Source organism: Streptomyces sp. NPDC051555, assembly GCF_044454405.1.
GTDB lineage: Bacteria > Actinomycetota > Actinomycetes > Streptomycetales > Streptomycetaceae > Streptomyces.
In genome coordinates, this window is the sequence record NZ_JBITDP010000040.1 from 629 (window position 1) to 44,370 (window position 43,742).

Below are 43,742 nucleotides of genomic sequence, written 5' to 3' on the forward strand. Positions count from 1 at the left end.
CCCTTAATTGAAAGGGCACAGTTGGGGGCGTTTGGTTTCCCGCGCCGGCATTCTATAGGGGTGGTTTTTGTGGGGGTGGGGGGGGCGGGGCCGCCCCCCCCCCCCGGGCCCGATCTTGCTGCGTTGGCTATAGGAGGAGGTCTCGTGGTGCTTTTGCGGCTTGACCTGCTCTCCAAGTCACAACCTGTGCCCTTGGGGCAAGGGTTCTAGGCGCTGGGTGCTGAACCTCGGCTTCAAGGTTGATGGCCCTGTGCTTCGGCCGAGTTGAGGGAGGGAGCTCGGTTCTTGGATCGGTCGGAAGGACCGTGGTGTCTGGGGGTTCCGGTTGGCGAGCTGTTGATGCTTGGTGGCCCTGGTCCAGGAGGTCCGTCGGGACCTAGATGGCAGGGGTGTCTTGAGGGGCGAAGATGATGTTCTGCCAGGTCAGAGGGGCAAAAGAGGTTCTGGATTGAACTGTCGTTCTGCTTCGTGCTCGGTTCCGACAGGGGTGGGATGACCAACTGAAAGTTGGTTGATCGGACGTGCTCAGAAATGGAGGGGAGGGCCTATGACCCTTTGGTGCAGGGGAGTTAACGGCGTTAACTCTCGACGGACAGCTCTGATTCAAAAGAGGTTGTGGATAGAAATGGGAATCAGTCAGATTCAGGGCTGTTCTGGACAGGGTGTCCGGGAGGTGCCGAAGATCCACAACTTCTGACGTCCGTCAGGAAGAACCGGGGAGAAGTGCTTTGTGGACGACGTTGAGTGCGCGCAGCGAGCCGACCACCGGCCTATAGAGGGTACGGAGATGCGTAGCCGCAGGTCAGGCGGGGTACGGGGGAAAAGATATGTCCCCTCAGGAGGGACATATCTAGTGCGTTGTGTCGCTGCTGGGGGGACAGAGCGGCTACAAAACGTCAGTGCGGCTGACGCTTTTTGGCCCAAAACGTCGGGGGGGCTGACATAATGCGGGAGATACGTCGGACGGACGTCGGGGGGAGGGGTGAGAATGCTCCGAGAGGCCCGGAGGGGGCTTCGGGCGGGGCGTGGCCGAGATGTGTCCCCCCTGGGGGGACGTAAGACACGCCGAACGTCAACGAGCGTGACACTAGTGTCACCCTTGTTGACATACTGCTTTCCGCAGATCAACGAAGTGGAGAGCATCCTCGTGTCATCAGAGCCACAGCGCCGTCGGCAGAGTCCGTCGCGCGCGCCGCGTCCTGATCTGCCCGTTGATGACGCGATCTCGGCGTGGAGTCAGCCGCTGGCGCCCGTCAAGGATCTGGACAGCTTGGCCAAGCGGTACCCGAGTCGGAAGCTGACTCTGGACGGCGAGCGCAAGCCGCTGGAGTTCTACGGGACCCAGAGCCAGCCAAACGCGTTCTCGATGGACAGCCTTGAGTTCTTCCTGGTGATCGCCCAGTACTTCCGGGAAGCACTGCCGTTGCGCGTGATCCTGCTGCTCATCGCGTGTCAGAGAGCGGGGGGGCGGATTCCGCTGACTCAGGAGGAGATGGCTACGATCCTTGATGTCAGTCGGACAAAGACGTCCGAGGCGCTCCACACGGTCATGTCTCATGGGATCGTCTTCAAGGTGAGGCGGGGTGTGTATCAGTTCAACCCGCCCTACAGTTACCGAGTAGCCGAGTTCATCCCGGGTACTGAGACGACGGGTGAGTTTGTGAAGGTGGAGCAGTCCAGCACCATCTCGCAGATTCGCGGTGACACGAGCTTGCCGGATCTGGTGCGGTTCCCGTCGCTGGACCACATGCGGCAGGCGATCGAGGAACTGCGGGCCGAACGGGCCAAAGAGCGCGCTGCGCGCCGGCTTAGCCGACGACAGCGCAAGGAAGAAGGGACAGCTCAGTGAGCACCTTGCGATTCGCTGCGGTCAACGCAGACGGGCTTCTCTCTGACCTGGACCTTCCGCCCGCGGCCTACCGGGTGCTGCTGAAGCTGCGTTCGTTGAGCGAGCCCGGCGGACGGATCCTCATCGACCAGGCCTCGATCGCCGGCATGCTGGATCTGAGCCGGCCGAGCGTGAACGCGGCGCTGCGGAGCCTGGAGTTGGCGCGGCTGGTGCGGAAGGTTCGCAACGGCATCTACCAGATCAACCCGATGCTGGCCGGATACAACTCGTTCGAGGACGCGGTCGCGGCCGTGAACGAGATGCCGATGGACGAGCGGCTGGACGCGCGGGGGTACGTCGACAGCTACCACCGCGCGGTGGCGGAGTATCAGGACCAGCTCGCTGAGCAGCGGAAGAAGCGGGCCGCGCAGAACGCTGCGAAGAAGGCCGTCGAGGCGAAGCGGAGGCGGACCCTGCACGCCGTGGGCTAGGGCTCGTTGGGGATTGTCCGTTGATGGGGCGCCGTGGAGTGGCTGAAGCCGCTCGGTGGCGCCCCTCGGCATTTTGGGGTGCTGGTGGGTACCGAATGGTCAGGTCGGGGGGATAGGGGCTCAGGGGGGCACTGAGGGGCCTTGACGGGCCATCTGGCGGGGTTGGACCGGGGCGGGTTGTGGGGCCGCGGTGCGGAAGAGGGCCAGGGGGCGCGGGAGGCGGGGCTGTACCTCGTGGCAGCTGGAGCGGAACGGCGGTTCGGGCAGTGCCGGTTCGGGGGCATCGTCGTACGTCCGGATGCTGCACCGGGCCGTCGCCCCTCGTGATCGGGAGGGGCGACGACCCGTACGACTTCGGTCAGAACTGCTGCGGCAAAGTGGTCGATCGGTGGTCTTGTTTGGTCAGTTCGTGATCGCCTTTGGCGTGGGCAGCTCGTCCACGTACCGCTTCGCGAGGACGAGCGGCACGTAGGTGTGGCTCTGCCGCACGGCCTTGATCGCGGCGACGTCCCCGTGGTCGCTGCGGACCTGCTGGATCTTCGTCTCGTCGACCTGGGCCCGGAATCCCTCGAAGGATCCGAAGCGCTCCCAGAAGGCCTTCTTGCGCTTCTTCGCGGAGCGGTCGAAGGCGACTCCCAGTGCCCCTGTGATGGCGAGGGCGACTATGGCGGCTACGTCGTTGTTCATGGTGTTCCTTCGGGGCGTGGTCAGAAGTTGAAGTCGATGTAGTCGATGTCGGTGAAGTCGACGAGGAGGCCGGGAGCGCGGGAGCCCTGGTCGCGGAAGTAGACGTCCTGGAGGCCCTGGGCGGTGATGTGTCGGAGCTCGGCTTCGGTGGCGCCGGCTTCCTGTGCCGCGAAGAGGCGGGAGGCGTACTCCGGGGGCAGGTGTTGGGTGATGCGGCGCATGCGGCCGTCGTCGGTGGTCCCCGGGGCGGCGGTGAAGCCGAAGCGGGCGCGGGTTTCGACGACGAGGCCGGTGGACTTCGCCGCCTTGGCGCGGGCGCGCTTGCGGACGAGGGGCTGCCAGCTCTTGCGGACTTCGGTTTCGAGGCGGCGCGCGAGCTCGGGGCGGGGGGTCTTGATCTGGCCCTTGAGATAGCGCTCGACGGTGCGCGGGGAGATGCCGAGGCGCTGTGCGACCGCCTTGACCGAGTTCTTCTCGGTTTTGAGGAGGAACTTCACCCGGGCCTGGGCGGACTTCGGGATGGGACGGGTGAAGTTGTGCTCGTCTGCCTGGGCCAGGCCGTCTTCGATGTTGCCGGACATGCTCGTCTACTCTCCGTCGGCCGCTGCGTCGTGGCCCTTGATGTGGCGGGCGGGGTTGTGGCCTTCGTCGAGGAGGCCGACGGCCCAGAGGAGGGGCTGGGTGCCCTCGTGCTTGACCATGCCGGGGCTGACGCCGAGGCGGAAGCCGCCGGGCAGGGGCTTGCCGTCCGGGGTGCGGGGGAGGAAGTCCAGGGGGCTCGGGCCGTCGGACAGGTACACGGCGCAGTCGGAGAGGACCGCGATGGGGTACAGGTCGGCGGTGGCGAGCTTGCGCATCTTGCGGTGCATGTTCACCCGGGCCGTGGAGATCACGGCCGCGCGGATGTCGGGGCGCCAGGTGGGGCGTTCGAGGGCGGGCCAGGCTTCGCCCGGACGGTAGCCGGCGCCCTGGGGGCGTTCGCGGAGCTTGCCGATGCCGCCCTTGACCGTGGCCTTGATGGCGGAGAGGACGGAGGCCAGGGCCGGGTCGTGCTGCTTGTGGACCGCCATGGCTCGGAGGAACGCCTCGTCGGTGAGGTCCGCGGTGACGCCCAGGTCGGCCATCGTGGCCATGTAGGCGTCGCGCAGGCGGGTGTACCAGGCGTCGAGGTACGAGCCGCTGTCCGGCCGGAGCCAGGCCTCGGTGGGTGCGACGGCGTGGCCGAGCTCCTGTGCGTAGGCCAGGGTCGGGGTCGCGTACCAGGCGGGGCCGGTGGGGGGCTTGCCGTGGGGGGTGAAGGGGTTCGGCAGGCGGGGGTCGAGGGGGACGGACGAGAGGTCGGCGAGCCAGCAGCCGGGGACCTTCGGGTCGAAGCGGGGGGCCGGGCTGTGGACCGCCGGGCCGAGGCCGACGGTGAGGCGGTTCGCGGCCGCGGCGAAAGCCATGTTGACGTCGATGCCGACCGCGTGGGTGCGGGCGCACTCGGCGTCGGTGAGGAGTTCGGGGTCGCGGATCCAGTCGTACGCCTCTTCGTCGAGGACCTGGTCCGGGGTTCGCTGGTGGGCCCGGGGGTAGAGGGCGGCGACGACCGGATGCTCGTCGGGGGCCTCCGGGGGAGCCGGGTCGACGGGTCGGGTGAGGGAGCCGGGGACGGGGGCCGATTCCCAGACGTTGGTCTCGGGGTTGCGGGCGGCGCGGGTGGGCGGGCGCAGGGCCGTCATCAGTTCGAGGCCGGTGACGGCGGTGGAGCCGCGGGGCGTGAGGACGCGAGTGGCGTAGGTGGTGAGGAGCAGGGCGATCTCGGGCGCGGGGAGGTCGGCGGTCTCCTCGCCCCAGGCGCGCGGGTCGAGGGCTCCCCAGGGGAGGACGGCCAGCTGGACGCACTGGCGGCCGGTGGTGGGGGAGGCCGGGCGGTAGACGCGGGCCCAGGGGCCGAAGCCGCGGCGGGTCAGCTGCCACTTGGCCTTGGCGAGCCGGCGGACGACGGGGTGGTCGTCGGGGAGCCGGAGGCCGCGGCGGTCCGCGAGGGTGAGGGGGAGGCCGAGGGCCTCGGTCGCCTCGGCGGTGAGGACGAGGAGGGGGTCGCCGTCCTTGCCGTTGCGGTGGAGGCGGGGGGAGCGGAGGTCGGCGTCCTCGCTGAGGGCCCAGGAGATGAGGGTGGGGAGGTCGGTGGCGGCCTTGGGGGGGAGGGGGAGGACCAGGCCGTTGGTGGCGTGGGCTTGGGCGTTGCCGTCCAGGACGGCCAGGGGGGTGTGGGGAGGAGGGGTGGGGGAGGCGGGGCGCGGGCTTGGGCGGGACGGGGGCTGGGTGCGGGGGGTGGGGGGACCAGGGGGAGTGGCTTGGGGGACTTGGGGGTGCGGCTGGGCGGCGTTAACGGCGTTAACGGCGTTAACGGTGGGGGGTGCCGGTGGTGGGGGCTGCGTCGGAGGGGTGGCTGCGGTGGGGGTGGCTGCGGCGGTGTCGGGGGTGGGGGGCGTGGGGGTGTTAACGGCGTTAATGGGGTGGAGGGTGGCCAGGCCGTCCAGGAGGCGGGTGTAGGCGGCGCGCTTGGGGGGCCGGGGTTCGGTGCGGCCCGTTTCCCATGAGGTCACCGTTTCGCGGCGTACGGACAGGGCCTTGGCGATCTGATCCTGGCTGAGGCCGGCGGCTTCGCGCAGGCGCTTGCGTTCGTCCGGGTGCGGGAGCGCGTCCTGGGCGGCGGCTTCTTCCAACAGGGCGTCGACCGCTGCGAAGAGGCTCTCTTGTTCGTCGGGCATGTACCTACCTCCGGGGGCAGCCTAGTCGAGTCGCACGTTTGAACGCACACGAAACGCACGTGGGGGCGTTAACGGCGTTAATGCCGTCAGCGCCCCCACCGTGGGTGCGGCCTGCGTCAGATGCGTGTCATGAGGAGTTCCGTGACGGCCTTGAGATCGTCAGGGGTCAGATGGGCGGTGAGGGCGTCCGCGATCGTCTCCGGGGATTCCGTGGTGATCGTGATGCGGGGGGTGAGAGCGGGGGAGGGGGTGTTGGTGGGCGCCGCGGGAGGGGACGTGGTGTTAACGGCGTTAACGCCGTTAACGGGTGCCGGGGTCGGTCGGGTGCGCTGGCGCGGGGGGTTAACGGCGTTAATGCTTTCCTCCGCTGCCGCGGCCTGGGACTCCTGCGGGAGGCGGCCGATCCTGCGGGCCGGCTCGACCTTCAGCTCGCCCGTGTCGACCTTGTCCTGGAGGGTCGGAGTGAGGTTCAGGAGGGTGAGGCGCTGGGAGACCCAAGCGGGCGTCTTGCCGAGGCGCTTGGCGACCTGGGCCTGCGAGCCGTGTACGTTCACCAGCTCCTGGAGGGCGCGGGCCTGGTCCATCGGGGCCACGTCGACGCGATGGACGTTGGCGATCAGGGCCGATTCGAGGATGTCCGCGGCGGAGGTCGACAGGGAGTCGTTGACGTGGATGTGCATCGTCTTGAGGCCCGCGAGCTGTGCTGCGGCAAGACGCCGGTTGCCGTCGATGACGACGTACGGGGCCCGCCCCAGGCCGTCGGTCTGACCCGGGTGGGCCTCCATGAAGGCCATGCGGGTGGCGACGGCGAGCGGCTGGAGCTGGCCCCGGGAGATGAGGGACTGGGCCAGCTCGTCGATCTCCGTGAGGTCCTCGCGGAGGTTGAACGGGTTGTGGGCGAGCGCCTCGATCGGTACCTCGGAGGGCGGGACCATACCCGAGGTGGGTGCTCCGGTGGCTTCGGCGATGGCCGCGCGGCGGGAGCTGACGCCGACCGGCTGGGCGCGGGCGAAGGAGGCCGAGACCCCGAGTTTGTCGGCCTTGCTCATGAGATCTCCCTGGCGAGTGCGCGGAAGGCGACCGCCTGGTCGCCCTTGGGCGCGTAGACGAACAGCGGCTGCTTCACGCGGACGGCCTCACGCTGTTCCTTGAGGTCCGGGACGATGGCGACGACACGCGGATCCTTTATGTCCATCCAGGCTTGGAGGGAGGAAGTCGCGATGTAGCCGCGGCGGCCGTCGTAGAGGTTGACGACGAGCCCGAGGTAGTCGATGTCGAGGCTGAGGTCGTCGCGGAGGTCGTTGATCTGGGAGGTGAGCAGATCGTAGGCGTCCGCGGAGGAGTCCTCGGCCTGTACGACGATCAGCGCACCGGAGGCGCCGGGCTGTTCGGCGTCGCGGCGGCGGCCGTAGTAGATGGCCGCGTCCATGCTGAGGCCGAGGCTCGGGGGGCAGTCGACGAGGATCACGTCGTAATCGGCCTCGACCGGGGCGAGGGCGCGTTCGAGAGCGGCCTCGCGGGCGCGGACGGTGGAGAGGCGGACGTCCAGCAGGAAGGCGTCCGTGCAGGCGGGGAGGACGTGCAACCGGTCGCCGAAGCGGTCGTCCGCGATGGGAACGATGAGGTCCGAGAGCGGGCCCTTGGCTTCGCTCGCCATGTGGCAGGTGAGGCTGTCGCCGCCGATGGGGAGCGGCTGCTGGCCGAGCTGCTTGGTGAGGTGGCCCTGCGGGTCGAAGTCGACGATCAGGACGCGCATGCCGAGGCCCGGGAGGTCTTCCAGGTCGAACGGGGTCGCGTGGGCCTCGGTCGGGTGTCCCTCGGCGGGGTGCCCTTCGGCGGGGTGGGTCTCTTCGTCTGCCGCGAGGCGGGCCAGTTGGCGGGCGATGCGGACCGGGTGGAGGCTGTCCGGGTCCTCGGCGAGGGCTTCGGCGGTACCCGCGGTGATCGCGGTCTTGCCGACCCCACCCTTCTGGTTGCACACGATGATGCGGCGGACCACGGAGGGGCGCTTGACCGTGGGGGCCGGGTTCATCTCCAGCCAGAGCTGGACGGATTGGGCGAGCCCCTGGATGAGGGAGACGCCGCGGTCCTTGGAAGAGGAGCGGAACGACTCCCACTGCCCAGCGGGCAGCCAGGTGGAGAACGATTCGGCGCCGGAGGTGTCGACGGGGGAGGGGGCGGAAGCGAGGGCGCTCCAGTGGGAGATGCCTTGGTGTACGGCGTCCTGGATGTCCACCCGCAGCTGTGCGGTGCGGATCTTCAACTCCTGGCGCAGCCACGGGGGCAGTTTGGAGACGACCTTCTCTCGGTCGTTCTGAGACGAGGGTGAAGTCATGAGAGGGACTTTACTAACGTTCAGAGGGTGATGTGGGCGCCACGCTTGAGTTTTGCTAACGGAGTGGATGCGGAGCCCGGTGAGGGCATGGCTGTGCCCCGGAAGGGCAGCGGCGGATCGCCGGTTGACCTGGGACGACCGGGGACGCCGGCCCGGGGCGCATGGGGGGTCGGTCAGGGAAGTGGACGCGACAAGGCGGTCTCGTACACGCCGTGGCGAGCACCCCCGTGGTTCACCACGGCGTGTACGAGACCGCCTTGGACGCCTTGTCAGCCGACCGGGACCGAGGGGGAGTCCGGGGCCGGGAGACCGAGGGCGGCCCGGCACTCGGGCGAACCCGCCGGGTCGAAGAGGGGGATGCGGGGGCCGGGCGTGATGCCCGGGAGGAGGAAATTCCAGAGGTCGGTGACCCGGGTGTGCAGGTCCTCGCGCGTGGTGCGGACGTGGGAGGTGACCTGTACGCCGGTGAACGAGGCGATGAGATAGGTCGCGAGGTCCCGGGCGTCGAGGTGCGGGAGGACGTCGCCGCGGTCCTGGGCGGGCTTCAGGCAGCTGAAGGAGGTCTCGATCCAGGCGTTGTACGGGGTCGGGTCCGGGTCGGTGAACGAGCCGAACTCGACGACCAGGCGGATGGCGGCGCGGATCCGGACGTTGGTGCGCAGCCCGTGGGCCATCTGGTGGGACAGGTCGATGGCGGTCTGGAGGCCGGGGTCGACGATGGCGGGGACGCCCTCGGCGACCTGGAACTGCTCCTCCATCAGGGTGCGGGCCAGGGCTTCCTTGGACGGGAAGTGGAAGTACAGGGCGCCCTTGGTGACCCCCGCGTGCTTGACCACGTCGCTGAGGCTGGTCGAGCCGAAACCGGAACGGTCGAAGGCGATGGCCGCGCCGTCCAGGATCGCCTGGCGAGTGATCTCAGCCCGTTCCTGCCTGGCCCTCGCCACGTGCGGTCTCCTCGATGTGTGTCTCTGTGGTTTGTGGTCTGTGGTGTCTGCGGTGTCCTTGATGCCTGGTCAATCTAGTGGGGGAGGGGTTAAAAAAACCAGTCGACAAGTACTTTTTAGTGCGTGGAGGGTGGTGGTGTTAACGCCGTTAAGTGGAGTGTTGGGGTCCGGTTGTTAACGCCGTTAACGCCGGCGCCGTTTAGAGGGGAGGCGTGGGTGGTGGTGCTGTGGCGTTAACGGCGTTAACGCCGTTAACGGTCGAGCTGTCCTGCCTCGGTGCCGTGCCAGGCCGGAGGTCGCTTCTCGGTGAACGCGTGGGCGCCTTCGGTGGCGTTGGTGGTCATGAAGACAGGGGTGCTGAGGGGGTCCTGGACGGTGTAGGCGGCGTGGTCGTCGAGGCCGCGGGTGTTCTGGACGATCTGCTTCGTGACGTGGACGGCTTCGCGGGAGTGGGCTTGGACGCGGTGGGCCAGGGCGAGGGCTGCGTCGAGGGCTTGGCCTTCGGGGGCGAGCTGGTTGACGAGTCCGTACCGGGCCGCGTCCGGCGCGGGCAGTGGGGTTGCGGTCAGGAGCATCTCCATGGCCACGTGGTAGGGGATGCGGCGGGGCAGGCGGATGGCTCCGCCCTCGGCGGCGATCAGTCCGCGGGCGACTTTGGGCAGGGCGAAGAACGCGGTGTCGGCGGCGGTGATCAGGTCGCAGGCCAGGGCCAGCTCGAAGTCGCCCGCCACCGCCGCTCCCTCGACGGCGGCGATGAGCGGCTTGCGGCGCCGGGCGCGGGTCAGGCCGGCCAGCCCGCGGTCGGCGACGACCGGTACGCCTTCGGTGGGGAAGGCCCTGAGGTCCATTCCGGAGCAGAAGTGTCCGCCCGCACCGGTGAGGATGCCGACATTCAGGCGGGGGTCGGCGTCCAGCCTGTTGAGTGCGCCGTCCACGGCGTGGGCCAGGGCCCGGTCGATGGCGTTGCGGACGTGGGGCCTGTTGAGCGTGATGAGCAGGACGCCGGGGTGGGGTTCGGCAACCTGGACGGGGTCTTGGCTGTCCATCGGGGTGCTCCTGGTCGGGGGGACGGATCCTGTGTGCGGGCGGGGTGCTCAGGTCCGCAGGACGGGCAGAGCGGCCAGTCCGCGCATCACCCGGGTCGGACGCCAGGTGAGTTCGTCGGCCGGCTTGGCCAAGGTGATGGGGCCCAGACGCCTGAGCAGCAGGGGGAGGGCGAGGATGCCTTCGAGGCGGGCCAGGGCGGCGCCGATGCAGAAGTGGGGTCCGTAACCGAAGGCGAGGTGATCATTGGGTGTCCGGGTCAGATCGAGCCGGTCCGCGTCGGGGAAGACGTCCTCGTCGCGGTTGGCAGAGCCGATCAGGAGGCTGACGATGTCGCCTGCGGCTACCCGCTGCCCGTGCAAGGTGATCGTTTCCGCGGCGCAGCGGAAGGTGGCGTCGCGCACCGGTGAGTCGTAGCGCAGGAGTTCCTCGACGGCGGTGGTGACCAGGTGCGGGTCGGGGTCCGGTGCGCTGAGCAGGGCGGCTTGGCCGGGGTGTTGGAGCAGGGCGAGGGTGCCGTTTCCGATGAGGTTCATGGTGGTGTCGTGCCCCACCAGCAGGAGGAGGTAGGCGGTGGAGCGCAGTTCCTCTTCGCTCATCGCTCCGCACTCGTCGCTCGCCCGCACGAGGGCGCCCAGCAGGTCACTGCCGCCCAGGGCGGAGCCGGTGCGCTTGGCGCCGATCAGGGTGTCCAGCAGGGTGTGCAGGGCTTCGTCCACCCGGAGCGGGTCGTGGTCGGGAGAGGGGGCGATCGTCGCCATCAAGGTGTCCCGGGTGCCGGCGTCGTCCAGTGCCGGGGGGACGCCGAGGATCGCGCAGATCATGCGGAAGGTCAGCGGCGCCGCGAAGTCCGAGATCACGTCCACATCGGAGCGAAGCTCCAGACCGTCCAGCAACCGGCCGGCGGTGGTGGTGATGAACGGTTCCAGCTGGGCGATGCGCCGGGGGATGAACGCGGTGTTCACCAGGGTCCGAAGGCGGGTGTGGTCAGGCGGGTCGGCGTGGACCAGGTGCCGGTTCAACCCGGTGGGCCCCGCGACGTAGCCGGGTACTACCGGGAGACCTGCCAGACGGTGGGCCGTCCGGGCCTGCGGTCCGGGTGCACGGGCGCATGCCGGCGGAGCCACGCGAAGTACGGATAGGGGTCCTGTACCCGTGCCGCCAGCAGTGCCACCGGTGCAGATGGTGCGGACAGTGGGGACAGTGGGGCGGGGGGTGGCACCGTGGCTCCCTGCTCGCAAGCCAACACGGACACCACAGCAACGAGCAACGACGAACGAGGATGCGGAATCCGAGTGCCTCCCGCCCGCTCCCGCGGGCGGGGCGCGGCTTCAGCGGGTGGTCCAGCCGCCGTCGACCGAGAGGGTGGCGCCCACGACGAAGGAGGAGCGGTCGCTGCAGAGCCAGGCCGCGGACTCGGCGATCTCCTGCGGGGCGGCGATGCGGGGGAGGGGGGCCGATCGTAGGAGGATCTCCTCCATGGCCGGGTTCTGCTTCAGCCAGGCATCGATCATCTCGCTGCGGGTGGAGCCCGGGGCGATCGCGTTGACGCGGATGCCCTGGGCGGCGTACTCGGCGGCGGCGGCCTTGGTCAGGCCCAGGACCGCGTGCTTCGAAGCGATGTAGGCGGCCGTCACGGGGGTGGCGACGAGGCCGGCGGTGCTGCTGTTGTTCACGATGGTGCCGCCCGTGCCGGCGGCGAGCATGGCGCGTATCTCCTGGCGCATGCAGTTCCAGACACCCCGGACGTTGGTGTCCATGACGCTGTCGTAGACGTCCTCGTCGAGGAGGTGCAGGGGCTTGGGCTCGGCGCCGACTCCCGCGTTGTTGAACGCCGCGTCCAGGGAGCCATGGGCGGACAGCGCGGCCGACACCGCGCGGGCCACGTCCTCGACGCGGGTCACGTCACCGACGACGTATTGGGCCCGGTGACCGCTGCCGCGGAGTTCCTCGGTGAGTGCGGCGAGCTCGGGCTCCCGGCGTGCGATCAGGGTGACTGCCGCGCCCTCCCGGCAGAACACCCGGGCAGCGGCCGCGCCTATGCCTGCGCTGGCGCCGGTGATCAGCGCCGATTTCCCCGCCAGCAATAAGCTGTTACCCACTGTCACGGGCGAGACGGTAACACGATGTGAAGGTGTCCGTAAGGGTTTTGAGGAGAGGTGGACCGTGGGGGGAAACGGTGTTCTCGTCACCGGTGGGGCGGGGTTCGTCGGACGCCACGTCGTGGAGCGCCTGGCGCGCGGAGCCGGCTGCGGGGAGCGGGCCGGAGCCGGCGTCGACGTGCGGGTGCTGGTGCACCGGACGGCTGTGGAGGTGCCCGGCGTCGAGGTGGTCCGGGGGGATCTCGCCGGAGGCGGGCTGCGGGGATCGTGCGACGGCATCGGGACCGTACTGCACCTCGCCTCGCGGATCGGGGGTGACGCGGAGGAGTGTCGAGCGGTCAACGCCGAGGGGACGCGCGCGCTGCTGGCGGAGGCCGAGCGGGCCGGGGTGCGGCGGATCGTCCAGTTGGGGACGGCCGCGGTGTACCGGGACGGGGCGCATCGGGGCGAGCCGGAGGGGGTGTTGCCGGAGGGTCCCCGGTCGGTGACGAGCGTGACCCGGCTGGCGGGCGAGCGGATGGTCCTGGCCGCGGGCGGGACGGTGCTGCGTCCGCACCTCGTCTTCGGGCGGGGGGACCGGTGGATGGTGCCCGCGCTGGTGGGCCTCATGGCGCGGCTGCCGCACTGGGTGGACGGCGGGCGGGCCCGGATCTCGATGATCGCCGTGGACGTACTGGCCGACGTGCTGGCCGAGTTCGCTCTGCGGGAGGACCTGGGGGAGGAGCTGGGGGGAGCGGGGCGGGTGCTGCACGCGGCTCATCCCGTGCCGGTGACGGCCCGCGAGCTGGTGGGCACGGTGGCACGGGAGCTGGGGCTTCCGCTGCCCCGGGGAGAGGTCGATCTCGACGGGGCGGTGTGCCTGCTGGGGGCGGCGGACGATCCGGTGGCGCGCAGGCACGTGTCGTTGCTGGCGGTGGACCACTGGTACGACACCCGGCGGCTCTGGGGGCAGGTGTCGGTGGCGTCCGGACCGCGTTTCGAGGAGGCGTTCGGGGCTTACGGGGACTGGTACCGGGGCGAGGTCAGAGGGCGGAACCGGTGACGAGGGAACCGGCGAGGTGCTGGCTGCGGGCGCCGGTGCCGGTGCCGGTGCCGGTGCCGGTGCCGGTGACCGTGGAGCGGAAGATCGTCCGGCCCTCCTGGTGGCCCGTGACGTCGATGGTGGAAGGGGTCCGGGACGTGGCCTCGATCCAGCACGGGGCGTCCAGTTCGGCGTAGTGCTCGAACTCGGTGGACACCCCGGAGGGGACGAACTCGTCCTGGGGGCGCAGCCCGCAGGCCGCCTGGCGGGCGGCTTCGACGAGGACCATGCCCGGGTGGTGGTCGTTGGAGTGCTCGAAGAGGATCGGGTGGTCGAGGTCGGGGCTCAGCAGCCAGCGGCCCTCCTCCTCGGTGGGCGAGAGCACCACGTCGAAGGGGAGCAGTCGTCCGGCGGCCGCGGCGGGTATCGGGGTGCGCCGCTCCAGCGGTCGGGCCAGGCCGGCGCGGGCGCGGTCGCCGCGCAGGCGGCGGTAGGTCGCGGGGGCGACGCAGGTGAAGCGGGCGGTGCCGGTGGCGGCGAGACGGCCCGAGCGGTGGATGTCGACCTGGAGGAAGCCGCTGAAACGGCTGCCCTGCCAGCCGAAGTCCGTGCATGTGGCGACCATGACGAGGTCGCTGGGGCCGCGGCCGATGCGCAGCCGGTCGGGATCGGAGGCGAAGTCCAGGCTCCACAGCAGCACGTTGTGGCCGAGGGGGACTCCGTACACGGCGTGGCAGAGGTAGAGGCCGACCTGGCGGATCGTCTCACCGGCCTGGACGGGGTCGTGGCTGGTGCCGTCGGGGCTGGTGAAGAAGGTGTGGGCGCGGGGCCACTGGCCGGTCAGCGAGAAGGTGTCCGCGCCGATCAGGTCGCAGCCGGTGAGGAACACCTCGGCCAGCGAGGAGCGGTGGACGTACTCCCGGGGGACGGTGGTCGTCAGCCGGGGGGCGGGGGCCTCGTTGCAGCGGGTCCACGGTGCCCCCGTCGGCTCCAGTGGGTGGATCGGAGGGTGGATCGGAGGGTTCTTCCGGATCGTCAGCATCGTCATGGACCTCTCCACAGAGCCGTGTCGACGGATGGGATGGGCAACGCACGCGAGACGCAAGATACGTACTCTCCGGTTTTGTTTGCAAGGTGCTAAAGGTGTCCGCATGTCGCACGTGTACCAATGTCAACATCGCGGACGAGGGGTTTGGGGCACTGTCGGGCGGGTCTCACCAGCGAAGTTCCGGTCGGACGGTGTTGGCGGAGACCGCGAGGTTCCGCGCCAAGTGAGAGCTGGTCTTCCGGTCATATGCCCCGGTCCGACGGGGTGTTGGCACGTAGATGTCCGTGCGGGGAATTCAAGCCATCGTCGAGTGTAGGTCGAGTCGCTCGGCTCTGCTGGCGCACGAGTGGGGCCGGTGCCAAACTTGAGCCCGCCGCTGGTGAGTTAGAAACCGGTTGAGCGGTTTGGAATACAGGGTGTGGAGCTGCCTGCGCACCCCGTCGCCAATGTGTCGTCAGCTCCTTGCCGATCCATCGCCGATCCATCGCCGACCACCTGGAGATCACCGAATGAACCGTCAGTGCCCCTACGCGCTCGACCCGTCCGGATCCGATATCCACGGCGAGGCGGCCCTTCTGCATCAGCAGGGGACGGCCACTCCGGTGGTCCTGCCGGGTGGGGTGACCGGGTGGGTGGTCAGCGGGAGCGAGACCATACGTCGGCTGCTGGTCGACCCCCGGGTCTCCAAGGACGCCTACCGGCACTGGCCCGCCTGGGCCAACGGGGAGGTCGGGGAGGAATGGCCGCTGGCCATCTGGGTGTCCGTACAGAACATGATCACCGCCTACGGGTCGGAGCACACCCGGCTGCGCAAGCCCGTGGTGGCCACCTTCACCGCGCGCCGGGTCGCCCGGATGCTGCCGAGGATCGCGGAGGTCGCGGACGAGCTCCTCGACCGGATGGCCGCACTGCCGCAGGGCGAGGCGGTGGACCTGCGCACCGTCTTCGCGCACGACCTGCCGACCCGGATCGTCTTCGAGCTGTTCGGGATCCCGCAGCAGTCGTGGGACCCCCTGCACAGGATCATCAAGGGCTTCTTCGACACGACGATCACCGCGGAGGACGCCCAGGCCAACGGAGAGCTGCTCTACGTCACGATGACGGAGCTGCTCGCCCACAGGCGGGAGCACCCCGGCGACGACATGACCACGGCCCTGATCAACACCCGTGACGAGGGCGACGGCTCCCGGCTGAGCGAGAAGGAGCTGATCGACAACCTGATCCTGCTGTTCACGGCCGGATACGAGACGTCGGTGAACCTGATCTGCTCCGCGGTCTACGAACTGCTGCGCAATCCGGACCAGTTGGAGCTGCTGCGCAGCGGCAAGGCCGCCTGGGAGGACGCGGTCGAGGAGGCGCTGCGGCTGGAGCCGCCCGCGACCTACGCCCTGATGCGCTTCGCGGTCGAGGACATCGAGATGGAGGACGGGGTGGTGATCCCCCAGGGCGCCCCCATCGTCGTCTCCTTCGCCTCGGCCGGACGGGATCCCGAGGTGCACGGCCCGGACGCGGATCGCTTCGACCTCACCCGGACCACCCGCGGGGAGCACCTCTCCTTCGGCTTCGGCACGCACTACTGCCTGGGGGCCTCGCTGGCCCGGCTGGAGTGCGGAGTGGGATTGCAGAGGCTCTTCGAGCGCTTTCCGGACCTCTCGCTGGCCGTCCGGCCGGAGGAGCTGCGCAAGGTCGAGTCGTTCATCTCCAACGGGCTCAAGGAGCTTCCGGTGCTCCTCGGCGCGGCTCGCTAGTAGGGGGCAGGGGGCAGGGGGCTGGCGGTAGGCGGTAGGCGGTAGGCGGTGACGCCCGATGGCGGCCGGCCGTCGGTCCCAAAGGGTGCTGTGCGCGCCGACTTGACATAGATGCGTCGGGCTCCTCCGTCGTTCGGACGGAGGCGCCCGAAGGGGTGCCGAGGGGGCGCCGGGCGGTTCGACCCGTTGGGGTGCAGGGGGGAGGCGGGGCGGGCGGGGGCGGGCGGGGCACGAGCAGGGTCGGGCGGGGGCGGGCGGCGAAGCGACGCCCGGAGGGGATCAAGGGGTGGCTATAGTCTGCTTGATAAAATACGGACCTTCTGGTTGGTTTTATCAGGGGTGGTGGATCCTGTTCGCAGGACCCAGCCTGAACCGACCCTGGACAACGGAGGCACCGTGGCACGACAGGAACGTGCGGTCCGTACGCGTCGCGCGATCTTGGAGGCGGCCGCTTCGGTCTTCGACGAGCGCGGTTACGACGCAGCCACCATCGCGGACATCCTCGCGCGCGCGGGCGTCACCAAGGGTGCCCTGTACTTCCACTTCGCCTCGAAGCAGGAGCTGGCGCAGGGCGTGCTCGACGAGCAGTTCGGCGAGGCCGGGGTGCCCTCCAGGGAGAGCAAGCTCCAGGAGCTCGTCGACGTGGCGATGCTGCTGGCCCACCGGATGAAGTTCGAACCGATGCTCAGCGCGGGGGCGCGGCTCTCGCTCGGCCCCGGGATGCGCGAGATCTTCGGGGGCGGATCGGTGCCGGGCTGGATCGAATTCACCCGTGAACTGCTGGTCCAGGCGAAGCAGCAGGGCGAACTGCTGCCGCACGTGGACCCCGCCGAGACGGCCTGGATCCTCTCGGCGTGCTGGACGGGTGCGCAGATCTATTCGCAGACCCTCAACGACCGTGAGGACATCGAGGGCCGGGTGGCCTCCGTCTACCAGCACATCTATCCGAGCATCTCGACGCCCGCGATGCTCGGCCGGCTGGACATGGCGCCGGACCGCGGGCACCGGGTGGCCCTGGAGTTGGCGTCCCTGGCGGAGGGGGGCGCTGGGGCTGGTGCGGCTGCTGGGGCGGGTGCCGGGGCTGGTGCGCGTGCGGGTGCGGGTGTCGGGTTCGCGGGGCGGCGGTAGGTCGGGGAGTCCCGGCGGCGGGTCCACGGGGCGGTGACCGGCGGCCCGTTGGGGCCGGCGGTCGAGCGCCGTTCACCTGCCGGCTCCGGCGCGGCGCGAGCGCCGCTCCAGCGGGGGCGCCGACTGTGTCGGCTGAAGATCTTTTACTCCCTGGGCAAACCGCGAGGGCGGTTTGTGGAGACTCCATGGTCAAGCAGGAACGTGCCGCCCGCACGCGTGAAACCCTGGTGCGCTGCGCCGCCGAGGTGTTCGCCGAGGAGGGGTTCGGCACCGCGTCGATCGCGATGATCAGCAAGCGGGCCGGAGTGAGCGCCGGAGGTCTGCACTTCCACTTCGAGAGCAAGACGGCGCTGGCCCAAGCCGTGGAGGACCGTGCGGTGGAGGCGCTGCGGCGGATCACCTCGGGGCGGCCCGGCCGGGCGGCCGAACTGGCCGCGAACGCGTTGCAGGTGCTGGTGGATTCCACGCACGAGTTGATGGCCCTGCTCGCGGAGGACGTCGTGGTGCGGGCCGGATTCGGACTGTGCGCGGACGTCTCGCGGGGCAGCGGAGTGGACCTGCGGCGCCAGTGGCAGGTGTGGGTGGACGAAGTGGTGCGGTCCGCGGCTCGCGGGGGTGCCTTGGCCGACGGGGTGTTGCCGCAGGACGCCGCGAACGCGGTGGTGGCCTCGATGGTGGGGCTGGAGGTGCTGGGCGCCGATGAGCGGGACTGGGTCTCGCGGGAGACCCTGACCCGGTTCTGGATCCTGATGCTGCCGCGGCTCGCCGCGCAGGGGGTGCTGGGGGGGCTGGTGGCCGAGGGGACCGGGCGGTGGGTGGGGCGGGGTGCGGGGGCCTCCGGGGGTGGGGGCGGGGGTGCTGATGGTGACTCGGGTGCGGGCGGGGAGCCGGGTGGTGGCTCGGGTGCGGGGTCGGGTGCCGGTTCGAGGGCTGGATACTGAACGAGACCGTGTGGTCTGGTTTTTGACCTCCGGGGGCTGATCTGTAGGCCCCGTTGAGGGGTGGCCTAGGGCTGCCGAGTGCGCTCCGACGTGTTGATCGACGTACAACTCCCCTGTTCAGAGTGGGTTCTTGAGTGCGGCTAGGGCGCGACTGGGCTGCAAAACAGCGCAACCGGTTTGATATTGACAAACCGTCGGTCCTGTTTTCTACTGAGATTGCGACTCATCCAAGGACAGGGGAGTACGGCGTGGACATCGATGTACTGGGCGCACTGGCCGTGCGGGAGAACGGAATCTCCATCACGCCGACCGCCCCCAAGCCCCGGCAGGTCCTGGCGCTCCTCGCGCTCCATGCCGACCAGGTCGTGCCGGTGTCGGCACTGATCGAGGAGCTGTGGGCGGGCGAACCGCCGCGCAGCGCACGGACCACCCTGCAGACGTACGTCCTGCAGTTACGCGCACTGATCGCGACGGCGCTGGAGCAGGAACGGGACCCGGACGCGGACTCCGAGGGGGGTGCACCCGCGGGCGCCGCTGGAGGGCGGACCGCGAAGGACGTCCTCGTCACACTGCCCGGCGGCTACCTGCTCAACAGCAACGGCGGCACGAGCGACGTGCGGGAGTTCGACCGGCTGGCCGGGACCGGCTACCGCGCGATGGACGCCGGGGACTTCCCCGGCGCGGCGCGGCTGCTGCGCGAAGCCCTCGCCCTGTGGTCGGGCCCCGCCTTCGCCGACGTACAGGGCGGTGTGCAGCTCGACATGGAGACCCGGCGGCTGGAGGAGACCCGGCTGTGCGCGCTCGACCAGCGCATCGAGGCGGACCTGCGACTGGGACGGCACCGTGAACTGCTGGCCGAGCTGACGGTGCTGGCGAGCCGCTACCGCACGCACGAGAACCTGCACGGGCAGTTCATGCTCGCCCTGCACCGCTCCGGACGGCGCGGTGAGGCCCTGGACGTCTACCAGCGGCTGCGCGGCATGCTCGTGCGCGAGCTCGGGCTGGAACCGTCCGCCGCGCTGCGCCGGTTGCAGCGCTCGATCCTGATGGCCGGCCCCGAGAGCCTGGCGGAGGCGACGGACGCGGGCGGCGAGCGACTCGTCCGCGTCTGATGCCGGGTGCGGGTGCGGGTGCGGGTGCGGGTGCGGCCCTGGCCGCGGACCGGCGTAGCGGTGGGCACGAGGGTGTGAAGGCGAGTGCCGCGGCTCGGCTGCGCGGGACGAGAGGGGACGGTGCGGTGCAGGAGAGGTCGGAGCGGACCCGCAGGCGGCTCGTCGGCGCCGGGGCCGAGTTGTTCCACCGCAATGGATACGCGAACGCGACCCTGGGCGACATCGCGGGCGCCGCCGGAGTGACCAAGGGGGCGTTGTACTTCCACTTCGCCTCCAAGGACGAGCTTGCGGAGGCGGTGCAGCAGCGCGGCTGCGCACTGCTGCACGCGTCGGTACGGTCGCTGCGCGAGGGCGGGGCCTCCCCGTTGCAGGCGCTGATCGACACCACGCACTGGATGGCGCGGATGCTGCACGAGGACCCGGCGATCCCGGCGAGTTTCCGGATCACCAAGGAGTGCGCGGGTCACCAGCCGCCGGTGATCGACTTCCAGCGGACGTGGCTCACCGTGGTGTGCACGCTGCTGCGGCAGGCCCGGGACACGGGTGAGCTGTGTGCGGAACGGCGCTGGGAGAACGCGGAGTCGCTGGTCGCGGCCGCCGCGTGCGGTATCGAGGGCATGTCCGGGACCGGCATGCCGTACGGGGAGTTACAGCGCAAGGTGGCGGATCTGTGGGCGCTGCTCCTGCCCAGCGTGGTGGCTGCCGGGCGTGAAGGGGAGTACCGGACGCGGGCGGCGGCGCCGCTGTGGGCGGCGGCCGGGGTGGATCCCGAGCCCGAGTCGGAGTCCGGATCCGAGCTGGAGTCCGAGTCCGAGCTGGAGTCCGCGCTGGGGTCCGGGCCCGAGGACGGGTTCGAGGACGGGTTCGACGATGTCGGGGCCGTTGGGGCTGGGGCTGGGGCTGGTTCCGGGTTCAATTCTTGACGTTTTTTGATTCTGGATTCCGTCCCCGTTCTTTCTTTCCGCTGCTTTGCGTCAGCCGGTGAGTGCTCCAGCGGAATTCAGGCGGCGCGTGAGTTCGTCCACGCGGGCGCTCAGGCGGGATATTTCGCTGCCGAGGTCGAGGAGTGCCGCGGCTGTTCCCGAGGCGGGGCTCTCCGCGGGGTCCTCCAGGATTTCCGCGGCCCGGGCGCGCAGAGCGGGGCCCGGTTCCACACCGAGTTCGGTGCGCAGCCGTCGGCGCGCCCGTTCGTAGACGCCCAGCGCCTCCGAGCGGCGGCCGCCGCGGCACAGCGCCACCATCAGGAGGTCGTACAGGCGCTCCTGGGTCGGGTGGTCGGCGGTGAGGCGCTCCAGTTCCCGGGCCAGGATCCGGGGGTCGGCGTGCGGCTCCGCCAGGCAGGCCTCGTACAGGGCTTCCTGGGTGGTCAGCCGTAGTTCCCCGAGGCGGTCCGCCTCCGCCGCGCAGAGCCGGCCGCCCGACGCACCCTCCAGGGGCGCGCCGCGCCACCGGGCGAGCGAGCGACGGAGCAGGTCGGCGGCGCGTACCGGATCGGTGGGGAGGGCGGCGCGGCCTTCGGACGACAGTCGTTCGAAGGCGCCCGCGTCCGTTCCGCACGCGGTGCCGCGCAGTCGGTAGCCCGCTGGTCCGGTGGCGATGTGGTCGCGGCCGTCGACCGCGTGCAGGGAGCGGCGCAGCCGGCCGATGTGGGCCTGGAGCGCGCCGGCCGCGGCGGCGGGCGGCGCGTCGCCCCAGAGCTCGTCGATCAGTCGGTCCGCGGAGAGGACCCGGCCGCGGTGCACGGCGAGCGCGCCGAGCAGGGCGCGCTGTTTGGCTCCCGAGGGGGCGCTACGGGCGCCCGTACGCGGATCGAGTGCCTCGACCGGACCGAGGAGAAGGAATTCCATGACGGTGGCGATCCCCCTTCGTACGTCATTTCGTACGCCTTCGAGCGGAATCTAGCAGCTGTCGGAAGGGCGCCGGTCAAGCCCCATGGAGGTGGCCTCGAAAGGGACTTGAGAATGCGGTGACATCGCGTGGGGCCCGGCTATCTTTCGTGAGTCGAAGGCCGGGGACGGCCGAAAAGCGAGGTAGCTCGACGACGTGCGGAGGAGACCGTGAAGTTTCGGGTTCTGGGTCCGTTGAGTGCCGAGGTCAACGGGGGATCGATCGTTCCGACAGCGCGCAAGCCGCGGCAGATCCTGACCCTCCTCGCGCTGTATCCGGGCAGGGTGATGCCGGTGCCCACCCTCATGGAGGAGATCTGGGGCACGGACCTGCCGCAGAGTGCGCTGACCACGCTGCAGACCTACATACTCCAGCTGCGCCGAAGACTCGGCACCGCGATGGGCCCGGGCGGGCCGGGTGCGGAGCCGGGCGGACTGGACGGCGCGGGCGGCGGTGCCAAGGACATTCTGGCCACGCGGCACGGGGGGTACCTGCTCCAGATACCGCCGGAGTGCTTGGACGTCTTCGAGTACGAGACCCTGGTCGCCGGAGGCCACGCGTCCTTCGAGGCCGGGGACGACGAGGGCGCGGCGACGCAGCTGCGCAAGGCATTGGCGCTGTGGCAGGGGCCGGCCCTGGTCGACGTACGGGTGGGACCGATCCTGGAGATCGAGGTGATGCGGCTGGAGGAGTCCCGGCTGGTCACGATGGAGCGGCGGATCGACGTCGACCTGCGGCTCGGGCGGCACGGGGAACTGCTCGCGGAGCTGGCGGAGATGATCGCCCGGCACCCGCAGCACGAGGGGTTGCACTCGCAGGCGATGGTGGCGCTGTACCGGTCGGGGCGGCAGGCGCGCGCGCTGGACGTCTACCGGCGGCTGCGGACCCGGCTGATCGAGGACCTGGGTGTGGAGCCCTCGCCGCAGTTGCAGCGGCTGCACCAGGCGATGCTGACGGTGGATCCGGCGCTGGATGTGGCGGCGGGGCCGAAGCGGGGGTCGACCTTCGATCTGTACGCCGCTTGATGCTGTTTGAAGCCGTTTGGCGCCATTTGATGCTGTTTGGCGTTGCTTGATGCCGCCGGGGCGCCGGCACGCCGGCGCACTAGCATCCGGTCCATGGACGATGATCTTGTGGCCCCCTTCCGGCTCGACGTGCCGCAGCGGGAGCTGGACGACCTGGCGGAGCGGTTGGACCGGACCCGGTGGCCCTCCGAACTGTCCGGAGTGGGCTGGGACTACGGCGTTCCCGGTGACCACCTGCGGGAGCTGGCCGGGCACTGGCGCCACGGTTACGACTGGCGGGCGGCCGAGGCACGGCTGAACGAGTGGCCGCAATTCACCACGGTCATCGACGGGGCGCAGGTGCACTTCGCCCATGTGCGCTCGCCCGAGCCGGACGCGACCCCGCTGCTGATGACCCACGGCTGGCCGGGATCGATCGTCGAGTTCGAGCGGGTCGTAGGGCCGCTCACCGATCCGCGGGCGCACGGCGGGGATCCGCGCGACGCCTTCCACCTGGTGCTTCCGAGCATCCCAGGCTTCGGCCTCTCCGGGCCCACCACCGATACCGGGTGGGAGTTCAAGCGGGTCGCGCGGGCCTTCGCCGAACTGATGGAGCGGCTGGAGTATCCGGCGTACGGGGTGCAGGGCGGCGACTGGGGGGCCGCGATCTCCCGGGAGCTGGGCCGGATCCGGCCGGAGCGGGTCATCGGGGTCCACCTGAACCTGCTGCCCGGGGCGGGCGCCGTCGCCGCGCCGGGCGAGGCGGAACTCGCGGAGCTGAGCCCGGCCGAGCGGGAGCGGACGGTGGCCTCCTGGGAGCGCTACCGGGTGTGGGCGCGGGAGCGGCAGGGGTACGCGGACATCCAGGCGACCCGGCCGCAGACCCTGGCGTACGGGCTGAACGATTCGCCGGTGGGTCTCCTGGCCTGGATCGGCGAGAAGTTCGTGGAGTGGACCGATCCGCGGTGCCCGGTGGACCGGGACCAGGTGCTGACGAACGTGATGCTGTACTGGCTGACCGGCACGGCCGGGTCGGCGGCGCGCATCTACTACGAGCGGGCGCACGCGGCGTACTACGGCGGGCCCCCGGAGCCGTCGGCCACGCCGACGGCCCTCGCCGACTTCCCGCAGGACAACTTCATCCCGCTGCGGCACGTCGCGGCACGGACCGACAACGTCGTGCGGTGGACCTCGTACGACCGGGGCGGGCACTTCGCCGCGATGGAGGTGCCGGAGTTGTTGGTGGGGGACGTGCGTGCGTTCTTCCGGGAGAGGGAGCGGGAGCGGGCGGGGGAGCGCGAGAGGGAGCTGGGGCGGGAGTGTCTGGGGGAGTGACGGACGGGTGACGGTCGTCGGGTGATGGCCGCGCCGTCCGGGTAGGGATGTGCGGGAAACCGTGCCGAACGCCTGCGCGAAGAGAGAACGCCCTCATAACATAAAGGGCGTTCTCTTTTTTTCTGTGGGGCAGTCGGCCGGGGGTGGCGTGATGATCGTGATCAGCGGGGGAACCGGGTTCGTGGGCTCGGCGGTGGTGCGCAGACTGCTCGGCGAGGGGGTGCCGGTGCGCGTCCTCTCGCGGGAGCGACGGGTGTCGGGCGGGCGGGCGGGCGCCGGTGCCGGCGGGGTGTGCGGGGACCTGGGTGATCCCGGTTCCTTGCGTGGGCTGTGCGACGGGGCCTCGGTCCTGCTCTCGCTCGCCTCGTACGTCGGCGGGGACGAACGGCGCTGCGACGACGTCAACGTCCGCGGTACGTCGGCCCTGATGGCGGAGGCGCGCCGGGCCGGAGTGCCGCGGATCGTGCATCTCTCGACCTGCGCGGTGTACGGGACCGGGCCGCACCGCGGCGCGGGGGAGGGGGAGTTGGACCCCGCGCCGGTATCGGCCGCCAGTCGCAGCAGGCTCGCGGGGGAGGCGCCGGTGCTCGCCGCGGGCGGCACGGTGCTGCGGGCTCCGCTGGTGACCGGGTACGGGGACCGGTGGGCCGTGCCGGCGCTGGTGGACGCCTTCCGGCGGGTGCCGGCCGGCTGGGCCGGGGGGAACGGGCTCGCCTCCTTTGTGGATGTCATGGACCTGGCACGTCTGGTTGCCGCCCTCGCCGTGACCCCGCGGGCACTGCCGGGCGGGGTGCTGCACGCGGGGCACCCGGAGCCGGTGCGCAACGGGGCGCTGATGGGGGCCCTGGCGGAGTACGGGGTGCTGGCGCACGCGCCGGGAGCGGGCGGCTCGCTGGGGTGGGACGCCTGCCTGGCGGGGCTGCGGGCGCGGCCCGGGTGGGTGAGCGAGCGCCAGTTCTCGCTGCTGGCCGGGGACATGTGGTACCGCAGCGACATGGCCTGGGAACTGGGCGGGGTCGACCCGGGGCCCGGGCCGCTGCGGAGGCTGGGGGTGGCGGCCGCGTGGTACCGGGCGCGGGGCGGGGCGGCGCCGGAGGCGGAGGTTGGGGATGGGGCTGTGGCTGAGGCTGTGGCCGGGGCTGGGGTGGATGTGGCTGGTGCTGGTGCTGGTGGTGTGGGTTGGGGAGCAGGTTCCGGGCTGTTGGCCGGTTTGGTGCCCGGGCAGCGGGGTGGGCGGCGGGCCGTGCCGGCGGGGGCGGAGGTGGGTGCCCGCCGGTGAGGCGTACCCGTGGGTGTCCGGCCGGTGAGGGCGGTCCGGAAGGTGGTCCGGTGCGTGTCCAGTACGTGGAATCCCGGGTGGGGGCGGGCGCGTGGTGTGCATGATCGCCCGATGCTCGACGAACAGAGAACCCTTCCGGTCCAGGTGGGCGACGAACGCGCCACGCTCACCAGCACGCTCCAGTTCCAGCGCGACACCTTGATGATGAAGTGCACGGGCCTGACGGCCGAACAACTGCGCAGCAAACCGATCCCGACCACCGGGCTCACCCTGCTCGGACTGGTCCGCCACCTGGCCGAGGTCGAGCGGGGCTGGTTCCGCAACGTCATCAACGGCGAGGACGTGCACGGGTACTGGCCGCGCGACGCCGCCGGGCGGTGGACCGAGTGGGAGGTCGAGGACGCCGACCCGCAGGAGGCCTTCGAGAAGTGGGAGTGGACCTGCGGGCTGTCCCGGGCGATCGTCGACGGGGCCGAGTCCCTCGACGTCACCGGCCGGTACGTGGACGAGGAGCGCAAGATCGACGAGATCTACTCCCTGCACTACGTCCTGACCCACATGATCGAGGAGTACGCCCGCCACAACGGCCATGCCGATCTGCTGCGCGAGGCGATCGACGGCGTGACGGGGGAGTGAACGGCGGCCCCGGGGAACGTCAGACCGCGCCGCCGCTCGCGGTGGCGACGCGGCGGTCCACCGCGTCCAGGGCCGCGGCCCACGGGAAGTGGGTGGGGGCGTCCGGGCCCGCCGGGCCGGGTACGAAGCCGCCCTCCCCGTAGAGGAAGTCGACGCCCGCCCCCCGCAGGACGGCCACGCTCTGGTCGAACTGCGGGTGGGCCGCCAGGGCGGCGTTCGCGCACGGCATGGCCACGACGGGCGTGCCCTTGCCGATGGCCTCCGCGGCCGAACCGATCACGAAGCGGTCGGTGAGGCCGAGGGCCCAGGAATTCACCGAGTTGAAGGTGGCGGGGGCGAAGAGCAGGGCGTCCGCGGCGGGCCACACGTCCGGCTCGCCGGGCAGCTTGTACTGCCAGCGCACGGCGTGCCCGGTCAGCGCCGCCAGTCCGTCGAGGCTCCCGGCCACCCAGTGCGCCGCGGTGGGGGTCAGACCGAGGCACACGTCCCAGCCGCGGGCCTGCGCGTCCTCGATGACGTGGGCCACGTCGAAGACGGGCGGGGCGGCGGAGCAGAGCAGATAAAGGGTCCTCTTCATATGATCATGGGATCACATGTCTGTGCTGGTGAGTCACCCGTGTGCCGTGGATACGTCGGGTCGGGGCCTGCGGCCTTGCTTGGGGTGCCGGTAAGAACCGTGTCACCAGCCGCAAACGGCGGTGATCAGTCCTTGGGCTTGGCCGGCCGTGGCAGCTCGGCCGTGGTGGTCGCCTCGGCGAGCGCCTGGCGGCCGCCCTTCAGTTCGGGCACGTAGTTGTAGATGGTGTTGCGGGAGACCCCGAGGAGCTTTGCGATCGAGGTGACCGTGTTCTCCGGGCGAGCGAGCAGATCGCGGGCGTGACGTACCTGTTCCTCGGTCATCGCCGGCGGTCGTCCGAGGCGGGCGCCGCGGGCGCGGGCGGCGTCCAAGCCCTCATTGGTGCCCTGCACGATGAGTTCGCGGATGAACTCGGCGAGGGCCGCGAACACGTGGAAGACCAGGCGCCCGCCGGGTGTGGTTGTGTCGAGCGCCTCGTGTAGCGAGGTGAAGCCGACTCCACGCTTACGCAGGCCGGACACGATCGCGATGAGGTCCTGGAGGGAGCGGCCGAGCCGGTCCAGCGACGGAACGACGAGGGTGTCGCCCTCGCGCAGGAAGTCGAGGGCCTTCCACAGTTCCTCGCGTTCGGCGTTCTTGCCGGACTTCTTGTCGGAGAAGATCCTGATGCACCCGGCTTCCGTGAGTGCGTGGACCTGCCGGTCGAGCAACTGTCCCTTGGTGGAGACGCGTGCGTATCCCACGCGGTCGCCGGTCCGTGCGGCCGGAACGGGGGCAAGGAGATCTGCGGTGTCGTCGTCCTGGGGTCGCTGCACCCGCCAGATCGTACAGAAAACGGTGCCTCTCAAGTTCTTGAGCACATCGACTTTCTGACACCGTTTTATGAGCATGATCCGGCGCCGATCCGGCCAGATGCAGCCGCTTACCGATCTTGCTCATCAATCGGTTGATAGATGAACACCCAGCCTCGGGTACGCGGCGGTGGCCCGCACTCGGTCGTGTCCGAATGCGGTGGGGCCCGCACGCCTTCAGCGATGTCTAGGGGAGGTGGGGGCCGATGTAGCCGATGTGGATCTGGCGGGTGCGGCCGTGGGTGTCGTCGTGGAGGTGGAGGCGGGGGGCTGGGGGGCGTCCGGAACCGATGCGGATGTGTTCGCTCATGAACATCCGGCCCGACGGGTCGATGGTGCGGGGGACGGGGAAGGTGCGGGTCGCGCGCAGACGGCTGCTGGTGGTGAGGCTTTCGGATTCGCCGGGTGCGTGGCGGGTGGCGGGGATGAGGTCGCTCGCGTCGGGCCAGCGCAGGTAGGCGGCGAGGTGGGGGAGCAGCTGGGGGCCGTGTTCGGTGGTGGCTTCGGCGTAGGCGTTCAGGGTGCGCAGGGTCTGCCAAGTGCGGCGGATCCACACCTGTTCCAGGGGGTGTCCTCGCAGGGGGGCCGTGGTGTGGGTGATGTCGGCGAGAACGATCCGGGTGAGGTCGCGCTGTGCCTGGTGGACGAGTTCCTCCCAGCTCCCTGGCACTGGGGGCGTGGCCGACGGCAGGGGCGGTGCGGCGGGTGTGCCGGCCGCGGCGAGCCGGGCGCGCAAGCGGAGGATTTCCGTGTTCTGCATGTCGAGGATTTCCTCTGCGGCCTCGACGTCTTGTTCCGCCTGTCCGCGGCGCCTTTCGGCTGCTTCGGCGACGGCCGTCAGTGCGCTGGCGCCGGTGGCGGCCGTCAGGTCGGCGAGGCGCTGTTCGGTGTCCCGGAGCCGTTTGAGGGCTGTCTGCTCCCGGCTGCCGGCGTCCTGTATGGCGAGGGCCGCGTATTTCAGGTTCGTTTCACGGGTGGTGGCGATGCTTCGCCAGGTGTCGCGGTCGGTGGTGAGGGCCTTGAGCTGTCGGTCTTTCCTCTGGAGGGCGGCCGTAGCTTGTTCGAGGCGTTCGGTGTCGGTGTCCAGGGCCCAGGTGCCGTGTAGTTCCTGGACAAGAGCCAGCGCGGTGGGGGTAGCGGGCCAGGGGGCGGCCGTGTACTGGAGGACCGCGGCCAGGAGCGGGGCGGGGTCCACAGCCACGTCGTCTCTGACCTCCAGGTCCTTGAGGCTGATGCCGGGCCGGGGCGGGTGGGAGGGAACGATCACCGCGCCGCGGGGAGGCAGCTTCACACCGGTGGGGTGCAGGAAGCGGTTGACGGCTTGGCGCTGGTTGCCGGTGACGCGGTATTCCAGTACGCGGCCCAGCAGCCCGGGCGGCAGAGCTGCCAGCGAGGACATGACGGGATAGGTCCGGTGGCTCTCGTGGACCAGGACGGCGATGGACCAGGGGCATTGGGCCACCTCCCGCAGGTGCCCGCGCAGGGCGGTGTCCAGCGGCAGCTGGCAGACCTCACCGAAGAGGGCGCCGCGCGGCTGGTCGGAGATGGCCGGCATCGTGTCGCCGGGTGTGAACAGGGCCAGAGGTGAGGGCCATGCCCAGTCCCACGCCCGTTCGGCCCGCGCGGTCAGTTGCCACAGGGATCCGCCCTCCTGCGGGTCGTCCGAGAGGATCAGACGGGCCCGTACCTTCACGTTGCCGCCCGCACGCCACCGTGCGTCGAACACCGTGTCCTGTCCATGGCCCCTGCTGTCGGTGCGGATCCAGGCCTCGATCACGTTCTCGGCTTGCAGCGCGGTCAGGCGGGCAGTCACCAGGGCGGCCGTGCCGGATCCCACGAACCAGCCCCTGGACGCCCAGACGGTCTCGGGAAAGGCTTCGGGAATCTCGGTCGCGGTCACGGCATCCTGTCCCAAGGTTCGCACGGTCGGGGTCCGCCCGGCCCGGGCGGACACACGAGGCCCGCTGCTCCGGTCCGGCAAGGACCGGACAGACCGTGATCCCCAACCCCCGCCCGGGCCGCGGGACACGGAAGGGGCGAGGACCATCACTCCCCTGGCGCAGCCCGGCGCCCTGGCCCGGTGGGCCCGCGGCGAGGGCCGGTGGCCATGGTGGTGCTCCGGACCTTCATCGCCCGATGCAGTGTGCCCGGCCCGCATCGCCCCCGCCGGACCGGAACATGCCCGTTGCGTCGCCCGTGCACAAGCCGGGCAGGCATCGCGGGAAGCCACTCCGTGCTACCGGTCCCCAATCCGGTCCGGAGCTGAATCATCTGGATTAGCGGAGCGCATCGGGATGGTGCTTCAGGCAATCGGCAAATCACCGGGAATGTCGTAGGGCGTGATCGTTTCTGCATGATGTGGTCCCGGGCATGACCACTCGCAGCAAGCTCGTCCTCGCGGCCACCGCGACGGCGGCCCTGGCCCTGGCCGCCCCGCTGGCGACCGCCTCCCAGTCCACCGCCGCACCGGAGCCGACCCCCGCACCGCTGTACACCTCCGCCAACGCGGTGCCGGGCAAGTACATCGTGACCCTGGAGAAGACCGTCGCGGACCCGGCGGCGGCCGCGAAGAAGCTGGGGCTGAAGCCGACGTTCGTCTACAGCAAGGCCCTGAACGGGTTCGCGGTCACGATGGACGCCCTCCAGCTGACGATCGTCCGCAACGCCTTCGGGGTGAAGTCGGTCGAGCAGGACGCCAAGGTCCAGTCCGTACCCATCCGGTCCTCCGCAGCCGGCACCCGGGCACCGTCCAGCTCCTGGGGCCTGGACCGCATCGATCAGAAGAACCTGCCCCTCGACAACAGCTTCACCACCGAGGGCAACGGTGCCGGGGTGACCGCGTACATCCTCGACTCGGGCATCGACTACAACCACACGGAGTTCGGCGGCCCCGACAACACGCGTGCCACCTTCGGCTACGACGCCGTCAACGACGGCCGAAACGGCCAGGACTGCCAGGGCCACGGCACCCACGTCGCCGGCACCGTCGGCGGCAAGACCTATGGCGTCGCACGCAAGGTGAACCTGGTCAGCGTCCGCGTCCTCAACTGCGAGGGCAAGGGCGAGTGGTCGGGGATCATCGCCGGTCTGGACTGGGTCGCCAAGAACGCCAAGCAGCCCGCCGTCATGAACGGCTCCCTGGGCGGGCCGAAGTCCGACGCCGTCAACCTCGCCGCCAACGCCGTGACCGAGGCGGGCGTGCTGCCCGTCATCGCCGCGGGCAACTCCTCGGTCGACGCCTGCGGCATCTCCCCGGCCTCCGCCTCGAAGGTACTGACGGTCGGCGCAACCACCAAGTACGACGAGGAGACCGACTTCTCCAACTTCGGAGAGTGCCTCTCCGTCTACGCCCCCGGCCAGGACATCTTCTCCGCGAAGCTCGGCGGAGGCTCCATCTCCCTGGACGGCACCTCCATGGCCGCCCCCCACGTCGCCGGAGTCGCCGCCCTCTACAAGGCCGCCCACCCCAAGGCCGAACCGGAAGAAATCGTCGAATTCCTCATCGACAATTCCACCAAGGACGTGGTGAAGTCCGCTGCCAAGAGCAGCCCCAACAGGCTCCTCTTCACCGGCGGCCTGTAACCCACCCGCCCCACTTTCCAGGCTGGATCAGCGCCCCGATGTCCCTCGACGCCGATGGCATCGGGGCGCTCCCGAAGGCCGCAGAGCCACATACCGCCGAGGCCGCAGGCGAAGTGGCGCACCCCGCAGAGAGCCCGGGGCAGGACACCGTCCAGCGGGCGTTGCGCGGCACGTGCGCAGTGACTGCCTGTCGGTCACACAACGGGGCAGGGCCTGGCCTCACACGTCCATGCGTTCCCCGGCCTGATCCCACTCCCCATCACCCGCCCCGCGGGGGCCAGGCACCGTGGCCGCGGTCAGGTCCAGCCGTACGGCCATGTCGAGGTTGACCTCGCCGTACGGGCGGACGTGGGACCAGAACAGCGGGGTCAGGCCGCGCCGGTCCGCGGGGGTGAGCAGGTCGGCCCACTCCGGCTCGTCCAGGACATCCTGGAGCATCAGGGTGTTCACGTAGACCAGGGCGGACTGCAGGATCCGCAGGCACAGCACAAACATCTCCTGCTCGTCGCGCCGGTTGGAGCTGATCTCCCCGCCCTTGCCGTAGGCGATCACGGCGTTCGCGCCGTTGGAGGACTCCATCACGTTCAGGCCCTCCTCGATCTCCCGCTGGAGATCCCTCAGCCGCAGGTAGCGGGCGACGAAGATGGTCTTCTGGGCGCGGCCGACCTCCAGCATCGCCGCGTAGGTGGGGTGGGAAGCGTTGCGGGTGAAGCGGCGCAGGATCGCCTCGGTGGAGGCAGTACGCGTACGGATCGCGGTGGCGTACTTGATCATCTGGTCGTACTGCTGGGTGATGAGTTCCCAGCGGATCGGGCGGGTCAGCGCCGGGGTGAGCCGCGGGTAGGCGTCGCTTTCGCCGGGCACCGGCCGGTACAGCTTGACCTTGTTGATCCGCTTGATCCGAGGCAACAGGTCGAAGTTCAGCAGTCTCGTGACGCCGAACCCGATTTCCGACTGGCCGTGGCTGTCTGTGTAGTTGGCTTCCACGTCCATGGTGGTGCCGTGCCGCATGGCGCCCTCGATCATCGCGGCGACCTCGGAAGCGGTGCAGTTGATCAACTGGGAGTGGATGGCCAGGGACTTCTTCTCCACGTGCCAGTAGATGAGCACCCCGCGGCCGCCGTAGCGGGAATGCCACTCCGTGAACAGGTTCTGGTCCCAGGCGCGGACGTGGGTGGAGTCGGAGGCGACCGCGGTCGAGCCCTGCCCCCACAGCTCGGTACTGCGGGCGGCGAAAGTGGCGTTCGCGATCTGGACGGCGATGGCGCGAGCGGCCTCGGCGGACAGATACCGCCGGCGCACGTACCGCAGCTCGTCCTCGGTGTGCCCATGGCCACCGGACGCGACAGCCTTGATCCCGGTGTTCGTGCCGTACCCGTAGATGACCAACAGCAGGCGCTCCGCCAGCACCTCCGCCGAGAGGCTGCCGCCGCCGGAGACGGAGGTGACCGCGTCCAGGCAGCCGGTCCGCAGCACCGCCTCCTTCAGCATGTCGACGAGCGGCACGATGCCCCAACGCTTCTGTACCTCGGCCTTGATCCGGCGCAGGTTGCGCGGCTCGGGCTGGGCCTCGGCTGCCGTGAGCCGGATCGCCCCGGACTTCCGCTCGACGATGTCCAGCCAGGACAGCTTGGGCATCTGCTCGTTCAGCAGGGACAGCTCGGCCGTCATCTGTCCGCGCAGCTCGTCGATGAACACCGAGGCGTCCAGCGGCTTGCGCAGCTCCCGGTAGTTCTCCGCCCGCCGGACCTCGAAGTCCTGCGGCAGGTCGTCATCCGGGTTGCGCCACCTGTCGGCGCCGACCACCCAGATCTCCTTGCACTTGAGCTGATCACGCAGAGCCTGGAAGGCGACGACCTCGTAGACCATGCGCACCACGCGGCGCCGGCCCCGCTTGTCGGTACGGTGCACCACCTCCGCCCAGTCCCCGCCCATCGCCTTGTGGACCGGCACCGTCTCGCCCAGCGGGTAGTACGTCGTGTTCCCGGCGCTCGCGTACCGGGCAACCAGTGCCAGGGCCTCGATCACGGGGCGGTGGGCGTGATTGCTGGAGCGGAACTCCAGCACGTCCAGCAGCTTGATCAGTCCGCGCCGGTAGTGGTTGGTGTACGACGCCTTCAACGTGGTCTGCACCGTCCGCCGGTAGACCGGCCCTCGGGTCTTGAACTCGTGCACCAGCTCCCGCAGCGTCGCCTCACCCCCGGATACCGCCGGGAAAACGACCTGCCGCACTGTCCCTTCCGGAGCGCCGAGCGAGGCCTCGGCGAGCTTGAAGAGGATGTTCTCCTTGCCCGAGACCTTCTTGAACGCGTTTACCAGCTGCTCGGTAACCTTCTTCTCCGCCCGCGCCCCGATCCTGTGCACCGTGGAGATCAGCAGCTCCACCAGCGTGTCTGTGATCTCCCGCTCCCGTTCGTGCAGGAGCGCGGCCAGCAGCGTCACCCGCAGTGGCACCGGGTGGGTCCGCAGATGGGAAGGCGACTCCACCGCGGCCCGCGCCCGCCACCCGGCCAGCACCTTCGGCGCCACGTCGATGAACAGATCCGGCTGCAGGCCGATCGCCCGCACCGCCAGGAGCTTGTCGATCTCAGTGAGCATCGTCTCCAGGCTCACATTGCCCGGCGCTTCCTTGATCTTCCCCAGTACCGGCGGCCCGTCATCGCCCCCGATGCCTCCCTCACCGGGTCCGGCCTCGTCATCCTGATCGGTTCCGCCGGCCACCAGAGCCGTAATCCGCTCAACGCTCTCCGCGGCCAGCCGCGAGGAGATCCGTACTGTCAACGCCTCCTCGGCCGCCCGCAGGGCAGCCGCCACGATCCGGTCGCACCGCCCTGGTGTAGGCGGCTCAATGCTCTCGACACGGCAACGAGCCAGCAACTCCACCCAGACCTGCTCGGGCCTTCGCTCCTGGTGCGCAACGTGCTCGGCCAGATACGCCGCCAGCTTCTCCGCATCCGCGACGCTGCACTCACGGAATCCGAGATGCCCCCGGATCTGCGCGCGGTGGTACTCGACCGTACGGCCCGTCCACTCGTAGAAACCCAGATCAGACGCGGGAACCTGCACCTGCCGGGCCACGAACTCCACGGCCTCGCCACGCAGCTCCGCCCGGCCTCGGGGAAACCGGCCGTACTGCGTGTAGAACTTCAGCAGCACGGCGAAGCCCAGCCGTGTCGCACCGCGCTTGCCGGACACAAGTACCTGCTCGTCCTTCAGCAGCGTCCAGTGCTCGACCAGCTCATCCAGGTCCAACGGGGTACGGGCCACGTTCGTAGATCGTCCTCGCGTGAGCTCACACTCCGCAGCCGTACAGCCTCGGGCTCACCCGCACGAGGGATGCCCTCACAAGATCACCGCCGTTTGCGGCTGGTGACACGGTTCTTACCGGCACCCCTGCTTCCGTGGCCTCCGCCGGTCGTCTCCTCCAGCGGGTGTCCGGGCGGCTGCGAGCGGTGCTGCCGAGGATGGAACGCCGTGAACGCCGTGTACGCCGTACCCACGGAGGCGGGTTGACGGCCCACGGGGAGGGGGCGGCGCCATGCCGCGGAGGAGTGGGACCGGCGCACGGGTACTGATCGTCGGGGCCGGGCCGGTCGGGCTGACCGCCGCGCACGAACTGGCCCGCCGGGGTCTGCGCGTCCGGGTGGTCGACGCGGGCGCCGGGCCCGGGCGGCCGGGCGGTGGCGGTGGCGGTGGCGGTGGCGTCGGTGGTGGGCGTGGGGGTGGCGTCGGTGGTGGGGGGCGCGGACGCGGGGCCGTCACCTTGCATCCGCGGACGCTGGAGGTGCTCGACCAGATGGGCGTGGTGGGTCCGGTACTGGAACAGGGCCGACGCAACCGGGCGTTCACGATGACCGCGGGTGGTGGACGGCCGGTCCGGCTGGATGCCGACTACGGCTCGACGCCCACCCGGTATCCCTTCACCGTCGTCGTCGAGCAGGCCCGTATCGAGGCCGCCCTGCGCAAGGCCGCCGCCCGCCTCGGGGTCCAGGTGGAATGGGGCGTGCGGCTGACGTCCTTCGAGCAGGACGAGGACGGTGTACGGGCGTACCTGGAGCACTCCGGCGGGCGGCGGGAGGCCTGCGCCGTGCCGTGGCTGGTCGGGTGCGACGGGGCGGACAGCACGGTCCGGGGGCGGCTGCGGTTGCCGGGGGTGGAGGGGGTCGACGAGGTCTGGGAGTTGGCGGATGCGGTGGTGGAGGTGGGTGGGGGTGGCCCGTCTGGTGGGTTGAGTGGGTTCGTCGGGTTGGCGCAGGACACCGTGCACTGGGTGCACGTCGATGGTCATGCGCTGCTGCTGATCCCCCACCGGCGCGTCGGGCACTGGCGTTTGCTGGACTCGTCGCCCGCCGACGTGGTCGGGGACGGGCGTCCGGTGGAACTGCGGCTCTCGGCGAAGTTGTCGGCCGGGTTGGGGCGCGAGGTGCGGGTGGGCGTGCCGCTCTGGAGTGCCGTGCACACCTTCCGGGGGGCGGTGGCCACGCGGATGGGCGAGGGTCGGTGCTTCGTCGCCGGGGACGCGGCGCATGTCTTCGGTCCCGCGTCCGGGCACGGCCTGAACACCGGTGTGCAGGACGCGTACAACCTGGCCTGGAAGCTGGCCATGGTCGACCAGGACTGGACGGGGCCGGAGCTGCTGCGGACGTACGAGGAGGAGCGGGTGCCGGTGGCGCGGTCGCTGCTCGGGGCGGCGCAGCGTACGGGGGTGCTGGCACAGGTCACGAACGCGATGGCGGGGGCGGCGCTGCCGGCCGTCATGGGGGTCGTGCGGGGGACCGGGCTGCTGCACCGGGTCATCCAGCGGAAGGTGCTCGGCGACATGTCGGGGCTCGGGTTGGCGTACGGGGGGCGGCCCGGGGGGTTGGCGGGGGGTCCGCGAGTCGTTGCGGAGGAGCTGCGGGGGGAACTGCGTGACGTGCGGTGGTCGTTGCTGTACGTGCCGGAGGGTACGGGCGAGGCGGTGGAGGTGGCTCGGGCGGCTGCGGCGCGGCATGCGGGGTGGTTGTCGGTGCGGACGGTCGTGGGGGGCGGGGCGGGGTGGTCGCGGGGGGCGGGTGGGTTCGGGTCTGGTGGCTCCGGCTCCGGGTCCGGGTCCGGGTCCGGGTCCGGGGTGGGGGCGGGGCCGAGGCCGTTGGTGGATCCGCGTGGGCGGGTGAGGCAGGCGCTGGGGCTCTCTGCCGGGGGGTGGGTCCTGGTGCGGCCGGACGGCTATGCGGCGGGGGGTGGGGGTGAGCTGACGGAGGGGGCGTTGGGGGCGGCGGTGGCTCCCTTGGGGGTGGGGGTGGCGGGCTTGCCGGTGGCTTTGGCCGGGGTGGGTGTGCGGGTGGCAATGGGGGGTGGGGTGGGGGGTCGGGGGCGGGTCCAGGGGGGCTCGGGGAGTGCTTGAGGGGTGGGGGGTGGCTTGTGTGCCTTTCGCTTCCGCGGGGGTGGGGTGGGGTGGGGTGGGGTGGGGTGGGGTGGCGGGGTGCCTTCGTGGGACTGAAGTGGCTGGGCGTGGCCTTCGGGAGGGTTGGTGTGGCTGTGTTGCCTGTGCCTCAAGCGCCGGCGGGGCTTGGATGGCGGGGCGGGGGTGGCGGGGCCCTGTCGCCTTTGCCCGCTGGGGTGGTGGGGCCGGGGTCTGCGCGGGGGTGGGATGGCGGGGCCTTTGCCTGCGCGGGGTGGTTGTGTGGGGGTGGGGTGGTTTGTGTGTGGGGGGTCAGCGTTTGGGCCAGCCGATGTCTTCGTCCGATTGGGCGTCTTGGGGTGGGTCGATGGTGTCGTCTCCGATGTGCGGGAAAGCGGCAGCCGGGACTGCCGCGCGTGGTGCGCACACCGATGGCCTCATCGTCGACCCCCAGGCGTCGGAAAAGAGCAGGTCCCGGCCGGGTGCGGGGCCGGGTTCTGGAGAGTCTGCCTCGATCTGCTGGAGGAGCGCTCGAGGAAGGGATGAGGTGTGGGTGAGGGCGGGATGAGGGGGAGCGGCGGATCGTGGCAAAGGTTTGCCCGGGTGTTGCCAGGCGGCCTACGCTCGGTGCGGTTCTCCCGGCGACTCTCCTGCCCCGCTCACCCCAGGGATGCTCATGCTGCGACAGCCCGCGTTCGGACACCGCCTGAAGAAGTTGAGGATGGCCCGGGGCCTGTCCCAGACCGCGCTCGCGGGGGAGGGCATGTCGACCGGTTACCTCTCCCGGCTGGAGTCCGGTGCCCGTCAGCCCACCGAACGGGCCGTCAGCTACCTCGCGGGCCGACTCGGCCTGGAACCCTCCGACTTCGAGGAGCCCGCGACCGGATCGCTGGCCCACGCGCTCACCCTCGCCGCGTCCACCGGCTCCAGCGACGCCATCGAGGAGCTGCGCCAGGCCCTCGCCGCCGAGGCCCACGAGAGTCCCGTACTGCGCTGGCAGGCCCTGTGGCTGCTCGCGCAGGCCGACCGGTTGCAGGGCGACCACGCGGCCGAACGCGAACGGCTCGGGCAGCTCGTCGCGCTCGGCGACGAGGTCGGTGTCACCGAGCTGCGCGTGCGCGGGCTGACCCGGCTCGCCCGCTGCTTGCGTTCCCTCGGTGACATCACCCCGGCCCTCGACGCGGCCGTCGAGGCGCACCGGCTCGCGCTCGGCGAGGACCTGGGTGTGGAGGACCGGGCCACCGCCCTGCTGGCGCTGATCTCCGTACAGGCCGAGGCGGGTCGCATCGGCGAGGCCCGGGCGCACGCGGACGAGCTGACCGCGCTGGTCGAGGGACGGTCGGACGCGCTGTGGGCGGAAGCCATGTGGACGGCCGCCGCCGTCCGGATGAGGCAGGGCGACTACCCCGGCGCGCAGGCCTGCCTGGAGCAGGCGCTCGAACGCTTCAGCAGCCAGGAGGACCTGGTGCTCTGGCTCAGGCTCCGCCTGGCCGCCGCCCGGCTGCACCTGCAACGCCTGCCCGCCGACCCCGAACAGGCCCAGCGCCGGGCCGCCGAGGCGGAGGCCGCGCTCGCCTTCGTCGGCACGCCCGCGCTGCGCCAGGACCTCACCGCGCTCAAGGCCGATCTGGCCTTCGCCACCGCCCGCTACGACGATGCGCGCGCCCTCCTCGGCGAACTGGCCGGGGACGCGCCGAGGATGACGTACCGCGACCAGGTCCGACTGGAGATGCTCCGCCACCAGCTGCTGATCCTCGGCGGGGACCCGGCCGGCATCCAGGGCCTGCGCGCCCTGGCCCAACAGGCCCAGGAGGACGCCAACATCGACCTGGCCGCCGAGATCTGGCGCATGCTGGCCGACGCCCTGGCCGAGAGCAGTCGGTCCGCCTCCGCCTGAGCGGTGCCCCGTGACCTGCGGCGAACGGCTTGAGGGAGGTTCGAGTCGGGACGTGCACCCTGGAGGGCACCCGCAGAGGTGAAAGGGGCGTTCATGTCGTCGCAGCGTGTGCACGCGAGCGAGCAGACGGCGTGGGTGGCCGCCCCGGCCGGCGTGGTCTACGGACTGCTGGCCGATGCCGTGCGCTGGCCCCTCCTGCTGCCCTCCCCCGTCCACGTCGAGCGGATGGACTTCGACGGCGAACACGAACGGCTGCGGCTGTGGGACGTGGCCGGGGACCGGGTCCGCTCCTTCCACGTCCGTCGAGTGCTGCGCCCCCACGCCCGCGCGGTCGATTTCGAGCAGGAGGACACCGCCCGGCTGGGCGCGCCCGTGTCCGGTACCTGGACCGTCGAACCGGACGGCGACACCGGCTCGCTGGTGACCCTGAGCCAGCGCCGGACCCTGATCGGTCTGCCCGCCGCGGAGAGCGAGCGCAGCCAACGGGAGTGGCGGGCGGAACTGGACGCGCAGCTCGCCCACCTCAAGGAGACCGCCGAGCGCTGGGAGCGGATGGACGGGCTGTTGTTCTCCTTCGAGGACAGCGTGCACGTCCAGGGCTCCGCCGAGCTGGTCTACGACTTCCTCTACCGGATCGGGGACTGGAGCGAATCCGTCCCGCACGTGGAGTGGTCCAGCGTCATCGAGGACGTGCCGGGCGTACAGGTGGCGGTCGTGGACACCTGCGCCGCGCCGGGCGGACGGACGGTGTCCACGCGGGCGGTGCGGCTGTGCTTCCCCTCGGCCGGGCGGATCGTCTACAAGGAACTGGTCACCCCCGAACTGATCGCCGCGCACAGCGGCGAATGGTCCCTGGTGCCCGACGAGGACGGGCTCCGCGTGGTCTGCGCGCAGCAGGTGATGCTGAGCGAGGAGGCCGTCGGGCGGGTGCTGGGCGAGGGGACGAGCCTCGCCGAGGCCCGCAGGTACGTGCGCGGTTGGCTGGGGCGGGCGAGCGAAGAGGTGCTCGGACTGGCCAAGTGGCACGCGCAGAGCGCCGTGCGCAGGCTGCGGTGACGGATCGTGCGAGATGACCCATCGCCCGCGATGAGGGGCTGCCGCCGCCTTCCCGACCGCCTTTCGATGATTCCGAGATTCCGATGATCCCGATGATCCCGAGGGTCACGACCTCGTCGACGACAAGGAGCAGTTCGATGGCGCTCATCCGGTCCGGTCCCGTGCAGGAGCGTGCGGTCGTCCTCCCGGAAGTCGAGCCGGCCGGGCAGGTCGGGCAGGTCGGGCCGATCGTCGACCGGCCGCTGCGGGCGCGGCACTTCGCGCTCGCGCACCCCTACGCCGCGCTCGCGCCCACCGTGGACGTCGCGCTGCGGGCGGTACGGCTGGAGGCGCTGCTCTCCGACCCCTACGACGAGGCCAATCCCTACGGCTTCCACGCGCTGCGCGAGGGCACCGGCGGCCGGGTCGGCGGGGTGCAGCGCACCGCCGTCGAGGCCGCCGTGCGGGCCGAGTTCGTGCCGGCCGCGCGGGGCGGGCGCTTCACCGCCGCCGACGACCTCGTGCGCGTGCTGCGCCCGCTGCTGCGCCGGGACCTGGCGCTCGGCTACGCCCACGGCGCGCGGGCTCTGATCGACGCGGTGCAGCGGGAGGAGCCGGTGCCGGAGCGGGCGGGCGAGTTCGCCGCGCTGCTCGGTCCGGCGGCGCTGATCGCCACCACGGGTACGGTGCTGCGCGCGGCGGTACGGATGGTCTCCGAGCGGGGTCGGACCGAACCGACGGTCCGCCAGTGGCGGGGCCCGCTGGCCGCCGCCTTCGCCGATCTGCTGGCCTGCGAGGCCCTGGTGGCGGTGAGCCTGCGGGCCAGTGCGCTGCCGCAGGGGAGCGGGCGGGCCGTGCGGGCGGCCGTCGGCTACGCGACCGTGCTGGTGGTCGGCGGGGTGCTGGACGAGCTGGACCTCGTACTCGGTGAATGCGGGCGGCCGGCCGACTCCCTGGAGCGGCGGATGGTGGCCAAACTGGCGGCGGACGCGTCCCGGTCCGGGGCCGGACCGGCGGACGTCCGCGCCTACCAGACGGACCTGGTGCGGGAACTGCCCGCACTGGCCTGCGCCTTCGAACGGCGGTCGGACACCACAGGCGCCGTGCTCTTCCGGCTGGGCGAGGCCATGCCGGTCCGGAGCGTGCCCCCGGCGCCGGAGGGCGACGACACCCTCGTCGGCGTGCTGACCGGGGCCGCGGCCCGGCTCTCCACCGCCGTCGCGGGAGGCGAGGCGGTCACCGCGGCGCTGGCGCGGGTGGCGGGCCGGCTGGTGAGCGAGCAGCGCGCGCTGCACGGGCCGGGCCTGGCCGCCGCGCACGCGGGCCGCGCCGATCCGGCGGTACGGGCGCTGGCCGACCGGCAGGCCATGCTGCTGCTGGCGGCCGCCGTGCTGGGAGTGCAGGGGGCCGCCGCGGGGCGGGGCCTCTTCCTGGGCGGCGAACACTGGCCGCTGCTCGCGGCCACGCGGATCGCGGCCCGGCTCGGCATCGGTCCCGGCGGCCCGGGCGGGCCCGCGGACATCGAGGCGCAGCAGCGGGTGTGGGCGGAGTTGGACGGGCGCGACCGGCTCGGCGTCGACTGCGACCTCTACGCGACCCGGGTGCTGTGGTGAACGCGGCAGGTGCGGGGGCGGGGGCAGGGGCGGTGGAGGCGGAGTACGGGCCGGGGTTCGCGCCGCTGGCGGTCGCCGGGCCCGACGGGCCGTGGGACGAGCTCGGCGACCGGCTCGACGACGAGGGCCGGGCGGTCGTCTGCACCACCTGGGGCCAGTGGCTGACGGCCGCGCTGCTGGATCCGGCGCTGCGGCCGCTGCTGGGGCACGACTGGCCGCGCTACCGGCAGGGGCCGACCGCGGCGGGGCGGATGCGCTTCGCGGTGTCCCGGCTGGTCATGAAGTACACCGCCGCGAGTGCCCTGAACGTGCCCGTGGACACCCTCGACCTCGGGTACCGGCCCGGCGGTCGGCCCGTGCTGCGCGGGCTCGGTGGCGAACTGGAGGTGAGCCTGGCGCACACCGACGAGCTGATCGTGGTCGGGGTGAGCCGGACCGGGCCGATCGGGGTGGACGCGGAACCCGCGGCGCGGGACATCTCCTTCGAGCTGCTGCGCGAGCACGTGTGCACCCCGGCGGAGGACGCGGAGCTGGCCCTGCTGCCCGAAGAGGAGCGCAGGGCCCGGATGCTGCGGCTGTGGACGCTGAAGGAGGCGTACACGAAGGCGCTCGGGCACGGGATGCGGCGGAGCTTCGCGGGCTTCGGCTTCGCGATCGAGCCGATGGGGCCCGGGGTGCCCGGGGCGGGCGGTCGTGCGGCGCGGGCCGTGCTGGTCGACGTGTCGGGGGGTGCCGGGGGTGCTGGGGGCACCGGGGACGGGGACCCGCAGGAGCGGTGGACCTTCGCCACGCATCTGGTCCAGGGCCGCTATCTGGTCAGCGAGGCGCATCGGCGGGAGCGGGCGGGGGCGGTGCCCGTGGCGGCGCCGGCGGACTCCGGTTCGCGGCACGCTGCAGGGCCACTTGAGGAAAGGGTCCCCGAACCGACGGGCCTACTACGCTTTTTGGACCGGTAACCTCCGGCCGGGCCAAGGGAAGGCGTACGCCGTGAAGGCAAGGGGACTCGCCGCAGCGCAGCCCACGCACAGTCCGAGCCCGATGCCGATGCCGATGCCGATGCCGACTCCGATGTCGATGACGATTCCGATGTTGATGTCCGTGCCTACTGCCGTGGCCGTGCCGTGTCGCGTCCGGGTCGGGGGCCGTCGTGCCGGTCGGGTCGGATAGGCCGGGCTTCCTCCAGCTCCCGGTGGCGGCCGGGGGAAGGCCGGGACGGGGATGACCGGCGCATCGGGCCCGAGGAGCCCGGGGCCGGTCCTCGCCGTGGTGTGCGAGGCGGGGCGCCGTACGCCCGGTCGCGCGCTGGTCTTCGGCGTGCGCGGACTGCGCGACGACGCCGACGCCGAACTCTTCGCCGCACGGATCGCGGGGCGCCACCGGGAGTTCCAGGTCACGCTGGAGTGCCACGGGCCGGGGCGGCACACACTGCGACTGGTCCCCGGGGCGGGTGCGTCCGGGGACGCCGGGGGCGGGCCGGGTGCCGAGCTGCTCGCCGATCTGCTCGGCCCGCGTGCGGGGGCCGGCGAACCGGTCACGCTGGTCGGCCACCAGCGGGACCTGCTGCGGGAGGCGGTCACCCGGCACGGCGGCCCCGACCGGCACATCGAGCAGCTCCACTGGAACTGGTCCGGGCCCCTCGACCCGGCGCGCTTCGCCGCGGCCTGGCAGTCGGTGGCCGACCGGGAGGTGGTGCTGCGGGCCGCCTTCGACTGGACGGTGGTGGCCCGGCTCGTGCTGCACCCGCGCGCCGACGTCGACGTGGTCCACCGCGCGTACGGGGAGACCGGCTGGCCCGAACTGCTCGCGGCCGACCGGCTGCACGCCTTCGCCCTGGACCGGCCGCCACTGCTGCGGCTGACCCTGCTGCACGGGCGGCCCGCGGAGCCCGTACGGGTCCTGCTGACCTACCACCGGGCACTGCTCGACGAGCGCGGGGTGCACCTCCTGCTGCGCGAGTTCTACCGGGCCTACCTGGCCGGCGGGGTGCTGCCCGGCGGGGAGCGCCGCCCGGACCTGCGCGACCACGCCGACTGGCTGGCCCGGCAGCACAGCGAGGGTGCGCGCGAGCTGTGGACGCGGACCGGTCCCCCGCTCCATGCCGCGACCGCGGTGGGTCGGCGGGGTGCCGACACCCGGCAGAGCGGCTCGGGACGCCAGCGCAGGCGGCTGGTCGAGCCGTACAGCTCCGGACTGCGCTCCTGGGCCGCGGCCCGCGGGGCCGGGGAGAGCAGCGCGCTGCACGTGGTGTGGGCGCTGCTGCTGTACCGGGCGGCGGGGGCGGCGGGGCCGCTGCGGGTGAGCTTCGGCGTGCAGCTCGGGCCCCGGGACATCGCGCTGCCGGGGGCCGCGGGGATTCCGGGGGTGCTCGGGCATCCGCTGCCGATGACGGTGCGGGTGGACCCGGCGGCCCCGCTGGCCGAGCTGCTCCAGCAGGTGCGGGACGCGCTGCTCGACCTGGCGGCGTACCCGTGGGTGTCCGGGGACCGGATCCGGGCGTGGATCGGGCGCGGTGACGGCGAACGGCTGACCGACACCGTCGTGTCCTTCGACCACCGGCCCGAACTCCCGCCGGGCGTACGGGCCGAGCTGGAGGCGGCGGGGATCGAGGTGGACGAGCCGCGGACCGTGGCCGGTGGTAGCAGCCTGCCGATCACGCTCAACGCGCGGCACGAGCGGGGCGGGGGGCTGGCCCTCAGCGCGGTGTACGACCGGGCGAGCGTGGCCGACGAGGACGCGTCGGCGGCGCTCGGGCAGTGCCTGGGGCTGTTGCGGGCGCTGGCGCAGATGCCGGACGCGGGGACGACGGTGGGCCAGGCGTTGGCCCTGCTGGCGCACGTCGAGGTGCCGTCCGTGGCGCCGCATCCGCCGCTGCCCCGGCGGGTGACCGTACGCACGCTGCGGGTGGGCGGGGTCGGGGCGGACGTGATCTGCCTGGTGGCCGTGCCGGGGGTTGTGGCGGGGGCGTACGAGCTGTTCGCGCGGCGGCATCGGGGGCCGGAGACGGTGGTCGCGTTGTGGGCGCCGGGTGTGGGGGGTTCGGGGGGGTTGGGGGGTGTGGGTGTGGGTGTGGGTGTGGGTGTGGGTGTGGTGCCGTCCGTGTTGGACGGGGTGCTGGTTCCTGGGCGCCGGTTGTTCCTGTGCGGGTGTGGGCCGGGGGCGGGGGTGGCGCAGGCGTTGGCGGGGGCGTTGGTGGCGGGGCCGGTGGTTCCTTCGGTGACGGTGGTGATGACGGGGGTTGCGGGGGCGGAGGCTACGGCCGATGCGTTGGTGCGGGCGTTGGAGGGGGTTTCGGTGCCGGTGCGGTAGGGCTTCGCCGGTGGGGGTGGGGGTGGGGGTGCGGGTGTGGGTGCCGCGGGCGGCTGGTCCCTCCGGGGGGGGGGGGGGGCGGCGCCGGGCGGGGCGGGGGGGGCGGGGGGGGGGGGGGCGCGGGGGGGGGGGGCGGGGGGGTCAGGTGGGTCGGCGTGAGCCGCTAGGCGGC

34 protein-coding genes are annotated in these 43,742 nt (G+C 71.3%); 19 read left to right on the forward strand and 15 right to left on the reverse strand.

Features of this window, described 5'->3' with window-relative positions:
* The first annotated feature begins 1,132 nt into the window (after positions 1-1,132).
* Together ACIBEA_RS40920 and ACIBEA_RS40925 are read left to right on the forward strand one after the other, a co-directional pair.
* Positions 1,133-1,849, forward strand: coding sequence for a hypothetical protein (locus ACIBEA_RS40920; RefSeq protein WP_399268967.1), 717 nt, complete (start codon positions 1,133-1,135; stop codon positions 1,847-1,849).
* Positions 1,846-2,319, forward strand: coding sequence for a MarR family transcriptional regulator (locus ACIBEA_RS40925; protein WP_385786186.1), 474 nt, complete (start codon positions 1,846-1,848; stop codon positions 2,317-2,319). Before ACIBEA_RS40920 ends, ACIBEA_RS40925 begins: the two co-directional genes overlap by 4 nt.
* Before the next feature lie 402 nt (positions 2,320-2,721).
* Here ACIBEA_RS40925 and ACIBEA_RS40930 read toward each other — a convergent pair whose 3' ends face one another.
* From ACIBEA_RS40930 to ACIBEA_RS40970, 9 genes are all read right to left on the reverse strand, one after another.
* Positions 2,722-3,006, reverse strand: coding sequence for a hypothetical protein (locus ACIBEA_RS40930; RefSeq protein WP_399268969.1), 285 nt, complete (start codon positions 3,004-3,006; stop codon positions 2,722-2,724).
* 20 nt (positions 3,007-3,026) lie between these two features.
* Positions 3,027-3,587 carry a telomere-protecting terminal protein Tpg gene (gene tpg, locus ACIBEA_RS40935; protein WP_399268971.1) on the reverse strand — a complete coding sequence of 187 codons (561 nt, stop codon included), beginning with the start codon at positions 3,585-3,587 and terminating at the stop codon, positions 3,027-3,029.
* A gap of 6 nt (positions 3,588-3,593) precedes the next feature.
* Complete coding sequence (gene tap, locus ACIBEA_RS40940; RefSeq protein ID WP_399268973.1) at positions 3,594-5,762, reverse strand: telomere-associated protein Tap; 2,169 nt, start codon at positions 5,760-5,762, stop codon at positions 3,594-3,596.
* Positions 5,763-5,878: 116 nt separating this feature from the next.
* Positions 5,879-6,811 (reverse strand): ParB/RepB/Spo0J family partition protein, encoded by a 933-nt coding sequence (locus ACIBEA_RS40945; RefSeq protein WP_399268975.1) that lies wholly within the window; start codon positions 6,809-6,811, stop codon positions 5,879-5,881.
* Positions 6,808-8,097, reverse strand: a complete 1,290-nt coding sequence (locus tag ACIBEA_RS40950) for an AAA family ATPase (RefSeq protein WP_399268977.1) — start codon at positions 8,095-8,097, stop codon at positions 6,808-6,810. The genes ACIBEA_RS40945 and ACIBEA_RS40950 overlap by 4 nt, the downstream gene beginning before the upstream one ends.
* A 269-nt stretch (positions 8,098-8,366) precedes the next feature.
* Positions 8,367-9,041, reverse strand: coding sequence for a ScbR family autoregulator-binding transcription factor (locus ACIBEA_RS40955; protein WP_399268979.1), 675 nt, complete (start codon positions 9,039-9,041; stop codon positions 8,367-8,369).
* Between the two features lie 251 nt (positions 9,042-9,292).
* Complete coding sequence (locus ACIBEA_RS40960) at positions 9,293-10,087, reverse strand: crotonase/enoyl-CoA hydratase family protein (protein WP_399268981.1); 795 nt, start codon at positions 10,085-10,087, stop codon at positions 9,293-9,295.
* 48 nt (positions 10,088-10,135) lie between these two features.
* Positions 10,136-11,050: a cytochrome P450 gene (locus tag ACIBEA_RS40965; protein WP_399268983.1), complete on the reverse strand. Its 915-nt coding sequence runs from the start codon at positions 11,048-11,050 to the stop codon at positions 10,136-10,138.
* A gap of 366 nt (positions 11,051-11,416) precedes the next feature.
* The gene (locus ACIBEA_RS40970; protein WP_399268985.1) at positions 11,417-12,193 is read right to left on the reverse strand and encodes an SDR family NAD(P)-dependent oxidoreductase; all 777 of its coding nucleotides are present in this window, start codon (positions 12,191-12,193) and stop codon (positions 11,417-11,419) included.
* 58 nt (positions 12,194-12,251) lie between these two features.
* Here ACIBEA_RS40970 and ACIBEA_RS40975 point away from each other — a divergent pair, with 58 nt between their 5' ends.
* Complete coding sequence (locus tag ACIBEA_RS40975; RefSeq protein ID WP_399268987.1) at positions 12,252-13,229, forward strand: NAD-dependent epimerase/dehydratase family protein; 978 nt, start codon at positions 12,252-12,254, stop codon at positions 13,227-13,229.
* Here ACIBEA_RS40975 and ACIBEA_RS40980 read toward each other — a convergent pair.
* Positions 13,210-14,256 (reverse strand): ScbA/BarX family gamma-butyrolactone biosynthesis protein, encoded by a 1,047-nt coding sequence (locus tag ACIBEA_RS40980; protein WP_399268989.1) that lies wholly within the window; start codon positions 14,254-14,256, stop codon positions 13,210-13,212. The genes ACIBEA_RS40975 and ACIBEA_RS40980 overlap by 20 nt on opposite strands.
* Before the next feature lie 509 nt (positions 14,257-14,765).
* Between ACIBEA_RS40980 and ACIBEA_RS40985 the strand changes: the two genes are divergently transcribed.
* The 5 genes from ACIBEA_RS40985 to ACIBEA_RS41005 all read left to right on the forward strand — a co-directional run bounded on the left by ACIBEA_RS40985 (position 14,766) and on the right by ACIBEA_RS41005 (position 20,108).
* On the forward strand, positions 14,766-16,004 hold the full coding sequence (locus ACIBEA_RS40985; RefSeq protein WP_399268991.1) for a cytochrome P450: 1,239 nt from the start codon (positions 14,766-14,768) through the stop codon (positions 16,002-16,004).
* 396 nt (positions 16,005-16,400) lie between these two features.
* Positions 16,401-17,132, forward strand: coding sequence for a ScbR family autoregulator-binding transcription factor (locus ACIBEA_RS40990; RefSeq protein WP_399268993.1), 732 nt, complete (start codon positions 16,401-16,403; stop codon positions 17,130-17,132).
* 185 nt (positions 17,133-17,317) lie between these two features.
* On the forward strand, positions 17,318-18,073 hold the full coding sequence (locus tag ACIBEA_RS40995; RefSeq protein ID WP_399268995.1) for a ScbR family autoregulator-binding transcription factor: 756 nt from the start codon (positions 17,318-17,320) through the stop codon (positions 18,071-18,073).
* 248 nt (positions 18,074-18,321) lie between these two features.
* A complete protein-coding gene (locus tag ACIBEA_RS41000; RefSeq protein WP_399268997.1) occupies positions 18,322-19,185 on the forward strand; it encodes a BTAD domain-containing putative transcriptional regulator in 864 nt (287 codons plus the stop codon).
* 125 nt (positions 19,186-19,310) lie between these two features.
* Entirely contained in the window at positions 19,311-20,108 is a 798-nt protein-coding gene (locus ACIBEA_RS41005; protein WP_399268999.1) for a ScbR family autoregulator-binding transcription factor, read from the forward strand.
* A gap of 51 nt (positions 20,109-20,159) precedes the next feature.
* Here the strand turns inward: ACIBEA_RS41005 and ACIBEA_RS41010 are convergent, their stop codons facing one another.
* Positions 20,160-21,032 carry a BTAD domain-containing putative transcriptional regulator gene (locus ACIBEA_RS41010; RefSeq protein WP_399269001.1) on the reverse strand — a complete coding sequence of 291 codons (873 nt, stop codon included), beginning with the start codon at positions 21,030-21,032 and terminating at the stop codon, positions 20,160-20,162.
* Positions 21,033-21,242: 210 nt separating this feature from the next.
* Between ACIBEA_RS41010 and ACIBEA_RS41015 the strand changes: the two genes are divergently transcribed.
* The 4 genes from ACIBEA_RS41015 (at position 21,243) to ACIBEA_RS41030 (ending at position 25,326) form a co-directional block, all read left to right on the forward strand.
* The gene (locus tag ACIBEA_RS41015; protein ID WP_399269003.1) at positions 21,243-22,097 is read left to right on the forward strand and encodes a BTAD domain-containing putative transcriptional regulator; all 855 of its coding nucleotides are present in this window, start codon (positions 21,243-21,245) and stop codon (positions 22,095-22,097) included.
* Between the two features lie 93 nt (positions 22,098-22,190).
* Positions 22,191-23,411: an epoxide hydrolase family protein gene (locus tag ACIBEA_RS41020; protein WP_399269005.1), complete on the forward strand. Its 1,221-nt coding sequence runs from the start codon at positions 22,191-22,193 to the stop codon at positions 23,409-23,411.
* Positions 23,412-23,562: 151 nt separating this feature from the next.
* Positions 23,563-24,690 carry an NAD-dependent epimerase/dehydratase family protein gene (locus ACIBEA_RS41025; protein WP_399269007.1) on the forward strand — a complete coding sequence of 376 codons (1,128 nt, stop codon included), beginning with the start codon at positions 23,563-23,565 and terminating at the stop codon, positions 24,688-24,690.
* A gap of 111 nt (positions 24,691-24,801) precedes the next feature.
* On the forward strand, positions 24,802-25,326 hold the full coding sequence (locus tag ACIBEA_RS41030; protein ID WP_399269009.1) for a DinB family protein: 525 nt from the start codon (positions 24,802-24,804) through the stop codon (positions 25,324-25,326).
* A gap of 19 nt (positions 25,327-25,345) precedes the next feature.
* Here the strand turns inward: ACIBEA_RS41030 and ACIBEA_RS41035 are convergent, their stop codons facing one another.
* The 3 genes from ACIBEA_RS41035 to ACIBEA_RS41045 form a co-directional block, all read right to left on the reverse strand.
* Positions 25,346-25,903 carry a flavoprotein gene (locus tag ACIBEA_RS41035; RefSeq protein WP_399269011.1) on the reverse strand — a complete coding sequence of 186 codons (558 nt, stop codon included), beginning with the start codon at positions 25,901-25,903 and terminating at the stop codon, positions 25,346-25,348.
* 125 nt (positions 25,904-26,028) lie between these two features.
* Positions 26,029-26,718: a recombinase family protein gene (locus tag ACIBEA_RS41040; protein WP_399269013.1), complete on the reverse strand. Its 690-nt coding sequence runs from the start codon at positions 26,716-26,718 to the stop codon at positions 26,029-26,031.
* A 223-nt stretch (positions 26,719-26,941) separates the two neighbouring features.
* Entirely contained in the window at positions 26,942-28,654 is a 1,713-nt protein-coding gene (locus ACIBEA_RS41045) for a hypothetical protein (RefSeq protein WP_399269015.1), read from the reverse strand.
* A 470-nt stretch (positions 28,655-29,124) separates the two neighbouring features.
* Here ACIBEA_RS41045 and ACIBEA_RS41050 point away from each other — a divergent pair, with 470 nt between their 5' ends.
* Positions 29,125-30,336 carry a S8 family serine peptidase gene (locus ACIBEA_RS41050; RefSeq protein WP_399269017.1) on the forward strand — a complete coding sequence of 404 codons (1,212 nt, stop codon included), beginning with the start codon at positions 29,125-29,127 and terminating at the stop codon, positions 30,334-30,336.
* Positions 30,337-30,555: 219 nt separating this feature from the next.
* Here the strand turns inward: ACIBEA_RS41050 and ACIBEA_RS41055 are convergent, their stop codons facing one another.
* Entirely contained in the window at positions 30,556-33,603 is a 3,048-nt protein-coding gene (locus ACIBEA_RS41055) for a Tn3 family transposase (protein WP_399269019.1), read from the reverse strand.
* Positions 33,604-33,874: 271 nt separating this feature from the next.
* Between ACIBEA_RS41055 and ACIBEA_RS41060 the strand changes: the two genes are divergently transcribed.
* The 6 genes from ACIBEA_RS41060 to ACIBEA_RS41085 all read left to right on the forward strand — a co-directional run bounded on the left by ACIBEA_RS41060 (position 33,875) and on the right by ACIBEA_RS41085 (position 43,570).
* Positions 33,875-35,722: an FAD-dependent monooxygenase gene (locus tag ACIBEA_RS41060; RefSeq protein WP_399269021.1), complete on the forward strand. Its 1,848-nt coding sequence runs from the start codon at positions 33,875-33,877 to the stop codon at positions 35,720-35,722.
* 673 nt (positions 35,723-36,395) lie between these two features.
* A complete protein-coding gene (locus ACIBEA_RS41065; RefSeq protein WP_399269023.1) occupies positions 36,396-37,616 on the forward strand; it encodes a helix-turn-helix domain-containing protein in 1,221 nt (406 codons plus the stop codon).
* A 93-nt stretch (positions 37,617-37,709) separates the two neighbouring features.
* Positions 37,710-38,672, forward strand: a complete 963-nt coding sequence (locus ACIBEA_RS41070; RefSeq protein ID WP_399269025.1) for an SRPBCC family protein — start codon at positions 37,710-37,712, stop codon at positions 38,670-38,672.
* Positions 38,673-38,809: 137 nt separating this feature from the next.
* Positions 38,810-40,264 carry a hypothetical protein gene (locus tag ACIBEA_RS41075; protein ID WP_399269027.1) on the forward strand — a complete coding sequence of 485 codons (1,455 nt, stop codon included), beginning with the start codon at positions 38,810-38,812 and terminating at the stop codon, positions 40,262-40,264.
* Complete coding sequence (locus ACIBEA_RS41080; protein WP_399269030.1) at positions 40,261-41,220, forward strand: 4'-phosphopantetheinyl transferase family protein; 960 nt, start codon at positions 40,261-40,263, stop codon at positions 41,218-41,220. Before ACIBEA_RS41075 ends, ACIBEA_RS41080 begins: the two co-directional genes overlap by 4 nt.
* 262 nt (positions 41,221-41,482) lie before the next feature.
* A complete protein-coding gene (locus ACIBEA_RS41085; RefSeq protein WP_399269032.1) occupies positions 41,483-43,570 on the forward strand; it encodes a condensation domain-containing protein in 2,088 nt (695 codons plus the stop codon).
* Positions 43,571-43,742: the final 172 nt, after the last annotated feature.

Excerpts from the sequence above, each read along its gene's own strand:
- ACIBEA_RS41025 (WP_399269007.1), top strand. The coding sequence starts at position 23,563 with ATGATCGTGATCAGCGGGGGAACCGGGTTCGTGGGCTCGGCGGTGGTG.
- ACIBEA_RS40980 (WP_399268989.1), bottom strand. The coding sequence starts at position 14,256 with ATGACGATGCTGACGATCCGGAAGAACCCTCCGATCCACCCTCCGATC.
- ACIBEA_RS41030 (WP_399269009.1), top strand. The coding sequence starts at position 24,802 with ATGCTCGACGAACAGAGAACCCTTCCGGTCCAGGTGGGCGACGAACGC.
- ACIBEA_RS40950 (WP_399268977.1), bottom strand. The coding sequence starts at position 8,097 with ATGACTTCACCCTCGTCTCAGAACGACCGAGAGAAGGTCGTCTCCAAA.
- tpg (WP_399268971.1), bottom strand. The coding sequence starts at position 3,587 with ATGTCCGGCAACATCGAAGACGGCCTGGCCCAGGCAGACGAGCACAAC.
- ACIBEA_RS41085 (WP_399269032.1), top strand. The coding sequence starts at position 41,483 with ATGACCGGCGCATCGGGCCCGAGGAGCCCGGGGCCGGTCCTCGCCGTG.
- ACIBEA_RS41050 (WP_399269017.1), top strand. The coding sequence starts at position 29,125 with ATGACCACTCGCAGCAAGCTCGTCCTCGCGGCCACCGCGACGGCGGCC.
- ACIBEA_RS41020 (WP_399269005.1), top strand. The coding sequence starts at position 22,191 with ATGGACGATGATCTTGTGGCCCCCTTCCGGCTCGACGTGCCGCAGCGG.
- tap (WP_399268973.1), bottom strand. The coding sequence starts at position 5,762 with ATGCCCGACGAACAAGAGAGCCTCTTCGCAGCGGTCGACGCCCTGTTG.
- ACIBEA_RS41060 (WP_399269021.1), top strand. The coding sequence starts at position 33,875 with ATGCCGCGGAGGAGTGGGACCGGCGCACGGGTACTGATCGTCGGGGCC.
- ACIBEA_RS41070 (WP_399269025.1), top strand. The coding sequence starts at position 37,710 with ATGTCGTCGCAGCGTGTGCACGCGAGCGAGCAGACGGCGTGGGTGGCC.
- ACIBEA_RS40930 (WP_399268969.1), bottom strand. The coding sequence starts at position 3,006 with ATGAACAACGACGTAGCCGCCATAGTCGCCCTCGCCATCACAGGGGCA.
- ACIBEA_RS41010 (WP_399269001.1), bottom strand. The coding sequence starts at position 21,032 with ATGGAATTCCTTCTCCTCGGTCCGGTCGAGGCACTCGATCCGCGTACG.
- ACIBEA_RS40945 (WP_399268975.1), bottom strand. The coding sequence starts at position 6,811 with ATGAGCAAGGCCGACAAACTCGGGGTCTCGGCCTCCTTCGCCCGCGCC.
- ACIBEA_RS41075 (WP_399269027.1), top strand. The coding sequence starts at position 38,810 with ATGGCGCTCATCCGGTCCGGTCCCGTGCAGGAGCGTGCGGTCGTCCTC.
- ACIBEA_RS40985 (WP_399268991.1), top strand. The coding sequence starts at position 14,766 with ATGAACCGTCAGTGCCCCTACGCGCTCGACCCGTCCGGATCCGATATC.
- ACIBEA_RS41035 (WP_399269011.1), bottom strand. The coding sequence starts at position 25,903 with ATGAAGAGGACCCTTTATCTGCTCTGCTCCGCCGCCCCGCCCGTCTTC.
- ACIBEA_RS40995 (WP_399268995.1), top strand. The coding sequence starts at position 17,318 with ATGGTCAAGCAGGAACGTGCCGCCCGCACGCGTGAAACCCTGGTGCGC.
- ACIBEA_RS40960 (WP_399268981.1), bottom strand. The coding sequence starts at position 10,087 with ATGGACAGCCAAGACCCCGTCCAGGTTGCCGAACCCCACCCCGGCGTC.
- ACIBEA_RS41065 (WP_399269023.1), top strand. The coding sequence starts at position 36,396 with ATGCTGCGACAGCCCGCGTTCGGACACCGCCTGAAGAAGTTGAGGATG.